Origin of the sequence: Gottfriedia acidiceleris, assembly GCF_050457485.1 — a bacterium.
In the GTDB taxonomy this organism is placed as follows: domain Bacteria; phylum Bacillota; class Bacilli; order Bacillales; family Bacillaceae_G; genus Gottfriedia; species Gottfriedia acidiceleris_D.
In genome coordinates this window covers 1-57671 of record NZ_JBCMJM010000009.1, presented here as the reverse complement: position 1 = coordinate 57671, position 57671 = coordinate 1, and the positions used below count along the sequence as shown (strand labels likewise).

Annotated in this window: 57 protein-coding genes and 2 other annotated features (1 of these 59 running past the window's edge); of the genes, 46 read left to right on the top strand and 11 right to left on the bottom strand. The window is 33.0% G+C overall.

The genetic code is table 11. The features are described from left to right. Positions 1-753 carry the start of a stage V sporulation protein B gene (gene spoVB / locus ABEY15_RS10990; protein ID WP_429890132.1) on the bottom strand. It extends 804 nt beyond the left edge of the window, so only the first 753 of its 1557 coding nucleotides appear in the window; it begins with the start codon at positions 751-753; its stop codon lies beyond the left edge, outside the window. 156 nt (positions 754-909) lie between these two features. On the opposite strand from spoVB, the gene ABEY15_RS10985 reads away from it, so the two are divergent. From ABEY15_RS10985 to ABEY15_RS10925, 13 genes are all read left to right on the top strand, one after another. Then, positions 910-1188: a post-transcriptional regulator gene (locus ABEY15_RS10985; RefSeq protein ID WP_069035158.1), complete on the top strand. Its 279-nt coding sequence runs from the start codon at positions 910-912 to the stop codon at positions 1186-1188. 102 nt (positions 1189-1290) lie between these two features. Beyond that, entirely contained in the window at positions 1291-3528 is a 2238-nt protein-coding gene (secDF, locus tag ABEY15_RS10980; protein WP_429890130.1) for a protein translocase subunit SecDF, read from the top strand. A 328-nt stretch (positions 3529-3856) separates the two neighbouring features. After that, positions 3857-4768, top strand: a complete 912-nt coding sequence (locus ABEY15_RS10975) for a cation diffusion facilitator family transporter (RefSeq protein ID WP_429890128.1) — start codon at positions 3857-3859, stop codon at positions 4766-4768. 39 nt (positions 4769-4807) lie between these two features. Continuing rightward, entirely contained in the window at positions 4808-7159 is a 2352-nt protein-coding gene (gene recJ / locus ABEY15_RS10970; protein ID WP_429890126.1) for a single-stranded-DNA-specific exonuclease RecJ, read from the top strand. Further along, positions 7159-7671, top strand: a complete 513-nt coding sequence (locus ABEY15_RS10965; RefSeq protein ID WP_429890124.1) for an adenine phosphoribosyltransferase — start codon at positions 7159-7161, stop codon at positions 7669-7671. Before recJ ends, ABEY15_RS10965 begins: the two co-directional genes overlap by 1 nt. A 162-nt stretch (positions 7672-7833) precedes the next feature. After that, the gene (locus ABEY15_RS10960; RefSeq protein ID WP_429890122.1) at positions 7834-10029 is read left to right on the top strand and encodes a RelA/SpoT family protein; all 2196 of its coding nucleotides are present in this window, start codon (positions 7834-7836) and stop codon (positions 10027-10029) included. Between the two features lie 15 nt (positions 10030-10044). Continuing rightward, positions 10045-10485, top strand: a complete 441-nt coding sequence (gene dtd / locus ABEY15_RS10955; RefSeq protein WP_429890121.1) for a D-aminoacyl-tRNA deacylase — start codon at positions 10045-10047, stop codon at positions 10483-10485. 133 nt (positions 10486-10618) lie between these two features. After that, positions 10619-10798, top strand: coding sequence for a hypothetical protein (locus ABEY15_RS10950; RefSeq protein ID WP_097978435.1), 180 nt, complete (start codon positions 10619-10621; stop codon positions 10796-10798). Between the two features lie 403 nt (positions 10799-11201). Further along, complete coding sequence (locus ABEY15_RS10945) at positions 11202-11375, top strand: hypothetical protein (RefSeq protein WP_088013656.1); 174 nt, start codon at positions 11202-11204, stop codon at positions 11373-11375. 71 nt (positions 11376-11446) lie between these two features. Then, positions 11447-11674 (top strand) — a binding site (T-box leader). 67 nt (positions 11675-11741) lie between these two features. Beyond that, positions 11742-13007 (top strand): histidine--tRNA ligase, encoded by a 1266-nt coding sequence (gene hisS, locus ABEY15_RS10940; RefSeq protein WP_429890119.1) that lies wholly within the window; start codon positions 11742-11744, stop codon positions 13005-13007. Positions 13008-13026: 19 nt separating this feature from the next. Then, the gene (gene aspS / locus ABEY15_RS10935; RefSeq protein ID WP_429890117.1) at positions 13027-14796 is read left to right on the top strand and encodes an aspartate--tRNA ligase; all 1770 of its coding nucleotides are present in this window, start codon (positions 13027-13029) and stop codon (positions 14794-14796) included. Between the two features lie 165 nt (positions 14797-14961). Then, positions 14962-15729, top strand: coding sequence for a tRNA threonylcarbamoyladenosine dehydratase (locus ABEY15_RS10930; protein ID WP_088013659.1), 768 nt, complete (start codon positions 14962-14964; stop codon positions 15727-15729). A gap of 91 nt (positions 15730-15820) precedes the next feature. After that, positions 15821-16069, top strand: a complete 249-nt coding sequence (locus tag ABEY15_RS10925) for a hypothetical protein (protein ID WP_429890115.1) — start codon at positions 15821-15823, stop codon at positions 16067-16069. Positions 16070-16295: 226 nt separating this feature from the next. Here the strand turns inward: ABEY15_RS10925 and ABEY15_RS10920 are convergent, their stop codons facing one another. Together ABEY15_RS10920 and ABEY15_RS10915 are read right to left on the bottom strand one after the other, a co-directional pair. Next, complete coding sequence (locus ABEY15_RS10920; protein ID WP_429890113.1) at positions 16296-16514, bottom strand: hypothetical protein; 219 nt, start codon at positions 16512-16514, stop codon at positions 16296-16298. A 99-nt stretch (positions 16515-16613) separates the two neighbouring features. Beyond that, positions 16614-17045, bottom strand: a complete 432-nt coding sequence (locus tag ABEY15_RS10915) for an SANT/Myb-like DNA-binding domain-containing protein (protein WP_429890112.1) — start codon at positions 17043-17045, stop codon at positions 16614-16616. 138 nt (positions 17046-17183) lie between these two features. On the opposite strand from ABEY15_RS10915, the gene ABEY15_RS10910 reads away from it, so the two are divergent. Further along, complete coding sequence (locus tag ABEY15_RS10910) at positions 17184-18473, top strand: replication-associated recombination protein A (protein ID WP_429890111.1); 1290 nt, start codon at positions 17184-17186, stop codon at positions 18471-18473. A gap of 44 nt (positions 18474-18517) precedes the next feature. Here the strand turns inward: ABEY15_RS10910 and ABEY15_RS10905 are convergent, their stop codons facing one another. Together ABEY15_RS10905 and ABEY15_RS10900 are read right to left on the bottom strand one after the other, a co-directional pair. Then, entirely contained in the window at positions 18518-19150 is a 633-nt protein-coding gene (locus ABEY15_RS10905) for a DUF2306 domain-containing protein (RefSeq protein ID WP_429890110.1), read from the bottom strand. Between the two features lie 131 nt (positions 19151-19281). After that, complete coding sequence (locus ABEY15_RS10900) at positions 19282-21042, bottom strand: hypothetical protein (protein ID WP_429890108.1); 1761 nt, start codon at positions 21040-21042, stop codon at positions 19282-19284. A gap of 308 nt (positions 21043-21350) precedes the next feature. On the opposite strand from ABEY15_RS10900, the gene ABEY15_RS10895 reads away from it, so the two are divergent. The 28 genes from ABEY15_RS10895 to ABEY15_RS10760 all read left to right on the top strand — a co-directional run bounded on the left by ABEY15_RS10895 (position 21351) and on the right by ABEY15_RS10760 (position 47725). After that, positions 21351-21683 (top strand): DUF4257 domain-containing protein, encoded by a 333-nt coding sequence (locus ABEY15_RS10895; protein ID WP_056472677.1) that lies wholly within the window; start codon positions 21351-21353, stop codon positions 21681-21683. Between the two features lie 43 nt (positions 21684-21726). Continuing rightward, positions 21727-21939, top strand: coding sequence for a hypothetical protein (locus tag ABEY15_RS10890; RefSeq protein ID WP_056472680.1), 213 nt, complete (start codon positions 21727-21729; stop codon positions 21937-21939). A 338-nt stretch (positions 21940-22277) separates the two neighbouring features. Beyond that, positions 22278-22694 (top strand): cysteine metabolism transcriptional regulator CymR, encoded by a 417-nt coding sequence (gene cymR, locus ABEY15_RS10885; RefSeq protein ID WP_056472685.1) that lies wholly within the window; start codon positions 22278-22280, stop codon positions 22692-22694. A 53-nt stretch (positions 22695-22747) separates the two neighbouring features. Further along, a complete protein-coding gene (locus tag ABEY15_RS10880; RefSeq protein WP_429890107.1) occupies positions 22748-23893 on the top strand; it encodes a cysteine desulfurase family protein in 1146 nt (381 codons plus the stop codon). A 28-nt stretch (positions 23894-23921) separates the two neighbouring features. Continuing rightward, positions 23922-25040, top strand: coding sequence for a tRNA 2-thiouridine(34) synthase MnmA (gene mnmA / locus ABEY15_RS10875; protein ID WP_429890106.1), 1119 nt, complete (start codon positions 23922-23924; stop codon positions 25038-25040). 207 nt (positions 25041-25247) lie between these two features. Then, positions 25248-25907 carry a tetratricopeptide repeat protein gene (locus ABEY15_RS10870; RefSeq protein WP_429890105.1) on the top strand — a complete coding sequence of 220 codons (660 nt, stop codon included), beginning with the start codon at positions 25248-25250 and terminating at the stop codon, positions 25905-25907. 37 nt (positions 25908-25944) lie between these two features. Then, a complete protein-coding gene (recD2, locus tag ABEY15_RS10865) occupies positions 25945-28302 on the top strand; it encodes an SF1B family DNA helicase RecD2 (protein WP_429890104.1) in 2358 nt (785 codons plus the stop codon). Between the two features lie 112 nt (positions 28303-28414). After that, complete coding sequence (locus ABEY15_RS10860; RefSeq protein WP_069035137.1) at positions 28415-28603, top strand: hypothetical protein; 189 nt, start codon at positions 28415-28417, stop codon at positions 28601-28603. A 13-nt stretch (positions 28604-28616) separates the two neighbouring features. Next, positions 28617-28751: a DUF3918 family protein gene (locus ABEY15_RS10855; protein ID WP_429890103.1), complete on the top strand. Its 135-nt coding sequence runs from the start codon at positions 28617-28619 to the stop codon at positions 28749-28751. Between the two features lie 665 nt (positions 28752-29416). Further along, positions 29417-29971: a GNAT family N-acetyltransferase gene (locus tag ABEY15_RS10850; RefSeq protein ID WP_429890102.1), complete on the top strand. Its 555-nt coding sequence runs from the start codon at positions 29417-29419 to the stop codon at positions 29969-29971. Between the two features lie 40 nt (positions 29972-30011). After that, positions 30012-31079: an AI-2E family transporter gene (locus tag ABEY15_RS10845; RefSeq protein WP_429890100.1), complete on the top strand. Its 1068-nt coding sequence runs from the start codon at positions 30012-30014 to the stop codon at positions 31077-31079. Positions 31080-31435: 356 nt separating this feature from the next. Next, positions 31436-34087, top strand: coding sequence for an alanine--tRNA ligase (gene alaS / locus ABEY15_RS10840; protein ID WP_429890098.1), 2652 nt, complete (start codon positions 31436-31438; stop codon positions 34085-34087). Positions 34088-34201: 114 nt separating this feature from the next. After that, positions 34202-34468, top strand: coding sequence for an IreB family regulatory phosphoprotein (locus ABEY15_RS10835; protein ID WP_056472706.1), 267 nt, complete (start codon positions 34202-34204; stop codon positions 34466-34468). A 3-nt stretch (positions 34469-34471) separates the two neighbouring features. Next, positions 34472-34888, top strand: a complete 417-nt coding sequence (ruvX, locus tag ABEY15_RS10830) for a Holliday junction resolvase RuvX (RefSeq protein WP_069035132.1) — start codon at positions 34472-34474, stop codon at positions 34886-34888. A gap of 114 nt (positions 34889-35002) precedes the next feature. Beyond that, complete coding sequence (locus ABEY15_RS10825) at positions 35003-35293, top strand: DUF1292 domain-containing protein (RefSeq protein WP_056472710.1); 291 nt, start codon at positions 35003-35005, stop codon at positions 35291-35293. A 182-nt stretch (positions 35294-35475) separates the two neighbouring features. After that, complete coding sequence (gene mltG / locus ABEY15_RS10820; protein WP_429890218.1) at positions 35476-36510, top strand: endolytic transglycosylase MltG; 1035 nt, start codon at positions 35476-35478, stop codon at positions 36508-36510. 363 nt (positions 36511-36873) lie between these two features. Then, positions 36874-37533, top strand: a complete 660-nt coding sequence (locus ABEY15_RS10815) for an O-methyltransferase (protein WP_429890097.1) — start codon at positions 36874-36876, stop codon at positions 37531-37533. Continuing rightward, complete coding sequence (locus ABEY15_RS10810) at positions 37526-38458, top strand: peptidase U32 family protein (RefSeq protein ID WP_429890096.1); 933 nt, start codon at positions 37526-37528, stop codon at positions 38456-38458. The genes ABEY15_RS10815 and ABEY15_RS10810 overlap by 8 nt, the downstream gene beginning before the upstream one ends. A 94-nt stretch (positions 38459-38552) precedes the next feature. Then, positions 38553-39830 carry a peptidase U32 family protein gene (locus tag ABEY15_RS10805; RefSeq protein ID WP_429890095.1) on the top strand — a complete coding sequence of 426 codons (1278 nt, stop codon included), beginning with the start codon at positions 38553-38555 and terminating at the stop codon, positions 39828-39830. A 20-nt stretch (positions 39831-39850) separates the two neighbouring features. Further along, positions 39851-40486, top strand: a complete 636-nt coding sequence (gene udk, locus ABEY15_RS10800) for a uridine kinase (protein ID WP_056472723.1) — start codon at positions 39851-39853, stop codon at positions 40484-40486. A 211-nt stretch (positions 40487-40697) separates the two neighbouring features. Next, entirely contained in the window at positions 40698-41174 is a 477-nt protein-coding gene (greA, locus tag ABEY15_RS10795; RefSeq protein ID WP_429890094.1) for a transcription elongation factor GreA, read from the top strand. Positions 41175-41247: 73 nt separating this feature from the next. Beyond that, positions 41248-43008 (top strand): peptidoglycan D,D-transpeptidase FtsI family protein, encoded by a 1761-nt coding sequence (locus tag ABEY15_RS10790; protein ID WP_429890093.1) that lies wholly within the window; start codon positions 41248-41250, stop codon positions 43006-43008. A gap of 67 nt (positions 43009-43075) precedes the next feature. After that, positions 43076-43672 (top strand): YrrS family protein, encoded by a 597-nt coding sequence (locus ABEY15_RS10785; protein ID WP_429890092.1) that lies wholly within the window; start codon positions 43076-43078, stop codon positions 43670-43672. Between the two features lie 186 nt (positions 43673-43858). Further along, positions 43859-44551: a 5'-methylthioadenosine/S-adenosylhomocysteine nucleosidase gene (gene mtnN / locus ABEY15_RS10780; protein ID WP_429890091.1), complete on the top strand. Its 693-nt coding sequence runs from the start codon at positions 43859-43861 to the stop codon at positions 44549-44551. Between the two features lie 174 nt (positions 44552-44725). Continuing rightward, positions 44726-45445: an ABC transporter ATP-binding protein gene (locus ABEY15_RS10775; RefSeq protein ID WP_335475508.1), complete on the top strand. Its 720-nt coding sequence runs from the start codon at positions 44726-44728 to the stop codon at positions 45443-45445. Beyond that, positions 45442-46458 carry an ABC transporter permease gene (locus tag ABEY15_RS10770; protein WP_429890090.1) on the top strand — a complete coding sequence of 339 codons (1017 nt, stop codon included), beginning with the start codon at positions 45442-45444 and terminating at the stop codon, positions 46456-46458. The genes ABEY15_RS10775 and ABEY15_RS10770 overlap by 4 nt, the downstream gene beginning before the upstream one ends. A gap of 3 nt (positions 46459-46461) precedes the next feature. After that, a complete protein-coding gene (locus ABEY15_RS10765; protein ID WP_335475512.1) occupies positions 46462-47106 on the top strand; it encodes a TetR/AcrR family transcriptional regulator in 645 nt (214 codons plus the stop codon). Between the two features lie 385 nt (positions 47107-47491). After that, positions 47492-47725, top strand: a complete 234-nt coding sequence (locus ABEY15_RS10760) for a YrhC family protein (protein WP_429890089.1) — start codon at positions 47492-47494, stop codon at positions 47723-47725. Between the two features lie 73 nt (positions 47726-47798). Here the strand turns inward: ABEY15_RS10760 and sigK are convergent, their stop codons facing one another. Further along, positions 47799-48518: an RNA polymerase sporulation sigma factor SigK gene (sigK, locus tag ABEY15_RS10755; protein WP_069035122.1), complete on the bottom strand. Its 720-nt coding sequence runs from the start codon at positions 48516-48518 to the stop codon at positions 47799-47801. 258 nt (positions 48519-48776) lie between these two features. Next, positions 48777-49004, top strand: a binding site (T-box leader). A 103-nt stretch (positions 49005-49107) separates the two neighbouring features. Between sigK and ABEY15_RS10750 the strand changes: the two genes are divergently transcribed. The 3 genes from ABEY15_RS10750 to ABEY15_RS10740 all read left to right on the top strand — a co-directional run bounded on the left by ABEY15_RS10750 (position 49108) and on the right by ABEY15_RS10740 (position 52790). Beyond that, the gene (locus ABEY15_RS10750; RefSeq protein WP_429890088.1) at positions 49108-50193 is read left to right on the top strand and encodes a bifunctional 3-deoxy-7-phosphoheptulonate synthase/chorismate mutase; all 1086 of its coding nucleotides are present in this window, start codon (positions 49108-49110) and stop codon (positions 50191-50193) included. 36 nt (positions 50194-50229) lie between these two features. Next, positions 50230-51330 carry a prephenate dehydrogenase gene (locus ABEY15_RS10745; protein ID WP_429890087.1) on the top strand — a complete coding sequence of 367 codons (1101 nt, stop codon included), beginning with the start codon at positions 50230-50232 and terminating at the stop codon, positions 51328-51330. A gap of 227 nt (positions 51331-51557) precedes the next feature. Further along, positions 51558-52790 (top strand): aminopeptidase, encoded by a 1233-nt coding sequence (locus ABEY15_RS10740; protein WP_429890086.1) that lies wholly within the window; start codon positions 51558-51560, stop codon positions 52788-52790. Between the two features lie 67 nt (positions 52791-52857). On the opposite strand, the gene ABEY15_RS10735 is transcribed toward ABEY15_RS10740, so the two are convergent. Beyond that, complete coding sequence (locus tag ABEY15_RS10735; RefSeq protein WP_429890085.1) at positions 52858-53403, bottom strand: GNAT family N-acetyltransferase; 546 nt, start codon at positions 53401-53403, stop codon at positions 52858-52860. A 172-nt stretch (positions 53404-53575) separates the two neighbouring features. On the opposite strand from ABEY15_RS10735, the gene ABEY15_RS10730 reads away from it, so the two are divergent. Beyond that, positions 53576-54028: an SRPBCC family protein gene (locus ABEY15_RS10730; RefSeq protein ID WP_429890084.1), complete on the top strand. Its 453-nt coding sequence runs from the start codon at positions 53576-53578 to the stop codon at positions 54026-54028. A gap of 54 nt (positions 54029-54082) precedes the next feature. On the opposite strand, the gene crcB (ABEY15_RS10725) is transcribed toward ABEY15_RS10730, so the two are convergent. The 4 genes from crcB (ABEY15_RS10725) to ABEY15_RS10710 all read right to left on the bottom strand — a co-directional run bounded on the left by crcB (ABEY15_RS10725) (position 54083) and on the right by ABEY15_RS10710 (position 57093). Then, positions 54083-54442 (bottom strand): fluoride efflux transporter CrcB, encoded by a 360-nt coding sequence (gene crcB, locus ABEY15_RS10725; RefSeq protein ID WP_429890082.1) that lies wholly within the window; start codon positions 54440-54442, stop codon positions 54083-54085. Beyond that, on the bottom strand, positions 54439-54828 hold the full coding sequence (gene crcB, locus ABEY15_RS10720; protein ID WP_429890081.1) for a fluoride efflux transporter CrcB: 390 nt from the start codon (positions 54826-54828) through the stop codon (positions 54439-54441). Before crcB (ABEY15_RS10720) ends, crcB (ABEY15_RS10725) begins: the two co-directional genes overlap by 4 nt. Before the next feature lie 181 nt (positions 54829-55009). Next, on the bottom strand, positions 55010-56125 hold the full coding sequence (locus ABEY15_RS10715) for an RNA-guided endonuclease InsQ/TnpB family protein (protein WP_429890217.1): 1116 nt from the start codon (positions 56123-56125) through the stop codon (positions 55010-55012). Positions 56126-56331: 206 nt separating this feature from the next. Next, positions 56332-57093, bottom strand: a complete 762-nt coding sequence (locus ABEY15_RS10710) for a CPBP family intramembrane glutamic endopeptidase (RefSeq protein ID WP_429890080.1) — start codon at positions 57091-57093, stop codon at positions 56332-56334. Between the last annotated feature and the right edge of the window lie 578 nt (positions 57094-57671).

Genomic DNA, 57671 nt, shown 5'->3' with positions numbered 1-57671 from the left:
AAACATTGAAATTGAACCAATTAAACGACTTCCAGTTGTTGGTAATGCAATACTTAATAGGTCGCTAAGCGTTTTTCTTCCATCTTTAATATTGTTCTTAAATCCTGAAATGAACTTTGCATTTTTTTCTTTCTTAAAAACATAAAGCATATAAATTAAAGAAGCTAATTCTCCTAATACAGAAGAGATAATGGCGCCACTAGCGGCAAATTCAACTCCATATGGTAAAAAAGTTTTAGTACAAACTGCAACTAGTACTATACGAACAACTTGTTCAATAACTTGGGAAAAGGAAGAAGGTCGCATATTCTGTACGCCTTGAAAATATCCACGTAAAACTGATGAGATTGCGATAATTGGAACAACTGGAGCGATGGCAATTAATGGGTACATAGTCCTTTCATCCGTTAATAAGTTTCTAGCGATGAAAGGGGATAAAAAGATCATGGCTGTAGTAAAAATAATACTTAATATGCCAGTTATTGACATTGAAACAGCTAAAATCTTTTTTATACGATCTTGTCTATTTTGAGCAACTGCTTCTGCAATTAATTTTGAGATGGCAATTGGTAGGCCGAGCTGTGTAAGCGTCATGACCAAAAATAGTGTCGGGACTGCCATCATAAATAATCCTACGCCTTCTTCACCCATAATTCTTGCTACAACAATTCGATTAAAAAATCCTAATATTCTTGTGATGAACCCTGCAATAAGTAAAAAAAACGTTCCTCTTAAAAACGTTTGCTTTGTCATTACTTTTACCACCTTCTCAAACAGCCTAGAATGATTTACAATTATATATATGCTAGAAATGTAGGCAAGCATGACAAGTTAGTTCAACATCTAGGAAATGAATGTGAAGGTCTAAAATCATTTTTCTAAAAATACAGAAAATTAGGGGGGAAGAGTATGTCGACTTTTCATCAACAAGCTGCAGAATTTAAACCTAAGCTACAGGTAGTAATTGAAAGTAAACTGGATGAATTTAGAATGCTTGGATTCGATACTGTCAGTGAGGATGACTTATGGGAATGCCTCGAAAGAACCTTATGGCGAAAGAAAGAGGACGAACCAAAGCTTTTTCAACTGGTAGAAGACATACTCTCATTAACTGTAAACGATTATATGAATTATATTCGAATCGAAGCATTTAAATCACCTACTTGGCAGTTTGGGGAGTCAGTTTAACCATTAATTGACAATAAAAAAATTGCATTTGTATAATATAAGAATGAAAACATACCATTTTCGTACTAGAACTTGAACTAGTTAGAGGAGGAAATTTACAACATGGTGAAGCGTAACAGAATTGTTGCCTTCTTCTTAATTATTGCTGTATTAGCAGCAGTAATCGGCACAACTGTATTTGGTACCGCGAAAAATATTAAGCTTGGTCTGGATTTACAGGGCGGCTTTGAGGTACTTTACAAAGTTAAGCCGATTAAGAAAGGCGACAAAATTAACAAAAATGTTTTAGTAAGTACAGCAAAAGCTCTTGAAAAACGTGTAAACGTATTAGGAGTAAGTGAACCAAACATTCAAATCGAAGGGAAAGATCGTATTCGTGTACAATTAGCTGGTGTAAAAGATCAAGCTAAAGCACGTGATATTCTTTCTACGGAAGCGAACTTAACAATTCGTGACGTAAATGATAAGGTTCTAATGACTGGAGCGGATTTAAAAGAAGGCGCTTCAAAGCAAACATTTGACCAAATGGGTAAACCTAGTGTATCAATCACGTTTAAGGATGCTAATAAGGTTAAAGATGTTACAAGTAAAGTATTAAAAATGGGTGCCCCAAATAATATGATGGTTATTTGGTTAGATTTCAAAGATGGAGAAGACTCTTTCAAAAAGGAATCTGCAAAAGCAAAGCCTAAATTCTTATCTGCAGCTAGTGTAAATCAAGTATTTACCGACGATTCACTTTCTATTGTTGGTTCTACATTTACAGTTGAAAGTGCAAAAGAACTTTCAGATTTATTAAATGCAGGGGCTCTTCCAGTACACCTTGAAGAAATGTATTCAACATCAATCGGTGCAAAATTTGGTACAGATGCTCTACATGAAACAATTTTTGCTGGAATTATTGGTGTATCAGTTATTTTCTTATTTATGCTTTATTTCTATCGCTTACCAGGTTTAATCGCAAGCATCATGTTAATGGCTTATACTTACGTAACATTACTTGTATTTGACGGCATGAATGCGGTATTAACACTTCCAGGTATTGCGGCATTAATACTTGGTGTTGGTATTGCGGTTGATAACAACATTATTACTTTTGAGAGATTGAAGGACGAGCTAAAACTAGGAAAATCAGTTGCATCTGCATATCGTGCAGGTAATCAGCGTTCATTTGGAACGATTTTTGATGCTAATATTACTACTTTACTTGCTGCTGTAGTATTGTTCTCATTCGGTACAAGCTCAGTAAAAGGATTTGCAACAAGTTTAATTGTTAGTATTTTAGTAAGCTTTTTAACTGCAGTATTCGGTACTCGTTTATTACTTTCTTTATTAGTTCAAAGTCGTTACTTAAATAATAAGAAAACATGGTTTGGTATTAAACAAAGTGAAATTCTTGGTTTAAATCATAACTTAGCACATCCTCCTACAAAATATGATAAAGTCGATTTTGTAAGCGTTGGTCGAAAATTTGTTTATTTATCAATCGTTACAGTAGTTGTCGGGGTTATTATACTTTCTATTTTCCGATTAAATTTAGGAATTGATTTTGCAAGTGGTACACGTGTAACATTTGAATCAAAATCAGCTGTTACAAAACAAGTTGTTAATGATGAAATTTCAAAAATGAACTTGAAGCCTGAAAGTATTACTGTTTCTACAAATGATGCAAAAACAGGTTCAATCGTATTTAAAGGTGTATTAACAAAAGATCAGATTAATGATTTGAAAAAGGATTTTACAACTAAATTTGGGGTAGAACCAAACGTAAGTACTGTTGATCCAGTTGTTGGTAGAGAATTAGCAGCTAATGCTATTAAAGCATTAATTATCGCATCAGCAGGTATTATTCTTTATGTATCATTACGTTTCCAATTCTCATATGCAATTGCTTCAGTAATTGCCCTACTACATGATGCATTCTTCATTGTTGTAGTATTTAGTATTTTTAGATTAGAAGTAGATATCACTTTCATCGCAGCGGTTCTAACGATTGTTGGTTATTCGATTAATGACTCGATCGTTACATTTGACCGAGTTCGTGAAAATATGAAGCTAAAGAAGAAAATTCGTTCTAGAGAAGAATTGAAACAAGTCGTAAATGAATCAATTCGTCAAACTTTAGGCCGATCTGTTAAAACAGTTCTTACTGTACTATTAGCAGTACTTGCATTGCTTTTATTCGGAAGTCATGCAATTCTTAACTTCTCACTTGCATTATTAATAGGCTTAGTTGTTGGAACATATTCTTCAATCTTTATCGCTTCACAAATTTGGTTATTTATTAAAGGTCGCCAACTTGATAAAAACCAAGTAATCGATGTTGAAGAAGCTAAATAAATTAAAAAGAGTATAAGCTCATGCTTATACTCTTTTCAGTGTGTAGATAAAGTCCAAAAAACCTGAGTTTCAGACTGATTGCAAGCGCTTGTCTTTCAAGGCGCGAAGTCTGGTGAGGAGCGGAGTTACCCTAGACGGTAATGAGCACCGCAGACAGGCGAAGCAACGAAGAAAGCGAGCGTTTGACGGGCAGTCTAAAAAAGAGTATAGGCTCATGCTTATACTCTTTTTTGTATTAAATTCATTATGATTTGAAGATACTAATATAATGTGTTAATAATGATAAGTTTATTTTTTAGAGTAAGAAAAAGGGAAGTAGGTAAAGTATATGGAACAGGAAGAGCGTTATAAGGAAGCCAAGAAAGGGGCTTACATTGGAATATATGGAAATTTACTTCTAGCAATTGTTAAAGCAATTATAGGATATATTGGAAATAGTAAAGCGTTAATGGCCGATGCAGTACATTCAGCGTCAGATGTGGTCGGTTCGCTAGCAGTTTTATTTGGTTTAAGAGCTGCTAAAATGCCACCGGACGAGGACCATCCTTATGGCCATGGTAAAGCTGAATCAATCGCTGCAATTATTGTTGCTGTACTATTATTTATCGTTGGAATTGAAATAACTAAATCTTCTATAACTGCATTTTTTAAGCCCGTGCATCCACCAGAGCTAATCGCTTTATTAGCAGCTTTTATATCTATATTTTTAAAAGAATGGATGTTTCGCTATAAATATGCTTTAGGGAAAAGGTTAAATAGTGATGCAATCATCGCTAATGCATATGAACATCGCTCTGATGTATACTCATCTGCTGCAGCTATGGTTGGTATTGGTATTGCAATTCTTGGTACTAAATTTAATATGCCAGTACTTTTATATGCAGACCCTGCAGCTGGTCTTATTGTAGCTATTATGATTTTAAAAATGGCCTGGGATATTGGAGCAGAATCAATACATACGACAATGGATCATGTCCTTCATGAAGAAGATATTGAACCATATAAAGAAATCGTTAGGAACGTAGAAGGTGTTAAAGAGATAAATTCTCTCTATGCAAGAGAACACGGCTATTATGTCATAATCGATATAAAAGTCTCTGTAGATCCATATATAACGGTTGAAGAAGGACATAAGATCGGTAAAAATGTTAAAGCAAAGTTGATGGAACAAAAAGATGTGGAAAATGTATTTGTCCATATTAATCCATATAATGATAAAAATAACTCTTTCATCCAATAAGTTTACTTTAGTATAATAGTACAGTTAGGGGTGAGAGTATTGTTAAAATCAAAAGCACGTTGGAAACCGAAATTATCGAATCACCAAGAAGAGCAATTATTAAGTAAAGAATTACAGATTTCCCCTCTATTAGCTAAACTACTTGTTACTCGTGGATTTAATACAGTAGATGCAGCAAGTAAGTTTTTATATGAAGATCAAATGAGCTTTCATGACCCGTTTTTATTAGAGGGTATGGATATTGCAATTGACAGAGTATTTCAAGCGATTGAAGAAAATGAAAAAATATTAATTTTTGGCGATTATGATGCAGATGGGGTTAGCAGTACTTCAGTATTGTATTTAACATTAATCGAACTAGAAGCAAATGTAGATTTTTATATACCAAATCGTTTTACTGAAGGGTATGGTCCAAATAAGAATGCATTTAAATGGGCGAACGAACAAGGTTATTCATTAATCATAACTGTAGATACAGGTATTTCTGCAGCTGAGGAAGTTAATTTTGCTAATGAACTAGGTATGGATGTAATTATTACAGATCATCATGAACCACCAGAGGAATTACCAAACGCTTTTGCAATTATTCATCCAAAGCTAAGTCCTAGTTATCCTTTTAAAGAATTAGCAGGCGTTGGAGTTGTGTTTAAATTCGCTTCCGCATTATTAGGTAGGGAGCCAGAGGAATATTTGGAACTAGTTTCGATTGGGACGGTTGCTGATTTAGTACCATTAGTTGATGAAAATCGTTTAATCGTAAAAAAAGGTGTAAGGCAACTGAAGCAAACTCAGCGTGAAGGACTAAGAGCTCTTTTAGAAATTAGCGGAACTACAACAGATTCAATTACGGAAGAAACAATTGGATTTGCAATTGGTCCTAGAATTAACGCGGTTGGTAGACTTGGTGATGCTAAGCCTGCAGTAGACTTAGTTTTAGAAAATGATAGAGCACTTGCTAAAAAAAGAGCAGAGCAAATTGAAATCCTAAATAAGGAACGACAAGAATTAGTTTCACGTATGACAGAAGAGGCAATTAAGCAAGTTAACGAACTTGATTCATCTTGTTCAAATAAAGTAATTATTGTCGCAAAAGAAGGCTGGAATGCAGGAGTAGTTGGAATCGTTGCTTCGAAATTAGTTGATCGCTTTTACAAACCAGTAATTGTTCTAAGTATTGATCATGAAAAAGGAATAGCAAAAGGTTCTGCAAGGAGCATTGAAGGTTTTTCTCTATTTGAAAACTTAACAAAATGTAAAGATATTTTACCTCATTTTGGGGGTCATACACTTGCTGCTGGTATGACGTTAGCAATTGAAGATGTCGAGTTATTAAGACATCGTTTAAATGAATATGCAGATCAAATTATGACAGAGGAAGATTTTATCCCATTAAAAGAAGTCGATTTAATATGTCAGGCTAGTGAAGTTTCAATCTCATTTATTAATGAATTAAATATGCTGGCACCTTTTGGTATGCATAATCCAAAACCTGTTTTAGAAATTAACGAGGTTGATGCTCTAAATATTAAACAAATCGGTAATGAAGGTACACATCTTAAAGTACAACTAAAAGATGACGTTACATTCCTTGATGCTGTAGGGTTTGGATTTGGACATGTTGCTAATGAAATTGCGAGTGGATCAAAAATATCCTGTTTAGGAATGGCTTCTATTAACGAATGGAATGGGAAACGAAAGCCACAGTTAATGATTCATGATATTAAAGTAAATCATTGGCAGTTATTTGACTTAAGAGGTCAAGAGCCACATCGATTAACTTTACCTCATACCGAAGAAAAATTCATATTTTTACATCAATCTTCAAATGAATATGAAAATTTAAAGACTAAATATCCTATTTCTACGTTTGTTGCATATGAAGATGTACTAAACTTAGATATTAATATACAAAATAATTATGTGATCCTACTTGATTTACCTAATTCTGAAAATGATTTGAAAGTGGTTTTTCGAAAAGGATTATCAGAACGCATCTACTTAATTTTTAATCAAGAAGAATTACATTTCTTCTCACCAATTCCGAGTAGAGAAAGTTTTAAAAAATACTATTCAATCTTAGCAAATACCAATCCATTTGACATGAACATGTATGAAGTGGCATTATGTCGTAAGATGGGATGGAAAAAAGAACAAGTCGATTTTATGACAAAGGTGTTTTTTGATTTAGAATTTGTTACAATAGAGGATGGGAAAATTCGTTTGTTGCCACAAACTGAGAAGAAAGATCTCTCTTTATCTAATACGTATGCAAAAAAATTAGCTAGTATTGAACTAGAACGTTTGTTTCTGTACTCAAAATGTGATGAGTTAACTACATTTTTTCAAAATATGAAAAGTCATTTTTCCGAAAATGGGGAGGCACTTATTTAATGAATTTAAAAGATTATATAACGATCGTACCGGACTGGCCAAAAGAAGGCGTTCAGTTTAAAGATATTTCGTCATTAATGAATGATGGAAAAGCATATAAAGAAGCAACAGATCAAATTGTAGCTTATGCAAAAGAAAAAAATGTAGATTTAATAGTTGGACCAGAAGCTCGTGGATTTATCGTTGGTTGTCCAATTTCTTACGCTTTAGAAATAGGTTTTGCACCTGTTCGTAAACCAGGTAAATTACCTCGTGAAGTTATTAGCTACAACTACGATTTAGAATATGGTACAAATACGTTAACAATGCATAAAGATGCTATTAAACCAGGTCAACGTATTCTGATCACTGATGATTTATTAGCGACTGGTGGTACGATTGAAGCTACAATCAAACTAGTTGAAGAATTAGGTGGAATTGTAGTAGGAATTGCTTTCTTAATTGAGCTTTCTTACTTAGAAGGTCGTAAAAAATTAGAAGGTTATGATATATTTACACTAATGACTTATTAATTTTTAACATATGATAATGTTATCCAAACAGGGTACTCTGATTAATCAGAGTGCTCTTTTTCTATCAAAGATCTGCAAAAAAAAATGAAATTTGACGACTCCTGCTTTACAAAAAACGAAATTTTCATGATAATAGAAGAAATAATGATTTAAGGTGATTAGATGGCTACTGAGCAAGTTTTGACAGCAGAACAGGTTTTAGAGCAAGCGACCCATTATTTAAAAGAAGATGATGTGGCGTTTATTAAACGTGCTTATGAATATGCTCGTGACGCACATAGTGAGCAATTTCGTAAGTCAGGTGAACCATATATTATACACCCGGTTCAAGTAGCGGGTATCCTTGTTGGCTTAGAGATGGATGCTACAACCATTAGTGCTGGGTTTCTTCATGATGTTGTAGAGGATACTGAAGTATCTAAAGAGGACTTAGAGAACCATTTTGGCAAAGAAGTATCTATGCTTGTAGATGGTGTAACAAAGTTAGGTAAAATCAAGTTTAAATCGAAGGAAGAACAGCAAGCTGAAAATCATCGCAAAATGTTTGTAGCGATGGCACAGGACTTGAGAGTAATATTAATTAAATTAGCCGATCGCCTTCACAATATGAGAACGTTAAAACACTTACCTCAAGAAAAACGTATGCGAATTGCAAATGAAACGTTAGAAATATTTGCACCGCTAGCTCATCGACTAGGGATTAGTAAAGTAAAGTGGGAGCTTGAAGATACGGCATTACGCTATTTAAATCCACAGCAATACTATCGAATCGTTAACTTAATGAAGCGAAAAAGAGCAGAGCGCGAGCAATATTTAGAAGAGGTTATTAACGAAATCTCAACTCAACTTGAAGATGTCGAAATTAAAACAGAAATTTCTGGACGTCCTAAGCATATCTATAGCATTTATCATAAAATGGCTAAGCAAAATAAACAATTTAACGAGATCTATGACTTATTAGCCGTACGTGTGATTGTTAATAGTATTAAAGATTGCTACGCTGTTTTAGGCGTTATTCATACATGCTGGAAACCGATGCCTGGTCGCTTTAAAGATTATATTGCAATGCCTAAGGCAAATCTGTATCAATCTCTTCATACGACTGTTATCGGTCCAAAAGGTGAACCACTAGAAGTACAAATTCGTACACAAGAAATGCACCAAATTGCTGAATATGGTGTTGCAGCACACTGGGCATACAAAGATGATAATGCAAATCTTCCGTCACAAAAAACGTTAGAAAATAAATTAAGTTGGTTCCGTGAAATTATCGAATGGCAAGATAATTCTACAAATGCAGAAGAGTTCATGGAATCAGTAAAAATGGATTTATTCTCTGATATGGTTTTTGTATTTACTCCAAAAGGTGATGTTTTCGAATTACCACTAGGATCTGTTCCAATCGATTTTGCTTACCGAATTCACTCTGAAATCGGAAATAAAACAATTGGTTCAAAAGTAAATGGAAAAATGGTACCACTTGATTATAAACTTAAAACCGGTGATATCGTTGAGATTATGACATCGAAGCATTCATATGGACCTAGCCAAGACTGGTTAAAGGTCGCTCAGTCTTCACATGCTAAAAATAAAATACGTCAATATTTTAAAAAGCAAAGAAGAGAAGAGAATGTTGAAAAGGGCAAGGAATTAGTTGAAAAAGAAATTAAAGCTCTAGAATGTGATTTAAAAGAAGTATTAACGTCTGAAAATTTAAAACGCGTCGCAGAGAAATTTAATTTCTCTAATGCAGAAGATATGTATGCAGCTGTTGGATACAATGGAATTACTGCAACACAGATTGCTCACCGTTTAACAGATAAATTCCGTAAACGTACTGAAATTGAGCTAGAAGACCGATTAAAAGAACTTTCTTCGGACCTTAAAAAAGCTCCATCACGTCGTAAAGATGCTGGTATATCTGTAAAAGGTGTAGATAATTTATTAATCCGTTTATCAAAATGCTGTAATCCTGTACCTGGTGATGATATTGTTGGCTATATCACAAAAGGCAGAGGAATTTCAGTTCATAGAAGCGATTGTGTAAACATGTTAAATGATAGTGAAGAAGATCGCTTTATTGAAGTTGATTGGGAAGAAAGCCCTACGTTTGAACGTGATTATAACGTCGATATAGAAATTTTCGGTTACGATCGCCGCGGTCTTTTAAATGAAGTTCTTTCAGTAGTAAATGAAACAAAAACTAATATCTCTTCAGTAACAGGAAAAAATGATCGAAATAAAATGGCAACTATTACAATGAGTTTATCTATTCGTAATATAAACCACCTGCAAAAAGTAGTGGATAAGGTTAAACAAATTCCAGACATATACTCTGTGAGACGTATTTTCCACTAATAGGAGGTGCCACTTATGAAAGTATTATTACAGCGCACAAAAGAAGCAAAAGTTGTAGTGGATGGACAAGTAGTAGGTCAAATACCTAAAGGGTTATTATTGTTAGTCGGAATAACGCATGAAGACAATATAGAAGATGTTAAATATTGTGCTGACAAAGCAGTAAACCTAAGAATTTTTGAAGATGAACTCGGAAAAATGAATTTATCATTAAATGATGTTGGAGACCAGATCTTATCCGTTTCTCAATTCACCTTATATGGCGATACGAGAAAAGGTAGACGTCCAAGCTTCACAGATGCAGCTAAACCAGAAATCGCAAATGAATTATACGAATATTTTAATTCATATTTACGCGAACAAGGATATGAAGTACAAACCGGTATTTTTGGTGCAGATATGGATGTAACCTTTACAAACTGGGGACCAATTACAATTATGATTGAAAGTAAATAAGCTAATCTTTAACCTCCTTTTCCAAAAAGGAGGCATTTTTTTTTGATAGAATTAATTATTAAAATAATAACTTCAATTAGCGAATATACTGAAGTACACGGGTTCTTATAAAGAATTTAGAGGAGGTAACTATTTGGACATAATTACAATCGTGTTAATCCTTATCGCTGGTGTAATTTTGTTTACAATCCTCAAAAGTTTCTTTAAAGCACTTTTATTTGTTATTTTAATCATCCTAGTTTATTACGGATTAATGTATTTCATAGACGGATCAGTTGAAAGCATTCAATCTAGTTTAAGAATATTTCATTAGACCATGGTGTGTACCATGGTTTTTTTTGAGGAAAGGAACTGCAAAATAAATCAGTTAAACCGTAAATGAATTCTCAAGACTACTAATAAAATCAGTAAAACTACAAATAATTTTTCAAAACTGCAATTAAAATTACCCAATCTGCAAATAAACATCTAATGGCAAACAATATCATTAAATTTAACTAATTATTTCTTATATCTAATAATATCTACGTTAAAAACTACTTAAATTTAATTAAATTCCACCTCACTTTGTCTGAATCTTTAGAACTAATTTAAATTGCTTAATCCCCAAAAAATTAGCCTAAGTTTTCAACAATATTTTAATTGTTTAATCCATTAATTATTTGGACATCCTATATAACAACATATTAACAACATACTTGGAAGGAGACTGCAGCATGAGAATAAATAATCGAAATAGTCTAGGATCAGGTAGAAAAGGTGTCCTGAATATGGATTTTCATGAGTTTCAAAATAGGGGACAAGAATCCAATTCATTAGAGATGGCAAGTGAGTTTGGTTTAACTTTAAGAGAAGTGCGTGATTTGAAAAGACAGTTGGAGCGTTCGTAAAAAATTTTTAACTGTTCTTGACATTTGTTGTATCCGAACGTAAGATATTAAATAACATATTGATACATAGTAACATTCCATAGACGGAGAAAAGTAAGATAGAATCTCTTGTAGAGAGAGGAAATGCCGTGGCTGAGAGCATTTCCACAAGTAGACTATTTGAAAGACACTCCCGAGGCTTTATCCTGAACGATTTCTAGTAAGGATAAACGTAATCGGCGTTAACGATGAAAGTGGGAGAACAGTTTATTGTTCTTCAATTAGGGTGGCACCACGGGCTTATAACTCTCGTCCCTACTGTTTTTATTTCAGTAGGCACGAGGGTTTTTTGTATTTATAAAGGTTTATTATTTAGGAGGATTTAAAATGTCGATTAATATCCCAAGAGGTACTCAGGATCTTTTACCTGGTACGATTGAAAAATGGCAGTATATTGAAAAGTTTGCAAGAGACTTATGCAAACGATACAACTATAACGAAATTCGTACACCAATCTTTGAACATACTGAATTATTCCAACGTGGAGTTGGAGATACAACGGATATTGTTCAAAAAGAAATGTACACATTTACTGATCGTGGAGATCGTCAATTAACATTACGTCCAGAAGGAACTGCGTCAATCGCTCGTTCTTATGTTGAAAATAAAATGTATGGTAATAGCAATCAACCTACTAAGTTGTACTATATCGGTCCTATGTTCCGTTACGAACGACCACAGGCTGGTCGCTATCGTCAGTTCGTACAATTCGGTATAGAAGCTTTAGGTAGTAATGATCCATCTATTGATGCAGAAGTATTAGCTTTATCAATGGATTTATATCGTGGTCTTGGATTGAAAAATGTTAAGTTAGTTCTTAATAGTTTAGGTGACTTAGAAAGCCGTAAAGCACACCGTGAAGCGCTTGTGAATCATTTTAAACCTGTAGCACATGAGCTATGTAGTGATTGTAATAATCGTTTAGAAACTAATCCATTACGTGTTTTAGATTGTAAAAAAGATCACGATCACCCTTCAATGAAGACTGCACCATCGATTTTAGACTATTTAAATGAAGAATCTATGAACTATTTCGAAGCTGTTCAATCTTACTTAACAGCTATGAAAATTCCGTTTGAGATCGATGCAAATTTAGTACGTGGTTTAGATTATTATAATCACACTGTATTTGAAATCATGTTAGAAGGTAAAGGATTCGGTACAATTTCAACTTTAAGTGGTGGTGGCCGCTATAATGGATTAGTTGAAGAAATCGGTGGTCCTAATACTCCTGGTATTGGTTTCGCATTAAGTATCGAGCGTTTAATATTAGCTCTTGAAACAGAAGGAATCGAACTTCCAATTCAACAAGAAATGGATGTATTCCTAATTGGACTTGGCGAAGAAGTGAAAAAAGAAGCGACGGCTATTTTATATCAATTGCGTAAAGCTGGTCTTGTTTGTGAAAAAGATTACCAAGATCGAAAAATAAAAGCGCAATTCAAAGCAGCGGAACGTTATAAAGCAAAATATATAGCGGTTCTAGGGGAAGACGAATTATCTCGAGGAGTCATTAATTTAAAAGACCAAGAGACTGGTGTACAAGAAGAAGTTGCATTAGACATCTTTGTAAAATACGTAAGCTCTAAATAAACAAATGGGGGAATTGAAAATGGAACAACGAACGCATTTATGTGGAGAACTAAGAGAATCACATATTGGTCAAAGTGTAACACTTAAAGGATGGGTACAAAAAAGACGTGATTTAGGTGGATTAATTTTTATTGATTTACGTGACCGTTCTGGACTTGTACAAATCGTTTTTAATCCTGAAACTTCAGGTGAAGCTTTAGCTCTAGCTGAAACTGTACGTAATGAATTTATTCTTCACGTTCACGGGAAAGTAGTATCTCGTGGTGAAGGTACAACTAATACAAATCTTGAAACGGGAGCAATTGAAGTTTCTGTTGAAAAGCTTGAGATTATTAATAAAGCTAAGAATCCTCCATTTGCAATTGAAAATAAAACGGAGGTAGCAGAAGACCTTCGTTTAAAATATCGTTATTTAGATCTACGTCGTCCAGTTATGTATGACACATTTAAATTACGTTCAAAAATTACAAAATCAATTCGTGATTTCTTAGATGGTGAAGACTTCTTAGAAGTTGAAACGCCAATTTTAACGAAGAGTACACCAGAAGGAGCTCGTGACTATTTAGTTCCTAGCCGAGTACATCCTGGTGAGTTTTATGCATTACCACAATCACCTCAAATTTTTAAACAATTATTAATGGTTTCAGGATTTGAACGATATTTCCAAATTGCAAGATGCTTCCGTGACGAAGATTTACGTGCTGACCGTCAACCTGAATTTACTCAAATAGACATTGAAACTAGCTTCCTTTCTCAGGAAGAAATAATGGAAATGTCTGAAAGAATGATGGTTAAAATGATGAAGGAAACAAAAGGTGTTGACCTAGTTACACCACTTCCTCGTATGAGCTATGATGAAGCAATGAATCGCTACGGTTCTGATAAGCCTGATACTCGTTTCGGATTAGAGTTAATTGATGTTTCTTCTTTCGCTAAAGAAAGTGGATTTAAAGTATTTACTTCAGCTGTTGAAAATGGTGGCCAAGTAAAATGTTTAAATGTAAAAGGTCAAGCAGCAAATTATTCTCGTAAAGACATCGATGGTCTTCAAGAATATGCTGGTCGTTATGGAGCAAAAGGTCTTGCTTGGTTAAAACTTGAAGAAGATGGTTTCAAAGGTCCAATCGCTAAATTCTTTAGTGAAGAGGAATTTGCTACATTAAAATTGGCTGTAGAGGCAAACGCAGGAGACTTAATTTTATTCGTAGCTTCAGATGCTTCAGTAGTTGCAAATAGCTTAGGTGCACTTCGATTAAAACTAGGTAAAGACTTAGATTTAATTGATCAATCTAAATTCAATTTCTTATGGGTTACTGACTGGCCATTACTTGAATATGATGCAGATTTAAATCGTTATTTTGCTGCTCATCATCCATTCACTTCACCTGTTCGTGAAGATATTGATAAATTAGATACAGATCCAGGTAGTGTAAAAGCTCAAGCTTATGACTTAGTACTAAATGGTTATGAGCTTGGTGGAGGTTCAGTTCGAATTTACGAAAGAGACATACAAGAAAAAATGTTCAAATGCTTAGGATTTTCTGAAGAAGAAGCACAAGCGCAATTTGGTTTCTTAATGGAAGCATTTGAATACGGAACTCCACCACACGGAGGAATTGCGCTAGGTTTAGACCGTATTGTTATGTTACTTGCTGGTCGCTCAAATTTACGTGATACAATTGCATTCCCTAAAACAGCATCAGCAAGTTGTTTATTAACAAATGCACCAAGTCCAGTTTCTTCTGCACAATTAGAAGAATTAGCGTTAAAAACAACAGTAGAAGAGTAAAATAAAAAGGAAGGGTGAAGGAATTAATTTTCTTAATCCTTTCCTTTTTCTTGTTGAAGGATTAAGAAAAATTATGTTTTTCTTTAATTCTAGCTTGATGTAAATAGCTTGTATCATGTATATTTAAATCATTGTAATCTGATTAAGATAGTGGGAGTTGAATAAATGTTACACCAATTTTCTCGTAATGAGCTTGCTTTTGGTAAAGCAGGTTTAGAGCGATTACAAAACAGTACGGTAGCTATTTTAGGTATTGGAGGCGTTGGCTCATTTTCTGCAGAAGCTTTAGCGCGTTCTGGAGTCGGACGTTTAATATTAGTGGATAAAGATGTTATTGATATTACAAACGTGAATAGACAAATTCATGCTTTATTATCAACAGTTGGAGAGCCTAAAGTAGAAATGATGAAACAACGTATTCTTGAGATTAATCCTGAGTGCGAAGTAATTACACATAGAATGTTTTATACAGAGGAAACATTTGAAAAGTTTTTCGAAATTCCATTAGATTTTGTAATTGATGCTTCTGATACAATTACATATAAAATTCACTTAATTAAAGAGTGTCGTCGTCGCGGAATTCCACTTATTTCAAGTATGGGTGCTGCTAATAAGATGGATCCAACTCGATTTAAAATTGCTGATATATCAAAAACAACTCACGATCCTATTGCAAAGGTTATTCGAACTAAACTTCGCAAAGAAGGTATTCAAAAAGGAGTAACAGTTGTCTATTCAGATGAAAGTCCTATTGTTATTCGTGAAGATGTACGAAAAGAAATCGTACCAGATGAAAATACAAAAATTCGTAAAGCAAAAATGCCACCATCATCAAACGCCTTTGTACCATCAGTTGCTGGCTTAATCGCAGCTAGTCATGCAGTACGTGAATTAATAAAGGATATTGAAATTAAGCGTGTAGGCAAAGAATAACCAATGCTTTAACATTGCTGACTGTAGGAATTAATTTCCTACAGTTTTTTTATTTATTAATGTAAAAACTACCTTCAATAGGAGGTGTTTGATGTTGAATAGAGCCTTGAAAGTATTTTGTACTTTCGGATTATCTTTAACAATATTAACTGCTTGTAATAGTACAAGTGACGTGGAAAAAGATTCAAAACAGCATCATGTAGATAATTTATCCAATCGGATTAATGTTAAGTATAAAAAGAAAAATAATGTTGTAGAGAAAAATGGTAAGATTGGCAAAGATGGCGTCGTTAACGATATGGAATCGATTGAAATGAATAAACGTAAGCCTAATAAATAAAAAAGACCCCCAAATTTATTGGGGGTTTCAAATTGCACGAAAAAGCTCGCTTTCTTCGTTGCTTCGCCTGTTGGCCTGTTAAGTGGTGCTCATTACCGTCGGGTAATTCCATTCTCACTAGGACTTCGCGCCACGAAAGACCAGGGCTTGCAATCAGTCTGAAAATCAAGTTTTTTGTACTTTGTCTACACACTGACCCTCAATTATTTTGGGGGTCTATAAGGGGTTACATATTTAAATCCTTCTCATTTTTAGCACTATTTTTACGTCTTCTCACAAATTGACGTCCAATTAGAGAAATAACTAATAGTCCGACTACAAGAAGTAGAATTTGAATATAGGTTAAGTTAAAGTATTTAGCACCAGTAACAATTAAAAGTGTAGAAAACGTACCTTTAATAATAAAAAATATAATAATCCATAAACCGCCTTTTTTCCAATTCATTTCATTATACTCCTTACTATTGCTTGCGTTTTGTTACTTCATTATACAATAGTACAAGTGATAATATACTGTGAATGTTTTACATTATTTTGTCTAAATTTATTCTGTTAGATTGATCAATACATTTTGTTTCTTTTGGATTAATGTTTTTAGATTAAAAATTTTTTTATTTAAATTTTCATTTTCAATTTTTAATTTAACTACTCTTTCTTTTAACTCCGTATTTTCCTCCGAAGTTTGATGCTTTTGTTCGAAATTCATTAAGAATTGGATGACCATTTCAATATTCAGTGAAGGAGGATGTATAGGCTTATTTATTTTGGTAACTTCTTTAGGATTGTTCATTTCTCTAAAATGATCTTTTGATAGTTTTCGGTATCTAGAAGCACATGCTGTCTTTGTCCGATTAATAATATTTGCTACTATTTCAAATGCTTCTTGCTTCGATTTACCTTTACTTTCGTATTTTTCAACTAGTTCAATTAATGTGTTTTCATCTTCAAGTGACCATTTTGTTTTTGGGGCATTCATTTTTTCACCTTCTTTATTTCATCTATTATTATCTTCACCAAATAAATTGTTAGTAAAAAGAAATATTTGCGTGGTGCAGATGAAAAATGTTTCCAATTCAATTACAATAGTAAAAAGAGTTATAAAGGAGGGAGAAAAATGAGTCATGAACCTCTAGCATACCGTATGAGACCAAGAACGATTGATGAATTAATTGGTCAGGAAAAAATTATCGGAAAAGAATCAGCGTTATATCGATTAATACATAACGGACGAGTTCCTTCAATGTTAATACACGGGGAACCTGGAATAGGTAAGACATCGTTTGCCCATGCAATTGCTGGTACTGTTGATAAACGTTTTGTAACTGTAAATGCGACTACTTCTGGTAAAAAAGAACTTGAGGATATCGTTCATGAGGCGAAAATGTTCGGTGAAATCATTCTTTTTGCAGATGAAATTCATCGTTGGTCAAAGCTGCAACAGGATTATTTATTATCATATGTAGAAAGCGGATTTATCACGTTAATTGGGGCAACAACTGAGAATCCATACCACGATGTTAACAGCGCAATACGATCTCGCTGTAACCACATTTTAAAATTAGAACCGCTTTTACCAAAACATATTTATAAATTATTAGATAAAGCCTTGAGAGATGAGGATAGAGGATTAGGAAACTTGCAAATCCAAATTTCAGAGGAACAAATTTTAAAAATTGCTCATGGAGTAAACGGAGATGCAAGATCATCATTAAATGTTTTGGAATCAATCATATACGGTTCTACAAAAGAGTCAGACGGAACGATTGTAGTACAAGATGAAATTATTGATGAATTTCTTCGTTCAAAAGGTTTTAATCATGATAAAAATGGAGACTTTCATTATGACACATTGTCTGGTTTCCAAAAGAGTATTCGTGGAAGTGATGTAAATGCAGCACTTTATTATTTGGCGAGGCTCATAGAAGCGGGCGATTTAACTAGCATTATTCGAAGATTATTAGTGATTGCTTATGAGGATATCGGACTAGCTGGCGACCCATGGAAGGTCGTCCTGGCTTGTGAAGCCGCAAAGCAAGTTGGATTTCCTGAAGCAAGAATTATTCTTTCAAATGCAGTAATTGAGCTCTGTTTGTCATCCAAATCTAATTCCAGTGTTACATCAATTGATCGAGCTTTAAATGATGTGAGAAGTGGGCTACATGATGATATCCCAGCACATTTAAAAGATGCTCACTATGCTGGAGCAAAGGATATGGGGCATGGTATTGGTTATATTTATCCGCATGATCATCCTTTAGGTAATTTTGGCGGTTGGGTAAATCAACAATATCTTCCAGATCGACTAGTAAATCAAGTTTACTATAAACCAAAAGAAGCAGGTAACGAAAAACGTTACGGGGCTATTTTTGAAAAATTACAGCAGTTTAAGAAAAATCATAATTAAGTCATTAATAAAAGAGAAGGTAGATATAAAGCGAAATTGGTCGCTTAATCTACCTTCCTTTTTAATATGATCCACTCAATTATGATTAAATTTATTAATAACCCTACCCAAATATTAACATTTAGGGCTTCCTCAACCATTTGTTCTCTTCCACCAGGTAGATGCAATCCATTTAGCAAAAAGTAGGCTAATAATATAAATGGCACTAAAACTCGACCACTTACTGCTACTAAAGTGATTCCAAAACTTCGAGTCATCCAGATTTGGTGAGCAATATAATTTTTCTTCTTAGCGCTATAAATACCTTTAATTGTAGTGAAAATCCAAAGTATAGCTAAAACAAGAAAAGACATAACCTTTGAAAAATTTTCAATATAAGAAATTACTATCAATGACAAAATTCCACTTATAAAAACGCTAGTATAGTAAATAGTTCCAATCATTCGATGGATTCTCGGATAACGAGATCTAATCTTTTTTACAAACTGTAAAAATCCAGCAATTAAAGCAATAAATGCAAAAAAGATATGTGTAATTAAAGCAGGATATTGAATTGAAGTTGAACTAATTTGGATACGACTTTTCCCTGGATCTATAAGAAAATAAGGAGCCATAAATGGAACAATGACACAAAGCGAAATAATAAATAAAATCCACCAACTTTTTTTAGAATTCATAAAAAAACCTGTCCCCCGATATTTAGTTTGATATTTAATATGTAGTTAAGTATTTAAATCTTTAAGTAATATCATAACAACCTAATATGAACGGAACATGAATAAAAAAAGTCGAGATTAAGTCTCGACTTTTAAGCACTAACATCATTTTCAAAAACTTCTATAGTTGGAGAATCAACTAAATGACTAGTTAATAATTTTATCTCGAAGAAAAGTAGATCTGGTTTAATAAAAGTTGAAGGGATTGATAAAATCTCTTCGTTATCTTTATCATAGAAAACAATATAATTTACTTTTCGTTGATATGCTGCCATTTTACCTTCGTTTTTACCCCATTTTCGGAGTTCGATTGTCATCCGGTTTATCTTATGAAGCTCAATCGACTTCAATTCATTCCCTTTTTTTAAGGTTAGCTGTCTACTTGTTAAAATTAATTTAGACTCTTTTCGAAGTTGAATTGTTGCATACACTTTATATAAGAAAATAATCCATAGTAAAGCTAGTAATAAAAAATAAATAGGATCGTGATTTCCAAAAGCAGTACCTGTTCTAACAGCAGTTAGAAAACCGAGAAAATAAGTACCAAAATGCCAGCTTGGCTTTGATTCCAAAATGACTTCTTGACCTAATTTATCGTTTTCTTCTTTATTTAATAATTCAAGTTGGGTTTTATGTTCATCCTCAGTATAGTTATCCCATTTTGTAAATGCAGTAATTGTTTCATCATAAAATCGTGGACTAGGAATTTGTTCAGAAATATAAGCCCCTACATATGCCGCCATCCAATCATTTTCTTCCCAATTTTCTTGCTGACTACGAAATTTAGTTAAATAATAAGTTACTTCTTGTTCATAATAGTTTGAAGTATCATAACGCTTTATAATTTCTATCTCGTCGGGAATCACACCAAAATCTTCATGAGTAATTAAATAAAGAAACAGTCTGTTTTTCACAAAACTATGTTGATGCTCTTCCGTAAATGTGTATATATCATTCTTTGAAAATTCATTTAATTTTGTATAAAACCATACCGCAGATTCAATATTATGAGCACAATAATCAAGGATTTCTTTATCAATGTGTACGCCATGTTCCATCAGTGAAATAACAGCATCCACTTTTAAGTAAGGATCTTTATACTCAAGTGCTTCTTTTAAATATTCATTCATGCTATCGTCAAAATAATATTGCATTAATTGAAGGTAAATACCCATTTCTGTTCGAACGATGAGGTAAGATTCCTTCCAAGCCTGGTATACATATTTTAAGTTGTAATCTTGATCATAATTTAAATATGAACCTCGTTTAAGCTTATATAAAATTTTAATTTGTTCGATTATATAATCGTTCTCAGCGGATGAAAAAGGTAAAGAAATTGAATTTCTTTTACACAATAGAATCAGATGGAAAATTGAAACTGCAGTGTCTTCATTTTCGATTAAACGTAATAGTTTTTTTACAAGTTCTGGAGCCCAATCTGTCTCTTCGAAAATGAATTGAACATCGATATCTAGCGAGTATCGTTTACTATTTTTTTCAATGATTCGTATATAAGCATCTCTAGCTAATTCTGATTTCAGACTTATTAATAAATAAAGAGCTTGAAGTTTTGCTCGTTCACTATATGCTTCAAAATTCTTTTCGATTGGAGTTATTAATTCTTGGAGTGCAAACTCTGAACAAAATCCAACTAAGTGATAGCTTCCATCATCCCAATCTTCTATTGATTTCGGGAAATTGCTTCCCGCTTCTTCTAATAAATAAATTAATGATTCAATAGAAGCACCTGATCGAAGAGACTTTCTAAGTTGGTCTATGCCTTTTGCACGCTGATATAGATCTTGGTGGCGTAATTGATTTACTATTTTCTTGAATTTTCTTTGTACAGCCAACTTAAAACCTCCTCTAGCTTCTTTTTAATTCCAATATATCATAATAAGGGTAATGAGAAATAGTTAAATAGTCTTGTAGTCTATATGTTTAAATAAAAATTCAGGTCTTTTACCTTATTTTTTGTCACAATTGGATAAATTTTACAAATTGTTTTGATAATTTATTTTTAAGCTTTTATAATAATAAGAACAAGCTGTTCATATTTTATATAGAACTTGTCCAATCCTAGCGATCATTTCGATTAACTTATTCTCGAAACGAAAGTAGGAATTTTTTTTGTACCTAAAAATAAGAATGGAGGATGAACATGGTTAAACTCTATGTCCTGGCGGTTGTCATTGGTGGAGTGACCGGATTTATTTTTCACATCCTGTTTAACAAAGGTACGATTATGCTCCCGGTGAGACGAAAGAAAGGCTTTTATTTAGGTTTTCTTGCAGATATTTTATTTGGAGCAACAGCCGCGACATTATTTGTTTCTTTATTTATACCAGAAAACATGTTAAAAGATATGCGTATGGTAATCGGATACTGTATATTAGCTGGTCTTTCATCTCAAAGCTTTCTTTTAAGCAGGGCACTTAACACTGAACGGGAAAGGGTAAGTTCACTGCATAATATTTCTAAGCAAATTGTGTAGTATTTTCAATAATTTACTTGGCAAAAGATGAAGGAGGCATGTAATGAGGCTCGTGCTAACACCCGAAGAGAAAGCCATTTATTTAGACTTATTAGAGGATTTATTAAATGCTGATACTGAATACGAAATTAAAAGTATCGAATTCCAAGTCATAAGCTTTTTAAACAACATAAAAGAATCTAGAAAAAATGTTGAAGATTTCGATGAAAAAGCGGCAGCTGCTCAATTCGTACGTGCTGGTAAATTGAAAAGTTAAGCAAACGAAAAAATAAAGACAAACAGACTAAAATAGAAAACACCTCTAATGTCGTATAGCTAAACTATATAACATTTGGGGTGTTTTTTTTTTTGTAAATTAGAGAAATCATTGTCCTCTGGATTTTAGATTACTAGATAAATAGTGAGAATGGGAAACTGACCTGACTAGTTAATTACATAGATCGATATTACACTTTTCCAATTGGTTTAGTGCATTTTTTTCATGTCATGTGAATTTATAGAATAAATAGTGTACAATAATTGTATTACTACAGTTTAAAAATAGGATAAATCTGATAAAAATAAGAGATACAGTTTATTGAACGGAGTGAATTAATGAAGATTTCAACTAAGGGAAGATACGGACTGACAGTTATGATTGAATTAGCTAAAAGATATTGTGATAAACCAATTTCACTCAAGAGTATTGCGAAAGCACAAAATCTTTCTGAGCATTATTTAGAACAAATTATTTCATTATTACGTAATGCAGGATTAGTAAAGAGTATTCGTGGAGCATATGGTGGGTATATTTTAACAAAGGAACCGAATGAAATTTCTGCAGGTGAAGTGATAACTGCACTTGAAGGATCACTATCTCCAATCGAAAATCTTGAAGATGAAAATCCTGCACAAAGAGAGTTATGGACTCGTGTTCAAAAAGCGATTAATGAAGTGTTAGACCATACGAGTCTTGAGGATTTAGCAAAATTAGAATCTGATGATTTAAATGGCTATATGTTTTATATTTAATTTTAGTGCGTTCAAAATAGGTGAACGCTTCATAAAGAAAGGATTTAATAAAAATGGAACGTATTTATGTAGATCATGCTGCGACTTCTCCAATGCATCCAGAAGTAATTGAAAAGATGGTTGTAGAAATGCAAGAGACTTTTGGAAATCCATCTAGTATTCATTCATTTGGCCGACAAGCTCGTCAAAAGATTGATACTGCACGCATGATTTGTGCTAATAGTATAGGATCAAAAGTTAACGAAATTATTTTTACAAGCGGTGGAACGGAAAGCGATAATCTTGCTGTTTTAGGCGCTGCTTATGCGAATCAAAAATATGGTAAGCACATTATTACCTCTAGCATCGAGCATCATGCTATATTACATACATGCCAGGCTCTTGAAAAGGAAGGCTTTGAGGTTACGTATTTACCTGTTGATCATACAGGTCGTGTGAATGTCGAGGATGTAAAGGCTGCACTGCGTGATGATACAATTTTAGTATCAATTATGATGGTTAATAATGAAATCGGAACAGTTCAACCAATTAAAGAAATTGGTGAACTTCTTAGTGACCATAAAGCTCATTTCCATACAGATGCAGTACAAGCTTACGGCTTAATTCCAATTAATGTTGAAGAACTTGGTGTCGACTTTTTATCCATTTCCTCACATAAAATTAATGGACCTAAAGGTGTAGGTTTTCTTTATGTAAGTGAGAATGCAATTTTTACACAATTACAATATGGCGGACAGCAAGAGCGTAAACGTCGTGCAGGTACAGAAAATGTTCCTGGTATTGTTGGATTAGCTAAGGCAGTAGAAGTAATTCACATCGAAAGAAATGAACGTATAAAAAACTATTTACGTTTTCATGAAATCTTAATGAATGTTCTAAAAGAAAATGGAATTCGTTTTGAAAAAAATGGAAATGAGTCGTTTTTTGCACCACATGTGTTAAACTTATCATTTGAAGATATTTCAATTGAATCATTTTTGGTAAACCTTGATTTATCAGGTATAGCAGCTTCAAGCGGGTCTGCTTGTACAGCTGGTAGTATTGACCCATCACATGTTTTAGTTGAAATGTTTGGAATAGATTCACCTAAAATCCGTTCTTCGGTTCGGTTCAGCTTTGGTTATGGAAATACAGACGAACAAATCCGTATACTTGGAGAACGTGTATCTTCAATTGTAAAACGATTAGTTAAAATATAAATTTTTAAAGTGCGAGGGGATATTATTTATGAATAAAAAAGATCCAAAAGACACTCGCGTAGTAGTAGGAATGTCAGGTGGTGTAGATTCATCTGTAACAGCATATTTATTGAAACAACAAGGGTATGATGTCATCGGTATTTTTATGAAAAACTGGGATGACACAGATGAATTTGGCGTATGTACAGCAACTGAAGATTATGAAGATGTAATTGCAGTTTGTAATCAAATAGGAATTCCGTATTATGCAGTGAATTTTGAAAAGCAATATTGGGATAAAGTGTTTACCTATTTCTTAGATGAATATAAAAAAGGTAGAACACCAAATCCAGACGTAATGTGTAATAAAGAAATTAAGTTTAAAGCATTTCTTGAACATGCAATGGAGCTTGGAGCAGATTATGTAGCGACAGGTCATTATGCTGGAGTTGAGTTCCGTGACGGAGAATATAAAATGTTACGAGGAATTGATAGTAATAAAGACCAAACTTATTTCCTAAATCAACTTGGTCAAGAACAACTATCGAAAGTTATGTTTCCACTTGGAGGCTATTTAAAGCCAGAAATCCGTAAAATTGCTGAAGAGGCAGATTTAGCGACAGCTAAGAAAAAAGACAGTACTGGAATTTGCTTCATAGGTGAACGTAACTTTAAAGAATTTCTAAGTAATTATTTACCTGCACAACCTGGTGAAATGAGAACAATGAACGGGGAAGTTAAAGGTAAACATGATGGACTTATGTATTATACAATTGGCCAACGTCATGGACTTGGAATAGGTGGAAATGGAGACCCTTGGTTCGTTGTAGGAAAAGACTTAAAAAATAATATTTTATTAGTTGAACAAGGTTTCCATAATGAGTTACTTTATAGTAATGAAGTACTTGCTTCTGATATTAGTTGGACATCAAATAAACCGAAAGAAGGTTCGTTTACATGTACTGCTAAATTCCGTTATCGTTCTGAAGATAATGAAGTAACAGTTCACATTTTAGATGATAACTCAGTAAGAATTCTTTGCCACGAAAAAATTCGTGCAATCACTCCAGGACAAGCAGTTGTATTTTACGACGGGACAGACTGTCTAGGTGGCGGAACAATTGATCGTGCATTTATCGATGGTAATGAACTAACTTATTTAAGATAAATCTATTTACCCCAATCATAATGGTTGGGGTTGTTTTTTTGAATGGAAATCCTTAATTTATCATAGAAATTTTGAAGAAACGTTCCTTTGAAATGTATACTATGGTGTGATAGTGTTAAATAGATATATTAAGTTTCTTAAACTGATTAGTATAGAAAATGGAGTCTATCCAAAATAATTGAAAGTAAATACATAGAGGTGTCATATATGAATAATTTTGAACGTGGAGTAGCAGCCCTGCAAGAGGGAAACTTAGAGGATGCAGCTAGTTTTTTAACGAAAGAAATTGAAGAAAATCCTACTAATTCATTAGCGTATGTTAATTTTGGTCAGCTTTTACTATCGATGGGAGATGTCGAACGAGCTTGTCGTTTTTTTGAAAAGGCTTTAGAAATTGATCCGGAATTGGCAGCAGCGCATTATGCAGTTGGAACAGTATATTTTGAAGATGGAAAGTTTGAATTAGCTAAAAAACATTTTCAACATTGTGTGAAACTTGGCATGAATGATAGTGATGTCCATTTTATGATTGGATTATGCTGTGTTAATAATGGAGAAGATCGTTTTGCACTTCCATTTTTCCAACGAGCGATTGAGCTAGATGATAAAGATGTAGACGCATTATTCCAATATGGCCTTACTTTAGCTAAATTAGAAATGTTAGATGAAGCAAAAATTAATTTAGAAAAGGTATTACAATTAGATGAACTTCATGCTGATGCACATTATAATCTAGGCATAATTGCGATGTTTAATGATCAAATTACAACTGCGAAAGACCATTTTAATAAAGCGATTGAAAGTCAAGATGATCATATGCTTGCTATGCATGCTTTAAAAGTAATTGAAAATAAAGAAGTAGAATGAAGCTAGTTTAGTTGTGTTAGTTCGGGGAGGTGGAGAAATGCAAACCCAAAGTGAAATGGAATTGTTTGTTGATGAAACACCATATATTAAAGGGCATATCACAACAATCATCTTTTATAATGCAGAAAATTTTTATACTGTTGCAAAGGTAAAAGTAGTTGATACAAATTTATCAAATTGTGAACAGGAAATGACCATTACTGGGAATATTCCAAGGATGAATGAAGATGAAACATATACATTTAAAGGGACTGTAAAAGACCATCCGAGGTATGGTAAACAATTTCAAATTTCATCATTTGAAAAAGAGCTTCCATCTACTAAAAAAGGTGTTATTCAATATTTATCATCGGATTTATTTAAAGGAATTGGAAAGAAAACGGCTGAGAAAATCGTTGATCATTTAGGTGAAGGTGCAATTAATAAAATTTTAGATAATGCTGATAGCTTAGAAGGTGTTCCCGGGCTGGCAAAATCCAAAGCTAAAGAAATTTATGAAACAATACTATCTCATCAAGGTCTTGAAAAAGTAATCAGCTTTTTAAGTAGCTACGGTATTGGAACTGGTTTATCGATTAAAATTTATAAGACCTATAATGAATCAACTCTTGATGTTATCAGAACAAATCCATTTAAATTAATTGAAGATGTGGATGGGATTGGGTTTGGAAGAGCAGATGAAATTGGTCGAGCAATCGGTATTACAGGAAATCATCCAGATCGGATACGAGCGGGTTGTATTTATATTTTAGAACATTTATCTATGCAAGAAGGACATGTTTATATAACGCAAGATCAGTTTATTGATGAAACTAGACAATTATTAATGAAACAGGATAAAGAGCTTGTCGAAGCAGTCGACATTTCTCGGGAAATGAAACGATTGGTAGCTGACGGAAAGCTAGTAATGGAAGACGAGAGAATCTACCTAGCTGCTCTTTATTACGCTGAGAAGGGCATTGTAAATGCGATCCAAAAATTATTAAGCAATGCTCCAGATTTAGGAGAAATGACTGAAACTAGATTTGCAAAAGAGCTAGAAGACCTCGAATCAAAAATGAATGTAAAATATGCCCCTTCCCAAGCGCAAGCAATAAAAAAAGCTATGGAGTCAGCGATGATGGTCCTTACAGGTGGACCAGGGACAGGTAAAACGACAGTTATTAAAGGAATCGTTAATCTGTTTTCAACAATCCATGATTTATCATTAGATCAGCATTCCTATCCGAAAGAAGATCCATTCCCTTATTTGCTTGCTGCACCTACAGGTAGAGCGGCAAAAAGAATGAGTGAAGCAACTGGATTACCGGCAGTAACAATCCATCGTTTACTCGGTTGGACAAGAGAAGGTGAGTTTAGCCATCATGAGGAAAATCCTTTAAATGGAAAGTTACTGATCATTGATGAGTTTTCAATGGTCGATGTATGGTTAGGGAATCAATTACTAAAAAGCATTCCAGAAGGCTGCCAAGTCATTTTTGTAGGGGATGAGGATCAATTACCTTCTGTTGGCCCAGGTCAAGTCTTAAAGGATTTATTAAACTCTGGTACAGTTCCAACTGTACGATTAAAAGATATTTACCGTCAATCAGAAGATTCTTCGATTATTACGCTTGCACATTATATAAAAGATGGAACAATATCCGAGGATTTATTTGAACAAAGAAAAGATCGTTCATTTATTGGTTGTTCAAGTCAACAAGTTGTTGAAGTCGTCAAAAAAGTGTGTGAAAACGCCAATAAAAAAGGTTTTCCTGTAAGAGATATCCAAGTATTAGCACCGATGTATCGTGGTCCAGCAGGAATTGATGCTCTAAATGAAGGGCTACAAGAAGTGTTTAACCCTAAAAGAGAAAAACAACGTGAAATGAATTTTGGTGATACAACTTTTCGAACAGGTGACAAAGTTCTCCAACTCGTAAACGTTCCTGAGAATAATGTTTTTAATGGAGATATGGGTGAAATTGTAAACATTTTTTTCGCCAAAGAAAATGTAGAACAACAAGATATTATTATCGTTTCATTTGACGGAAATGAAGTGACTTATACTAGACCAGATTTTTCTCAATTAACTCTTGCTTACTGTTGTTCAATTCATAAATCGCAAGGTAGCGAATTTGATATTATTGTGCTTCCAATTGTCAAAAGTTATTATCGAATGCTTCGAAGAAATTTAATTTACACTGCTGTGACAAGAAGTAAGAAGTTCTTAATCATGTGCGGTGAACAAGATGCATTTATTCAAGGCATTGGCAGAACAGATGATGGTCAAAGACAAACTACTCTATGTATGAAACTAAAAGGGATTGAAAATGGTGAAGTACAACTAAACGAAGATTTACCATTTCAGCTTTCAGACGAATTACCAAATCTTTCACCTTATGATTTCATGTAAATGACTAAGAATATATAGTGCAAGACGATTCCTGTACTAACGTATATTTTTATGAAAATTTGGTCACAATGCTTAGAAACATTGCCTTTTTTAGGCTAAGGGAGCGAGCGTTGTGATTTGTCCAAATTGTCATAGTAAAGACTTAGGGAAAATAGGTGTAAATCAATATTATTGTTGGGGATGTTATATTGAACTAACTATTAATAAAGGCATAATTTATACCCACCAAGTTGAAGAAGATGGTACGTTAAGTTCGTTAGATGATTTATTTGACGAAGAGGATCGAAAACTTAGTATGTAGGAGTGGGTAATTGATGGCTAGAAAAAGCTCTTTATTAGGTTTAGGTTTAGGTGCAGGTGCACTTGCGATGAAGTTAATGTACGATAACAAATGGCTTTCTTCAAAGAACATGAAACGTATGAGAAAGTCATTGAAAAAAATGCTTTAATTTTTTTAAGCACATGTCTTTAGAGGCATGTGCTTTTTTACTATCGAAAAAAGAGTGATAACCAAATTTTCGTAAAAGGAGTCGAGTGATGTTGATTTCCACTACTGGGTGCTCGCTTGAGGCCACTGAAAAAGTAAATTTTGAACAAACTTTACTTTTTTCGAAAAATCAATTCCCAAAATAACCTTGATTTTTATAGTTAAAGTGGGGAGGACATATTATTTTTCTACCTACGGCAAGCCTGCGGGGTCTCAGCCTTCCCGCTAATCCCATAGGAATCAAGCACCCCTTTAGTTACAATCAACTTATTCATCAAAAAAAGTTAAACTAAAAACCTAATTTAATATCCTTTACTAGAGTAGCTTATCACCTTGTTAATTAGTTATAGTTCAATTAAGATCGAGCATCAACTTATAATAATAATCATTTGGACTTGTTTTTCTAAAATTAACTCTTAATTATTTTTAACTTCTCAAGAATAAACAATTACAAGAGTTTGTTGATAAATAAAACTGCTCAACCATATTAACGACATGTGCTTTGTTTTTTTCAATGTATTTCATCCAATCCTAATCCTATATTCCAAATATATTTAAAATTTTTTCATTGAGAAAATGAACATCTTCATTTAACATTTATAAAAACATGGAAAAGAGATGGTAAATATGGGAGTGGGAGTTAAGCTTGTTAAGAATGATTTAAAGTATGCAGAGCAGGTTTTTAAATTATCATCAGATCCAGGTGTGAAAGATGTTTTAGGAATAAAAGTAGATCATATTGATGATACAATTGGATTTATTAGCTATATTGTTCAGCAGGAATTAGAAGGTAAGGTAATAAATCGGATAATTTTGAATGAGCAAGATGTGGTTGTCGGTATAACAAGTTTAAAGCACATTGACCGAGGAGATGGAATTTGTCATATCGGCACTTGGATAGGGGTTCCATTTTGGGGACAAGGTTATAATGAAGCTTCAAAAATTGAAATTTTAAAAATTGCTTTTAACGAGTTGAAAATGGACTATGTTTTTGCTGGAGCAAAAGAGTCAAATATTAGATCAAGGCGTGCACAAGAGAAATTGGCTTATATGACAATTGGTGTAGAGAATGAATTTCCAAAAGAACTAACAATCGTTGAAAAAGAGGCAAAAACTAAATGTGTTTTGAATGTCGTGAAGAGAGAAGACTTCGCAAAATTTATAACGACTCACATAATTTAATTGAAATTCTCCATACTATTATCAGTATGGAGGTTTTTTTATGGACGGTTTAAAGTTAAAGTGGATATATCGATTATGTTTATTGTTGCTAATTGGATTAGTTGGAATCGTTTTTTATTATTTAAAACCGGTTTATTTACATATTGTAATTGGTGTTGCAAAATCGATGGTTCCATTTTTGATTGGATTAATAATTTCCTATTTGTTACATCCAGCAATTGAATACATTCATAGAAAAGGGATAAAACGAGTATTTGCGATTTTATTGATCTATTTATTATTTTTTGGAGGGTGTGTACTAGGGCTCTATTTATTACTCCCTATTTTTAAACAACAGTGGCAAGATATTTTAAGAGCTTTTCCTAAAGTAATGGCATTATATGATAATTTTTTATCAAAAATCGAACGAAAGACTTCGAGGATGCCAATTTTTCTTCATAATCGTATTGATTTAATGATTAATGGTGCTGAAAAATCGGGTTTATCATTATTGAATAAATCTGGTGAATGGATGAAGCAATTAGTAAATAATATTATTTCACTCTTTATCATTCCGTTTATCGTTTTTTATTTTTTAAAAGACTATAAGGTTTTATCGAATATGTTTTGGAAAATTATCCCTTACAAATGGCGATATGAAGCAAAAGGTTTAGCAAAAGAACTTAATAATACATTTGGTAAATATATTCGTGGTCAAATATTAGTTTGTTTTTTACTGTTTGGATTAGCAACAATATTTCTATGGATTGTTCGAATGAAATATGCTCTAGTATTAGGAGTGGTCATAGGAATAACAGATATCATTCCGTATTTCGGACCGGTTATTGGAGCTGTACCAACCTTGTTTCTAGCCGCTTCGGAAGGGACAAGTTTATTAATTAGAGTAGGTATTACTTTAATTATTTTACAATTGATTGAAGGTAACGTCCTTTCACCGCTCATTATTGGAAAATCAATTCATACTCATCCAGTTATTATTATGTTTTCTTTATTAGTTGCAGGTGAAATAGCTGGTTTTATTGGTTTGTTAATTGCGGTTCCATTATTAGTTGTCATTATTTCTGTTATTCGCTATTACAGTAATAGAAAAGAACGTCTCTCAACTTGACTTTCATTTTTGACAATGATACTATTTTTTCATACAATTTATATTTGCAAAATTTTGAAGGAACAAGTATGTCACTAAACCATTTAAGCTTATGCAAAAGAGAGAAGTTTCCTAGGCTGAGAGAAACTTTAATGAAGGGTGACAGAAAAGCTACTCCTGAATGCAGCTAATCACTGACGCGTCAGACCACGTTACGGTCTCTTGAGGTGATGAATAGACTTCGAGGCATTTTGCCTAAGCAACTAGCTTTCTATTCATAATCAGGGTGGTATCGCGAGTACATCTCGTCCCTGTTTTAGGGACGGGATTTTTTTGTTTTTATAACATTATAAATTTACTAAATGGAGGTTAATATAATGAAAAAGCTAACTGCAGCTCAAATTCGCCAAATGTACTTAGACTTCTTTAAAGAAAAAGGTCACTCTATTGAGCCAAGTGCATCTTTAGTACCAGTAGAAGATCCAACGTTATTATGGATTAATAGTGGTGTAGCGACATTAAAAAAATATTTTGATGGTCGAGTAATTCCAGAGAATCCAAGGATAACAAATTCTCAAAAATCAATTCGAACAAATGATATTGAGAATGTTGGGAAAACAGCTCGTCACCATACATTTTTTGAAATGCTAGGTAATTTCTCAATCGGAGATTATTTCCGTGAAGAAGCTGTAACATGGGGTTGGGAGCTTTTAACTTCATCTGAATGGTTTGGCTTTGAAAAAGAAAAATTATACGTTACTGTTTATCCTGAAGATAAAGAAACGTATGATTTATGGATTAAATTAGGATTAGATCCTGAGCATATCATCCTGTTAGAGGGTAACTTCTGGGAAATTGGTGAAGGACCATGTGGACCTTGTACAGAGATTTTCTATGATCGTGGTACAAAATACGATCCAGAAAACATTGGAATTAAATTATTAAAAGAGGATTTAGAAAATGATCGATATTTAGAAATTTGGAATATTGTATTCTCTCAATTTAATTCAAAAGATGGTTTAGACCGCAAAGAATACCCTGAATTACCAAACAAAAACATTGATACTGGTATGGGCTTAGAACGTATGGCAAGTGTACTACAAGAAGTAGACACAAACTTTGACACTGATTTATTTATGCCAATTATCAATGTTGTTGAAACAATTTCTGGTCAAAAATATCGAAATGGACAATTAGATCAAGATACTGCTTTTAAAGTAATTGCTGACCATATACGTACAGTATCTTTTGCTGTTGCAGATGGCGCTCTTCCTTCAAATGAAGGTCGCGGATATGTCTTACGTCGATTAATCCGTCGTGCTGTTCGTTTTGCTAAAAAATTAGGTATTGAACGTCCATTTATGTTTGAACTTGTTCCAGTTGTTGCAGAAATCATGGAAAGCTACTATCCAAATGTAAAAGAAAAAGTACCGTTCATTCAAAAAGTAATTAAAAATGAGGAAGAGCGTTTCCATGAAACATTACATGAAGGATTATCACTTCTTACAAATGTAATGAAGGATGCAAAAGCTAAAGGTAGTACTGTAATTAAAGGTGAAGATGTTTTCCGTCTTTATGACACATATGGATTCCCGATAGAATTAACGGAAGAATATGCAGAAGAAGAAGGATTAACAGTAGATCATGACGGTTTCGAAGTTGAAATGGAAAAACAACGTGAGCGTGCTCGTTCTGCAAGACAAGATGTTGACTCAATGCAGGTACAAAGTGAAGCACTCCGTGAAATCAAGGAAACTTCAACTTTTGTAGGTTATAGCGAAGGTTCGGTTGAATCTACAGTTCTTGCTCTAGTACAAGACGGAGAAAAAGTTGAAGATGTAGCAAATGGCGAAGAAGCTCATTTAATTCTTGATGTAACTCCTTTCTACGCTGAAAGTGGAGGTCAAATTGCAGACCGTGGAACGTTAACTGCTCCTGGTTTAAAAGTAGAAGTGCTTGATGTTCAAAAAGCTCCAAACGGACAAAATTTACATCGAGTGAAAGTTGTTGAAGGTGCGTTATCAGTTGGTGCTAAAGTTGAATCAACAATTAATAAAGCTAACCGTTCAAGTATTGTAAAGAACCACACAGCTACTCACTTATTACACCAAGCATTAAAGGATGTACTTGGAACTCATGTAAATCAAGCTGGTTCATTAGTAAACCAAGAACGCTTACGTTTTGACTTCTCACATTTCGGTCAAGTAACGTCTGAAGAACTTGAAATAATTGAAAAAATTGTGAATGAAAAAATTTGGGAAAGCATTCAAGTTCAAATTTCTGAAAAAGCAATTGCTGAAGCAAAAGCAATGGGAGCAATGGCATTATTCGGTGAAAAATATGGTGATGTAGTACGAGTAGTACAAGTTGGGGATTATAGTCTTGAACTATGTGGCGGATGTCATGTTGATAACACAGCATCAATCGGTACTTTTAAAATAATTTCTGAGTCAGGAATTGGAGCTGGTACGCGCCGTATTGAAGCAGTAACTGGCAAATCAGCTTACGAATATATGCAAGAACAAATTGGTCAACTAAAAGAGGCAGCTAGCCTATTAAAATCAAATACGAAAGACGTTGTTGCTCGTATTGAAACTTTACAATCAGATTTAAAACAAGTACAAAAAGAGAATGAGTCACTTTCTTCAAAATTAAGCAATATTGAAGCAGGAAATATTAGTAATAACGTGAAAGAAGTAAATGGAGTAAAATTCGTTGCTGCTAAAGTAAATGGAGCAGATATGAATAGTCTTCGCACAATGGTTGATGACCTTAAAAATAAAATTGGTTCTGTTGTTGTATTACTTGGTTCTGCTAATGAAGGTAAAGTAAACTTAATTGCTGGTGTTACAAAAGATTTAGTAGGCCAGGGATATCATGCAGGAAATCTAATAAAAGAAGCTGCTTCAATTTGTGGCGGAGGAGGCGGAGGCCGTCCTGATATGGCTCAAGCTGGCGGGAAAGATCCTTCGAAATTAGACGAGGCTGTTGCTTTTGTTGAAAAATGGATGAACACGATTTCAAAATAATACAAAAATCGTGTACAATAACAGATATAAAAATTTTTAGCTGATTCGTAACTGCGTAATAAAAATGGTACAATGTAATTAGCTAAAAATATACGGATAAGTGGGGTGCTTTGTATGGATTCATTTGATAAAACGATGAAGTTTAGTTTGCAAGATGAAGGTCAAGATATACGAGTTAATGAAGTTTTGTTAAAGGTTCATGACGCGTTACAAGAAAAAGGCTATAATCCAATCAATCAAATAGTAGGATACTTATTATCAGGTGATCCTGCATACATTCCTCGTCACAATGACGCAAGAAGTATGATGAAAAAATTAGAACGTGATGAAATCATTGAGGAATTAGTAAAATCTTACTTACAACAACATCGTGGAGAATAATTAATGAGAGCACTTGGGCTAGATGTAGGTACTAAAACAATTGGTGTAGCTGTAAGTGATGCTCTTGGTTGGACAGCTCAAGGTATTGAGACAGTCAAAATTGATGAAGAACGTCAGAAATTTGGACTAGACCGACTAAAAGAAATTATCGACAGCTACGAAATCGAAAAAATAGTTGTAGGCTTACCTAAAAATATGAACGGAAGTATTGGAGAACGCGGTGAAGCTTGTACTCGTTTTGGAAAAATGATTGAAGAAGAATTCAATCTTCCGGTTATACTATGGGATGAAAGACTTTCAACAATGGCTGCCGAACGTTTTCTAATCTCTGCTGACGTAAGTCGTAAGAAAAGAAAGCAAGTAATTGATAAAATGGCAGCAGTAGTTATTTTACAAAACTACTTAGATAGTATAAAGTGATAAAGAAGAATGGAGATTGGCCGACAACAAGAGTATTTGCATGATAACTTATTGGTCGGCCCCTCCAACTATTCACTTATACATAAAAGGATTAAAATAATTGAGGTGATATAAATGGAACACGGTGAAGACAGACAAATTACTATCATCGATGAGGAAGGTAATGAGATTCTTTGTAATATTATCATGACTTTTGAATCAGATGATTATGGTAAATCATACGTAATTTATAGTCCAGTTGGACAAGAGTTTGATGAAGATGGAGACCCAATCTATCATGCATCTAGCTTCATTCCTGCAGAAGATGGTGAAGATGGAGAGTTATATCCAATCGAATCTGACGAAGAGTGGGAAATGGTTGAAGAAGTATTAAACACTTTCTTTGACGAAGAAGAAGGAGAATAATATCTCTGGATTTAAAAATGCTAAGCGCTTATAAAAGTGTTTAGCATTTTTTTTATGTAGAAAATTGCCGATTTAGCACATATTTGTAGTATACTATAACGTGGAAAAGGAGGTAGATAAGTTTGTCATTTAATGATTTTGATAAAAATGGATACAAGAATACAAATAAAAAAAGCAGAGGTATGCTTATTTTTACATATTTTATTATTGCTTGTATTGTCGTAGTTGGAGCGGGTTTTGCAACTTATAAATATATGTTAAAACCTGTTAATTCAGCAAATAAACAAATTAAATTGGTAACAATTCCTGAAGGAAGCTCTGTTGATAATATTGCAGCAATTTTTAAAAAGAAAAACTTAATAAAAAATACATCAATTTTTAAACTATATGTGAAGTTGCATAACAACGCTAGTCTAAAATCAGGGAATTATCATTTTAGCGAAAACCAAGGGGTTGCAACGATTGTAAACCACTTACAGGTAGGTGGTAAATATCAAGTTGCAGTTAAGGATTTAATGATTCCTGAAGGTTCTCAAATAAACGAAATCGCAGCGATTATTGCAAAAGGATTTAAATTAGATCAAGCAGCTGTACTAAAACAGTTGAATGATAAAGCATTTATTCAAGGGCTACAAAAAAAGTTTCCTCAATTAATAACGAATGATGTTTTTAAACCTGGAATTCGCTATCCGTTAGAAGGGTACTTATATCCTTCAACATATATGTATGGGGATTTTACTCCGAGCTTAGAGGAAATTATCACACCTATGCTAAATGAAACAGTGAAAATTTTAGATCAATATAAAGCAGAAATGAGTAACAAAAAACTTACGCCTCATCAGACATTAACAATGGCCTCGTTAATTGAGGAAGAAGCAACTGGTACAACCGATCGAAAGTTAATTTCAAGTGTATTTTATAATCGACTTAAAATAGGAATGCCATTGCAAACGGATCCAACAGTTTTGTATGCACTGGGTAAACATAAAGAACGTGTATTATATAAAGATTTAGAAGTTAAATCTCCTTATAATACTTATTACGTTAAAGGGTTACCAGTAGGACCAATCGCAAGTGCTGGCGTTGAAAGTATAGTAGCTGCACTTGATCCTGCCAAATCAGATTATTTATATTTCCTTGCGGATAAAACAGGTAAAGTGATCTTTACAAAATCGTTAGCAGAGCACAATACTGAAAAAGAAAAGCATATAAAATAAAAAGTTGGAAATACTTGTATAATATAGAAAACTCTTCGAGTAACAAGCCTTTTAGGCGATGACAGAGGCGTTGTTATACTTATACTTTATCCTAAAATTGGCAACCACGTCGAGTAATCTACTTGCTGACAATTTATAATTACTTAAAGTCCAAATATTAAATTCCTCAGTAGTATAAATAGTCTACTGAGGAATTTTGTAAATTAAAAAATAGTGAAAGCGTTGCAACAATTCTTGGTACTAGCCAAGGGTCTTTTTTTTATGTTAGAATATTACGGGTCTAAAAAAATTCAGATACACAGAAATTTTACTTACACCTTGTTTTAAGACAAGGTTGTATTTCTATTGGAGGCTTTATAAGCAATGAATGACGTTTTAGTTCGTCAATACTTGGCGAATTTTTATAAACATAGAGAACCTTTTATAGAAGAAATGGAAACATATGCATTTGAGCATCATGTGCCGATAATGGATAAAGCAGGCATGGAATTTATGCTTGGTTTACTTTATTTAATACAGCCAACTTCCATTCTTGAAATTGGTAGTGCGATAGGTTATTCAAGTATTCGAATGGCAAAAGAGTTTCCAAATGTGAAGATTGTTACAATGGAGCGAAATGCAGAGAGAATTCGAAAAGCAAAAGAGTTTATTGAGCGAAGTGAATACAGTAATCGAATTCTCCTTTTAGAAGGTGATGCTTTACTTTTAAAAGAAAAGTTGCCTGAGAACAGACAATTTGATGTTATTTTTATCGACGCAGCTAAAGCTCAGTATAAACGATTTTTTGAATTGTATGAGCCTTTGTTATCGGACAGAGGTGTTATCATTTCAGATAATGTTTTATTTAAAGGCCAAGTTGCTGAAAGTGCGGATTTAGTTGATGATCGACGAAAGAAAGCTTTAATAAAAAAGATTCAAAATTACAATGAATGGCTAATGAATCACCCTGAGTATGATTCGACAATTATACCAATTGGTGATGGAGTTGCTATTAGTAAGAAAAGGGGAGTTAATAATGATTAAGCCTGAATTATTAGTTACGCCAACTAATCTAAATGATATAGATAAATTAGCTGATGCTGGTGCAGACGCAGTTATTATTGGTGAACAACGTTTTGGATTACGCTTAGCGGGCGAATTTAATCGTGAAGCTGTAAAAGAAGCAGTAGAAATTGCACATAAAAAAAATGTAAAAGTATATGTAGCGATGAATGGCGTTTACCACAATGAGATTCTTGATGAAATTGAAGATTATATTTCTTTTTTAAGAGATGCAAATGTGGATGCAATTGTATTCGGAGATCCTGCAGTTCTTATGTCAGTACGTGCGATTGCACCTAATATGCAATTACACTGGAATACAGAAACAACGGCTACAAACTGGTTTACTTGTAATTACTGGGGGAAACGTGGATCAAAACGTGCGGTATTAGCTAGAGAATTAAGCTTTGAAGCTGTCGCTGAAATTAAAGAAAATGCTAAAGTAGAAATCGAAGTACAAGTACATGGCATGACTGCTATGTTCCAATCAAAACGTTCACTTGTTGGTAACTATTTTGAATACCAAGGAAAGAATTTAGAAATCCTTGAGCAAAAGAAATATGAAGATAATATGTTCTTAGTTGACCACGAGCGTAATAATAAATATCCAATTTTTGAAGACCAAAATGGAACTCATATTATGAGTCCAAATGATATTTGTATTGTTAACGAGTTAGAAGAATTAGTTGATGCAGGTATTGATTCATTCAAAATTGACGGTGTCTTAAAATCTTCAGAGTATATCGTTGAAGTAACAAAACTATACAGACAAGCTATAGACCTATGTGTAGAAGACCGTGAAGCTTACGAAGAAATCAAAGACGAACTTTTCGACAAAATCGAAGCAATCCAACCTGTAAACAGACCACTGGACACAGGATTCTTCTTTAAAGAAACAGTTTATTAATAGAGGTAAGGATATATGATGGAAAAGCAGGAAAGACAGGGAATTCTAGAACTAGAACCTTGTATCTTACCTGTATTAAAGAGGAGGACTAATAATGGCAATTGGACAATTAGATAAAATAGTTGATGGCAAACGTGTAATCGTGAAGAAACCTGAGCTATTAGCACCGGCTGGTAATTTAGAAAAATTAAAAATTGCAGTAAGATATGGCGCAGATGCTGTATTTATTGGTGGTAGAGAGTTTGGTTTACGTTCGAATGCAGATAACTTCTCTATAGAAGAAATGGCTGAAGGAGTACAATTTGCAAACAAATTTAATGCGAAAATTTATGTAACAACAAATATATTTGCTCATAACGAAAACATGGACGGATTAGTTGAGTATTTACAAGGCATTGAAGCTGCAGGAGTTACGGGTATTATTGTAGCTGACCCATATATTATTGAAACATGTAAAGAAGCTGCACCTAAATTAGAGGTACATTTAAGTACACAACAATCTTTATCAAATTATCGTGCTGCACAGTACTGGAAAGAAGAAGGATTACATCGATTAGTATTAGCACGTGAGACAAGCTATGAAGAAATAAAAGAAATAAAAGAAAAAGTAGATGTTGAAATTGAAACGTTTATTCATGGAGCAATGTGTATTGCTTATTCTGGCCGTTGTACACTGAGTAATCATATGACTGCACGTGATTCGAACCGTGGTGGATGCTGTCAATCATGTCGTTGGGATTACGATTTAGTTCAAACTGAGTCACAAAATCCAGATGCAACAGAAAATGCTTTATTTGCTGAAGAAGATGCACCATTTGCAATGAGCCCGAAAGATTTAAATTTATTACGTTCAATTCCTAAATTTATTGAAATGGGTGTAGATAGTTTAAAAATTGAAGGACGTATGAAATCAATTCATTACGTAGCAACAGTTGTATCTGTTTATCGTAAATTAATTGATGCATATTGTGCTGACCCAGATAACTTTGAATTTAAAGAAGAATGGGTTGAAGAACTAGATAAATGTGCTAATCGTGACACTGCTTCTTCATTCTTTGAAGGATTCCCAGGAATGAAAGAGCAAATGTATGGAAATCATAGCAAAAAAACAACGTATGATTTTGCAGGTCTTGTATTAGACTATGATGATGAAACTGGTATCGCAACAATCCAACAACGTAACTACTTCAAACCAGGTGACCAAATTGAATTCTTTGGGCCTGAAATTGAAAACTTCAAACAAACAGTTGGTGTAATTGTTAATGAAGATGAAACAGAAGTAGACGCTGCAAGACATCCATTAGAAATTGTAAAAATTAAAGTGGATCAAAAAGTTTATCCTTACAACATGATGAGAAAAAAGTTAGTTTGATAAGAAAGAGGGATTGAAGTATGGGGAATAAGCCCATTGTAATTGGAATTGCTGGAGGGACTGGCTCTGGTAAAACTTCTGTAACAAAAGCAATTTATGATCAATTTAAAGGTCATTCAATTTTAATGATTCAGCAAGATTCTTATTATAGAGATCAAACGCATTTACCAATGGAAGAAAGATTGAAAACAAATTATGACCATCCATTAGCATTTGATAATGATTTGTTTATTGAGCATATAAAAGATTTATTGCAATACAAAGCAATTGAAAAACCTGTATATGACTATACAATTCATACAAGATCTTCAGAAACAATCCCTGTAGAGCCAAAAGAAGTTATTATTTTAGAAGGTATTCTAGTATTAGAAGACGAGCGTTTACGTGACTTAATGGATATAAAGATATTTGTAGATACGGATGCTGACTTACGAATCCTTCGTAGAATACAACGAGATATAAAAGAACGTGGAAGAACAGTTGATTCTGTAGTAGATCAATATGTAAATGTTGTACGCCCTATGCATAATCAATTCTGTGAACCATCTAAGAAATTCGCAGATATTATCATACCAGAAGGTGGTCAGAACTTTGTGGCTATTGATTTAATGGCTACAAAAATTCAGACTATACTTGAAAGAGTAAGTGTATTATAATACGTTCATATGAGAGAATAATTCCTAAAAATAATTTTGGAAAGATGGAGAAGCACTCACTTCTTCATCTTTCTATATAAAAGAATGCGTTTTCATAAGTTGAATGTTTCATTAATTATTCTCATACACTGTTTGTACAACTACATTGTATAAACAGATATTTAGAAGTTCTACATAAAAGAAACGGTGGATACTAAAAGGAGTGTACAAAATGGCTAACGAAAAAAAATTCCCTATGACTTTAGCTGGGAAACAAAAATTAGAACAAGAATTAGAAAATTTAAAAACAGTAAAGCGTGCTGAAGTAGTAGAGCGTATTAAAATTGCTCGTAGCTTTGGTGACCTTTCAGAGAACTCTGAATACGATGCTGCAAAAGATGAGCAAGCATTTGTTGAAGGTCGTATTACAACTTTAGAAAATATGATTCGTAATGCTGAAATTATTACTGAAAATAATGATGTATCAGATACAGTAACTTTAGGTAAATCTGTAACTTTCTTAGAATTACCAGCTGGTGACGAAGAAACTTACACAATTGTAGGTAGTGCTGAGGCTGACCCATTTGAAGGTAAAATTTCAAATGATTCTCCAATCGCAAAAAGCTTATTAGGCAAAACTGTTGGTGAAGAAGTAACAGTTAATACTCCAGGTGGAGATATGCAAGTAAGAATTACTGCTGTTAAATAATTTGATTTGTTCAACAATTTAATTGTTTGAAAAAAGAACACCCCGTCTACACTGTAGATGAGGTGTTTTTTATATGCATAGACGGATAAAAGCCATATTAATTATATTTTCGTTACTATTTTTTTTAATCGCATACAGATGTTTAGATATTAGTGTACTTCATCAAAAGAATTTTGGCCCACAAAAGGTAAATTTAATTGAACGAAGTGTTGCTCAAAGAACATTTCAGTTTCGGATTGATAATGGACGTGGAAAAATACTTGACCGAAATGGAAAATTATTAAGTGCAGCTTACACTCCAAAAGTTATTTTATTTCCATTTTTAAAAACAATCGATTGGCCGATTGAAAAATTATCGTCGATTACAGGAGTACCGGTTGCAAATATTAAAAATCAGTTTAATGGTAAAAAAGAGCCTTTTACATTAGAAGGAATGACAAAAACATTAACATCGGAAAAAATTGATGAAATAAATAATTTACATGTTTCTGGATTAATTTCCATGTTGTCTCAAGACAAAGACGATAAACAATTGGCAGAACACCTAATTGGAATAGCTAGAGAAAATAAAGAACAATATGAAAAACAGTATGAAAGTGATCGAGATTATAAGCCTAAAGAATTTGGAGTAATTGGTTTAGAAGCTCAGTTTGAAGATTTCTTAAAATCTGATGGAACATCTAATTTAATGCTTCACGTAGACAATTTAGGTAAACCGATGTTTGGAAATGAAGTAAAATATGCGAAACCTAGTAATCCATTTTATCCAGTTTCCCTATCAACTACATTAGATAAAGATTTACAACAAATATTAGAACAAGCTGTTGACCAAGCTAAACTTCAAAAAGGTGCTGCTGTGCTAATTGACGTAAAGACTAACAATTTATTAGCAATGGTTAGCCGACCAAAAATGAATTTCCAAAATTTATTTTCCTCGAATGATAATACAGCGACTAATTATGCACTATTAGCTAGTACACCTGGTTCAGTCTTTAAAACAGTTGTAGCGGCTGCCGCAATAGATCAAGGAATTGTGAAAGAAAATCAAATGTATAATTGTAATAATAATCTAGTCGGTAAATACGAAGATGAAGAGAAAAAGCGAAAAGGAAATTTAAATTTTCAACAAAGTTTCTATGAAAGTTGTAATTACACATTTGGCCAATTAGGTAAGCAATTAACTTTAAAAAATAAAGATATGTTTCAAACATATGCTAAAAAGTTAGGATTAGATGGTCCAGTAGGATGGACAGGATCTGTCTATCATGAGTCTAATTTTAGTCAATTACAAAATGAAGGGAAACCAACTTATTTTGTAGGAAACTATTTAAGTGATAAGCTCTTAAATACTTCCATTGGGCAACAGGATGTAAAAGTATCCCCTTTAGCTGTAGCTAATATGATGGCTACTATTGCACGAGGTGGTAGCCCAAAACAAGTAAAAGTAGTAGATTCTGTATTATATAAAAATGGTACAGAAATGTTTAAATTCCCAGAACAGACATTAGCTGATGATTATCTAGCTCCAGATTCAATGCAACAATTAAGAGAGTTACTTCGAGGTGTAGTTACGGATGCAAAAGGAACAGGAAATCGATATACTAGTTTGCCTTACACTTTAGCAGGGAAAAGTGGTACAGCAGAAACAAAAGTAGTAGATGGTAAAATTGTTGAACAAAACAAATGGTTTGCAGGGTATTTTCCATATGATAAGCCGAGATATGCATTCGCAGTAGTTAGTTTAAATGTTTCAAACGAAGTTACATCTACCTCTGACACTGTTACAAGTTTAATAAAATCTATATATAACTTTGATAAAAACCACACAAAATAGCTATTTTTAATTAATTAACTCTATGTTAAAATAGGGAAAAATTAGTTGTTTTTGGAGGATTTTGTAAATGTCTTCAATTGAACCAAACAAAAGGGTCCAAAAATTAAGACGAGTACGAAGAGGAAATTATTTTTTCCGAATACTACTTATTCCACTTCTTTTTGGAATCATCTATTTAGGGATAAAAATAACATTACCAATCGTCAACCAACAAAAGATAGAGCCTAATACTGCAAAAGCTCAGATTACTACGATTGCTCAAGAACCAAAGCAAATGACAGATATACCGAATCCTTATCAAGCGAAATATCGAGAAAAAGTAAATGAGATTATTAAAGATTCAATAAATGATGAAAATATTTTAGAATCGACTGTAAAAGAATGGATACCTAATAAAACAAGACAAGTTGAGCCTCATAAAGTTCATTATAGTCATAAGTCTCAGGACTTTTATGAAATGGAAGAAGCAGTATCAAATGCGATTTCTTTAACAAAAGAAGATTATTCAATTTGGCATATTAGTCAAGGATACGATCAGCAAAGTATAAATGTATACGTTGCCACAAACGACTTAAGCTATAAATATGTCATATACTTACATTGGGTTGTAAAAGAAGGCTGGCTCCCTATTTTGGTACAAGAAGTAAAAGAGTTAAAGTATTAAAAGCTAAAAAGATTGAGTCTCTACGGGAGCAAACGATAAGGTTACGCCACATGGAAGCGAGCTCCTTTTTGGGAAACTTTTTTAGATTTAAAGTGTTTTTTGTTGTACGCATTCTTAAAGATGAATGATATGTCTCTATATGGTAAAATGATTAAAGTTTGAAAGAGAAAGTAGGGAATTTAAAGAATGAAAATAGCTATTATTGGAGCAATGGAAGAAGAAGTACATGTATTACGTGATAAATTAGACAACCTGAGAAAAGAAGAAGTTGCAGGCTCAGAATATAACATAGGTACATACGAAGGAAAAGAAGTAATTTTATTAAAGTCTGGAATTGGTAAAGTTAATGCCGCAATGGCAACAGCAATTCTTTTAGAAAAATATCAGCCAGACGTTGTTATTAACACAGGATCTGCAGGCGGACTTCATACTGACTTAAATGTTGGCGACGTTGTTATCTCAACTGAAGTGCGTCATCATGATGTAGACGTTACCGCATTCAATTATGAATATGGTCAAGTTCCAGGTATGCCAGCTGCATTCCTTTCTGATGACAAATTAAAGACTATCGCTAAAAAATGCGCTGAAAAAATTAATGGTATCCAAGTTGTTGAAGGATTAATCGTAACTGGTGATTCATTTATGAATGATCCAGTACGAGTAGACTTTGTAAAAGAGAAATTTGGTGATCTGTATGCTGTAGAGATGGAAGCAGCTGCAATCGCTCAAGTTTGTTATGCTTTTAAAGTACCATTTGTTGTAACACGAGCATTGTCAGATATTGCAGGTAAAGAATCAAATATTTCATTTGATCAATTCCTTCATACGGCAGCTGTTAATTCAACATTAATGGTTGAGGAAATGATTAAAGCGTTATAAATCTTTTAAAGAAAGATGTCTTATAGGCATCTTTCTTTTTTTATTAAAATACAATTGAGTGAGTACTCACTTTTTGTTGACTAGCAATAAAAAGTGAATTAAGATAAAGTTATAAAGTGAGTACTCACTCATTATGGGCACTATAAAAGAATTAGACTTGAACGGAGGAATAAGATGAGCAATGTTGTTCAAATCCAAAAAGTTGATCGTTTATTTGGAAAAAGAGCTGTACTAAAAAATATTTCAATGAACATTCAAGAAGGAGAGATTTTTGGGATTTTAGGCCCATCAGGTTCTGGTAAAACAACTTTAATCAAATTGATTGCTGGGATCGATAAAAGTTCAAAAGGAGAAGTATTAGTTTACAATAATGAAATGCCTAATTTCACAGTCCTTCCGTCAATAGGCTATATGGGACAATCTGATGCATTATATAGCGATTTAACCGGAGCTGATAATTTAAGTTTCTTTGGTGCTCTTTATAATTTAAAAGGGAAAGAACTTAAGTCGAGAATTCAAGAAGTAGCTCAAATCGTTGGTTTAGAGGATTCATTAAACAAGCAAGTTAATCAATACTCTGGGGGAATGAAAAAACGACTTTCTCTTGCCATTTCAATCCTCCATAAACCTACATTACTAATCCTTGATGAACCAACAGTTGGAATTGATCCAGTACTAAGAAAGCAAATTTGGAATCAATTTTTTGAAATGAAAAAACAAGGTACTACGATAATCATTACAACCCATATCATGGAAGAAGCTGAAAAATGTGAACGTATCGGATTAATTAGAGAAGGGGAATTAATTGCTTTAGATACTACTGAAAATTTAATCTCGCAATCAAAAACAGGTAAAATCGAAGACCTATATTTTAATACTGAGGTGAGCTCATGAGAGTCTTTGCAATTTCTAAACGAATAATAAAACAATTTTTAAAAGATAGAAGATCTCTTGCAATGATTTTTGTTGCTCCTATCGTATTATTGTTTTTATTTTCGTATATCTTAAAACAGGATGATACGAAACCAACTTTAGCCCTTGTAGACGCACCTCCAGCATTTGAGCAAATTGTGAAAGATTATGCGAATGTAAAAAATGTAAAACCTTCGGACATTAAAGAAAAATTGAAAAATATGGATCTTGATGGTGCTGTCTTATTTAAATCTGGAGAAATAGTTGTACAGTTTGAAGGGACAGATAAAGCAAGAACAACTGCAGTAATGGATGCTATTCAATCTGCAGTTAAGGAAAATACACCTTCTAATCTTAAAATTGTAATGGACCCAATTTATGGTAGTAAAAATATGGAATCATTTGATTCAATTGGACCAATTTTTATTGGATTTTTCTCGTTCTTATTTGTATTTATCTTATCAGGTATTTCATTTGTAAGGGAAAGATTAACAACAACACTTGAAAGATTACTTGTCACACCAGTCAAAAGATGGGAAATAGTAGTTGGTTATATTTTAGGCTTTGGATTTTTTGCTTTAATCCAATCGATCATTATAACAGTCTTTTCAATCAGTGTATTAGATATGTATAATGTAGGAAGTGCATGGGAAGTCTGCGTAGTTAATATTTTATTATCTCTAACTGCTCTTACACTTGGAATGCTGTTATCTGCATATGCAAATAATGAATTCCAAGTTGTCCAATTTATTCCAGTTATTGCAGTCCCTCAAATACTTTTTTCAGGTATTTTCTCAACGGCGTTTTTACCAAATTGGTTCAAATTTATCGGGGGTATTCTACCACTGACATATGGAGCAGAAGCGCTTAGAGGTATTATGATAAAAGGACAGTCGCTTTCAGATGTTGTAATTCAATTACTAATCCTACTTGGATTTTCAATAGTATTTATTTCTTTAAATATAGTTGCTTTAAAGAAACAGCGTTCAATTTAAGGAGTGTTACCAATTAAATTAGAAGAGTTTTTTCCAGAAGAAAAATTACAAGAAATGAATGAAAAAGAAATAAAAATTCTTGAAGCTGCAATTGAAATATTTGCAGAAAAAGGTTTTGTTAGTACATCTACCAATGAAATCGCAAAAAAAGCAAATGTTGCTGAAGGTACTATTTTTCGTTATTTTAAAACAAAAAAGGATTTACTAAAAAGTATCATCAAACCGACATTAGTAAAAACAATTGCTCCTTTTGAAATGGATCGGTTTTCTAAAGCAGTATTTCATTTAGAATACGAAACATTTGAAGATTTTCTTAATGCGCTTATTAAAAATCGCATGGAGTTTGCAAAGAAAAATAAGGCAGCTGTAAAAATAATCATACAAGAAATGCCATTCCAAGACGATATGCAAGAAGAGCTAAAAAGACTCTTTAAAGATAAAATGTACCCTAAAGTAGCTACTGTATTACAATCGTTTATCGATAAAGGACAAATAAAAGAACTACCGATACCGACAGTACTAAGATTAATTATCTCAACGGTAATTGGTTTAGTTATCTCTTCAATCGTCCTAGAAAATACACCTTTTTGGAACGAAGAACAGGAAACTGAACGTACGATCGAGTTTATTAAGAATGGTCTAAAATAATTTATTGCTGAGATAGTGATAACATTCAAAGAAGAAAGGGATTTTGAATAATCTCTTTCTTCTTTGTGTTGAAATATGTTCTGGAATTGAGCTGAAATAAAATTAATTAGTAAGTTATTATATTTTAGCGATATAGTAATAAATCAAAATTACTTTATTCAGTTGCATCAATTATTTGATTCTTTTCTGTGTTCAATATTCTATAAGAGCTGTGGACAAATGCGAGCAACCTGTAGTGGAAATCAACAAGACAATACTTATTTTATGACTTTAGTTTTTCTTATACTTACTAATCTCTACATATACTGCCTTTAATTACCTTCACTTTTCTTGTATAAAATATGTTAAAGTTATTAAGTCAACAAGAAGGGAAGGTGTAGTATTCGTGAATTTAAAAAAGCTACAGGCGAAGGTTAACGATTTTAAAACATTTGGAGCAATAACAACAGCATTGGCTACTTTTTTCTATATCGGGACTCTCCTTCCAAAGGACGGATTAACCCAACATAAAATATTAATTGTCGAGAGTATCGTTTTTACAATGCTGATAGTTGCATTAGGTTTCTTTCTGACATCCAATTATTTTAAACGTAAAATGCAAAAAGAAGAGCAAGCATAAAACCACTAAAAATGAATTCACTCCAATTGTTAGAACTGACTAACAATTGGAGGTCATATTCATCTTAAGTGGTTTATTTTTTATCTTTTTTCTTTTCTTTTTCAGCTCTTAAAAACTCGTGGTACATTTTCATTAAAGCACGTTTTTCAATTCTCGAAACATAACTTCTTGAGATTCCTAATTTCTTTGCGATTTCACGTTGAGTTAGTTCCTTATCCATATCAATACCAAAGCGCTGAATAATTACATCTTTTTCACGGTCGTCTAGGATCTTAATATATTGCTTGATTTTTTCTAATTCCATATTAAGTTGAATTTGATCAACTACATCTTCTGTCTCAGTTTTTAATATGTCTAAAAGTGAAATTTCATTGCCCTCTTTATCCTGACCTATCGGATCATGAAGGGAGACATCTTTTTTTGTTTTCTTTAAAGCACGTAAATGCATAAGTATTTCGTTTTCAATACATCTAGCAGCATATGTGGCTAATTTTGTTCCTTTACCTTGAACAAAGCTCTCAATTGCCTTTATTAAACCTATTGTGCCAATCGAAATTAAATCTTCCGCATCTTCTCCGGTATTTTCAAATTTTTTGACGATGTGAGCAACAAGTCTTAAATTATGTTCAATTAATAAATTTCGTGCTTCTCCATCTCCATTTGCCATACGATTTAAATAGAGCGTTTCTTCGGCTTGTGAAAGAGGTTGAGGGAAGGCATTATTTTTAACATAGGAAACAAACACAAACACTTCTTTTAAGAAAAGACTTAAGGCGGTAAATAAACCAGGCATATAATCACTCCTAAGGAAGGTAAGGTTAGTTGTTATTTATATATTTATGTAATGTACAAATTCTGTGTGTCTGTACCATAAAAAAAATGTAAGTCATGTAAAAAAAATGTTGAAAATAGTAAGCGCTACCATTTCAATGATGATGTATCTTTTTTAAAATCGTTACATATTCTAGAAAAAAAATGCATTGACAGCCTATTTAATAGTGCTTTATAATCCTCATTAATAACTTTTTTAATGAATCTTTTGACAATTAAATATATTGCGTTGATAAGGGCACAGTAGGCATAACTTCCCTGTTTAAGAGAGCTGACGAAGGCTGCGAGTCAGTACATAAGGTATGCTGAATTACATTCTTGGAGCAATTTCTATTTTTATTTAATGAAAATAGAAACGGTCATTTTGATCGTTAACAAAATGAAGGTGGTGAACAGAATTTTTGTTCACAACTAGGGTGGTACCGCGATTAATTAATTCGTCCCTACTGTTTATTCAGTAGGGACTTTTTGTTTTCATTTTTTACATACTTACTTCTTGATAAAAGAAGTGGTATTGGAATAGACATTTAAAATTTGAGGAGGAAAAAGAAATGAGTACAAATAATGAGTTAGTGCAATTACGTGATAAGGTTGATGAGATTAATTTAAAAATCGTTGAATTATTAAACGAGCGTGGAAAAGTTGTTCAAGAAATTGGTCAGCAAAAGATTAAACATGGTATTAAGCGTTTTGATCCAGTTCGTGAGCGTGAAGTTTTGGATATGATTGCAAATGTAAATGAAGGCCCATTTGAAACTTCAACTTTACAACATATTTTCAAGACGATCTTCCAAGCAAGCTTAGAACTACAAGAGGATGATCACAGAAAAGCTCTTTTAGTTTCAAGAAAGAAAAAGCCTGACAATACAATTGTTAAAGTGAAAAATGATATTGTCCTAGGTGATGGTTCTCAATCATTTATTATGGGTCCATGTGCAGTTGAAAGCTATGAACAAGTACGTGCAGTGGCACAAGCTATGAAACAACAAGGTTTAAAAATGATGCGAGGCGGTGCATTTAAACCTAGAACTTCTCCATACGATTTCCAAGGACTTGGATACGAAGGGCTACAAATTTTAAGAGAAGTAGCAAATGAATTTGATTTAGCAGTAATAAGTGAAATTCTAAACCCAAATGATGTTGAAAGATCTTTAGAATACGTTGATGTAATTCAAATTGGTGCACGTAATATGCAAAACTTTGATTTACTGAGAACAGTTGGTCAAGTAAATAAACCAGTATTATTAAAACGTGGACTGTCAGCAACAATTGAAGAATTTATTAATGCAGCAGAATACATTATTTCGCAAGGAAATGACCAAATTATTCTTTGTGAAAGAGGAATTCGTACTTACGAGAAAGCTACAAGAAATACATTAGATATCTCAGCAGTACCTATTCTGAAGAAAGAAACACATTTACCAGTAGTTGTAGATGTTACACATTCTACAGGTCGTAAGGACTTACTATTACCGACAGCAAAAGCAGCATTAGCAATTGGAGCAGATGCAGTAATGGCTGAAGTACATCCTGATCCAGCAGTTGCTTTATCAGATTCAGCTCAACAAATGAATATCCCACAATTTGAAGAATTTATGTTTGAGTTAAAAGATTTCCGTGCAAAACTTCAATCATAAATAATATTACTTAATGAAGGATAGGCGGTGAATGCCTTGAAAAAGAACGTCCTTTTAATTGGCACAGGATTAATCGGAGGCTCAATTGCCTTGGCAATAAAAAAAGTTCATGATGTAAATATAATTGGATATGATATAAACGAAAAACAACTTGAAATTGGTAAAAGAATTCAAGTTTTAGATGAAACCTCGGTACAGCTTAAAGACTGTGCCGAGAAGGCTCATCTAATCATTTTTTCTTGTCCTGTAGAGGAGTCAATAAAATATATACATATGTTAAGTGAATATGAACTTAAGAATGATGTCATATTAACTGATGTAGGTAGTACGAAAAGTGAAATTATGAGGCATTCAAAGACTCTTACAGATAAAGGTTATTGCTTTATTGGAGGTCATCCAATGGCAGGATCGCATAAAACTGGCATCGAAAGTGCAAAAGTTCATTTATTTGAAAATGCATATTTTATTTTGACACCAAGTGAAAATACTAAAAATGATCAAATTGATGAATTAAAAGAATGGCTTAAAGGAACAGGTTCACATTTTGTTGTAATTGATGAAGAAACACATGATCAAATCACCGGAGTGGTAAGCCATTTTCCACATCTCATTGCTTCTAATCTTGTTAAGCAAGTTAAAACTTACTCGAAGGACGAGCCTTTAGTAACAGCCTTAGCTGCCGGAGGGTTTAGAGATATTACTAGGATTGCATCAAGCAGCCCAAAAATGTGGACGGATATTGTTATTCAAAATAAGGATACATTACTTTCATTAATTTCGAATTGGATTGATGATATGAAACAAATGTATCAACTTGTTGAAAGCCAGGATAAAGAAGATATTTTTCATTATTTCAAGGAATCAAAAGATTTTAGAGACAACATGCCAGCAAAAGCAAATGGCGCAATCCCAAGTTATTTTGATTTGTATGTAGACGTTTTAGATCGAGTTGGTGAGCTTGCTAACATCACGACAATCTTATCGATTCACCAAGTAAGCATTACGAATCTAAGGATAATTGAATCACGTGAAGGCTTACCAGGTGTACTAAGAATAAGCCTTCAAACAGAAAATGACAGAGAGAAAGCTGAAAAGTTTTTAAATGTTAATGGTTATGAGACGTATATTGTTTCATAAATAATCAAGTTTTTAGGACTTTGTCTATACACTTAAAAGCACTTTTCGAAAGTGCTTTTTTTGGTTAAATAGCGACAACTAATCAAGTCATTTGCTAATCTGCTAAGGTCTCTCTGACATTTCAAATAAAAATGAATAGTCAGTCTCTTTTGTGTACCAATTTTCTGAACTTTATATTATAATTTAGTAGGTTAGGTTTTTAATTCGTTAAACATGGAGGGATATCAATGTCTCAGTTTGAAAAATCATTAGAAAAATATGCTGAACTTGCGGTAAAAAGTGGTGTTAATATCGTACCAGGACAAACATTACAAATAAATGCACCAATCGGAGCTGCAGAATTCGTTCGTAAAGTTGTAAAATTCGCTTACGAAGCTGGAGCTAAAAATGTAAACATCGATTGGAATGATGATGTAATTACTCGTACTAAATATGAACTAGCTCCTGATGAAGTTTTTGAAGAATTCCCAGGCTGGAAAGTAACAGCAATGGAAGAATTAGCTGAAAATGGCGGCGCTGTTTTATCAGTAATTTCACCAAACCCAGAATTATTAAAAGGGATCGATCCAAAACGTATTGCAAATTTTAATAAAACAGCTAGCAAAGCACTACATAATTATCGTGAATACATGATGGCTGACCGAATTCGTTGGTCAATCGTTGCTATTCCATGTGTTGAATGGGCTGAAAAAGTTTATCCAAATGAATCAATTGATAAAGCGATGGAATTACTTTGGGACTCAGTATTCAAAATTTGCCGAGTAGACAATGAAAATCCAGTTGAAGCTTGGGTTAAACATAACGATTTCTTACAAGAAAAAGTTGTTGAATTAAATGACAAGCGCTACAAAACTTTACATTACACAGCACCTGGTACTGATTTGAAACTAGATCTAGTAGATAATCATGTATGGAAAGGTGGCGGAGCGAATAGTGAAGATGGAAAATGGTTTAATCCTAATATTCCAACTGAAGAAGTTTTCTCTATGCCACATAGCCATGGTGTAAATGGTACTGTTCAAGCAACTTTACCATTAAATTACGGTGGAAATTTAATTGAGAACTTCTCTTTAACATTTAAAGATGGTAAAGTTGTCGATTTCACAGCTGAAAAAGGCTATGATACTTTACAACACTTATTAGATACTGATGAAGGTGCTCGCCGACTAGGTGAAGTAGCATTAGTACCACATGATTCACCAATTTCAAATACAGGTTTAATTTTCTTCAACACATTATATGATGAAAATGCTTCTTGCCACTTAGCATTAGGTAAAGCATATCCAAACAATATGAAGGATGGAGAAAAATTACCTTCAGAAGAGCAAGAGAAATTAGGAATCAACCAAAGTTTAACTCACGTTGATTTTATGATCGGATCAGCGGAATTAAACATCGATGGAATTAAAGAAGATGGTACAGTTGAACCAATCATGAGAAATGGTAACTGGGCATTTTAATAGTAAATAAAAATAGAAGGGTTGTCTCAAAAGATATTTTGAGACAACCCTTTATTTTATAATTTTCTTAAATTGTTTGAAATTGATCGTTACTTCTTAGTACCGTGATAAAACCATCTAATATTGTATGACTAACAGAGAATCCCTTGCGTTTATAAAATTCTAGTGCGTTTTCATTTCCGTTTGAAACATAGATAAAATAATCCTCTACATCATCAAATTGTTTTAGCCAGTTCATTGACATTTTGAATAGTACAGAGCCTACTCCATATTTTCTATATTCTTCTTTTATATAAAATTGAGATAGACAACCAACATTCTTTTTATGGACTGATGAAAGGTCAAAAAAAGTTGCAAATTCGCTTGAGTATACTTCCTTTAGAGAAATATTCGAATAAACGTAACCAACGATTTGATCTTCATCTTTTACGATGACAATATAATTATGTATAGCTTTTTTTACTGAAGGAACCATACGTGTATCAAAATTCATACGATCAAATAACTCTGGTTTTATCTTCGCTTTTGCCTTCTGAAAAGTCATTAATTCATTACATAAATCTCTACATAACTCAATGTGATCCTCGTCAATCACTTCATAAGTTATATTCATCTTGTCACCCCTCATTAAAATTGATTAAATAAATTTCGTACGATTTAATTTTAATATATAAATACTTGAAAACAAATGAAATAATAAGTTGAACCACTTTTTGGTATATAATGGAAGTGTCATCTAGAGTCAATTCATCATTCTACACATAAAACAAATGGAGGATGAGAAAATGGAAGATCTTAAGTATGAGTTTTATATTGGAGCAAAACCGGAAAAAGTGTGGAACATATTTGTTTCGCCAGAAGGAACAAAGGCTATCTTTTTTGGTTGCATTTTAAAATCAACATTTGAAGTAGGAGCAAAATATGAATATATTGGACCAGGAGAAGATGGAGATCATACAGTGCATGTTTATGGAAAAATACTAGCATTTGAGCCCCACAAAATGATGAGCTATACTGAACATCCTGGCCCAGTATACCGTGAAAATCATGCTGAATTAGAAACTAGAATTACACTTACACTTGAAGAGATGGGTGAATGCACAAAATTAACACTACTTAACGACCAATGGCCAGACAATCACCCTTCATATGAAAATACAAAATCTACCTGGCCAATGATTTTAAGTAATGTAAAAACATATGTAGAAACCGGTAAAACATTAGATTTCGGCTGGTGAAAATTGAAAATAAAAAAACCTCTGGGATCAGAGGTTTTTGTTTTAGATTCCGGTTCATCTAAATATATGAAAACCGATATATGCGCTACAAATACTAATAATAGTAGATAAAATGATATAAGATAACGCAGTTTTATACTTTTTTGCAAGTAATAATTGAATCGCTTCGTAACCAAAAGTAGAAAAGGTTGTAAACCCACCTAATATTCCTATCCCAATAAACAGCCACATTGTAGTAGAAATCGATTTGTCGAGATATAAATGGTTTATTAAACCTAAAATAAACGATCCAAGTATGTTTATAACGAATGTTCCAGCAGGAAAATTTGTTTTAACTTTTTTATTAACATAGTTTCCAAGGGCATAGCGAAAAATTGCTCCGATTCCCCCACCTATTCCAACAATAACAATCATGATGAGGTTACTCCTTTTACTTTATTGAATTTCTCAGCCACTTTAAAACCAAGATACGCCAAACTTATTCCTACAACTAAACTTGAGATGATATAGACTAAACTTACTAGTAATTTTTTTTCATCCATCAGAATTACATTCTCAAGTGAAAAAGTAGAGAATGTAGTGAATGCTCCAGTAAATCCTGTTCCGATTAGTAAAGTATATTCAGGTTTTAATTTAACTTTAGCCATTGGTAAAAAGAAACCTAAAAAGAAGCATCCAATGATATTAATTAAAAATGTTTGAATTGGAAATCCATTTGAAAGTGGATGGATTGATAGACCTATTATGTAACGAAGAATTGCTCCAAAAAATCCTCCGATTAGTATTAATAAATAATTCATTTCACACCGTTGCCAAAAAAATATAAAAATCAATATATATCTACTATTTTTATAGATTTTGTTTACTTCCCTTTTCTACGTGTCCGATTTTGCCAATTAGGCTACTTTCGTTTGATCTAACACTCCAAGGGCGTAAATTCGGATACAACGAATCCTACATATCAGTAAAGACGACTAGGTGTCAGTTTACTAATTTATATCGTGACAAGTTGATTGCTGCGTTTATATCTCGATCGATTTCATGACCACACTCACATTTATATAATCGGTCTGACAGTTTTAAATCAAGTTTTAAACTTCCACAACTTGAACACGTTTTAGAAGATGGGTACCATTTATCAGCTTCAACAAATTCAATGCCATATTTTTCACATTTATATTGAATTTGGCGTTTGAATTTAAATAAACACTGCTTTGCAATTGCTTTTGAAAGGTGCTTATTCTTCATCATCCCTTTAATATTTAGAATTTCCATTACGATGCGATATGGTTTGGTTTTCACGATCTCGCTCGTGGATTGATGAAGATGATTTAGTCTGATATTTGTCAACCTTCTATGGAGGTGTTGTATCTTCTTTTTGATTTTTATAATGTTGCTTGTTATGACGAAACGGTTTCCCTCCTTATTCATTTCATATTTATGAGAAACTTGACGTTGCAACCTACGTAGACGTTTCTCCGTCCTTCTCACAGTACTTATTTTGTTAATATTTTTCTTCTTAATGCCATCTGAACAAACGGCTAACTCTTTAATTCCTACATCAATTCCAAGTGAGACATTCGTCAGTTCAACAATTGGTTTTGATTCTTTAATGCCTACAGAAAGATACCAGTATTTTCTGTCGTGACTAATTCTAGGATTATAGTATTTTTCAACTGGTATACATTCAGAAACTACAACCCAACCGACCTTCTCAATCAATACTTTATTCCCATCTACTTTCAGCCTCACATTATCGTTATAAAAAGAAGGTTTCGAGTTTTTTCTACTTTTGAATCGTGGCTGATCAGTTAACCCTTTAAAGAATTTTTTATACGCTTCACAAAGATCTTTTATCGCTTGTTTTGTAATGTTATTGGATACTTCATACAACCAAGAAAATTTATCAGTTTGTTTTAATACAGTTATTTCTTTTCTTAATATGCCATCAGAAATAAACTTCCCACCGTTTTTATAATTTTCTTCTTGTTTGGACAATGCCCAGTTATAAGCCCATCTAGCAGTTCCCACTGATTTCCATAATTGTTTTTCTTGTACTTTAGTTGGTTTCAATCTCACTTTCTTTGCAAGTATCATTGCTTTATCCCAGTCTTTAAGAGTTTGATTATTACTTTCGGCAATACCATCTATCAATTTCACATTACTCACCTCATGTATAGTTAAACACAATGCGTGATGTTCATTTAGAACGTATTGTGAAATTTTTATAAATTTTTAATAAATAGCGTTAAAAACTGTTGTTACCCTCATAATAAAAACGCCCCTAGGAGCGTTTTTTTTTGTTAGTTTACAATAAAAAAAGCAATAATTGAAACTAAGTTATTTAAAAAATGGGCAAAAATCGTAACTTCGATTTTTTTTGTTTTGATATAGATAATACCAAAAATTAAACCAGCTAAAGAATAAGATAGTAATGCATAGATTGAAAAGCCAGCAAGCATATGCAATAAACCAAACCCAAATGAACTTACAATTAATCCAATGATTGGAGAGTTTTTAAAAATCGAACCAATAATTAACTTACGTGTAATCCATTCTTCTTTAATTGGTGCAAGAATTACGGCAGATATAATCATAAGGACTGGATTAGTCCGTAATAAGCCTTCCACTGCTTTTTGGTTATCTGGAGTAGCAATTGAATAATTGAAATGTTGAAAAATAACATCAAGAAGTTGTGAAGAAGCCATAAGAACCACGTATGCTCCTAAAACGATCACAACGTCAATCACATTTATATTTATTCGTCTTAAAGTTAGAAGTCCTTTTTTCTTCGTATAATAATAGAGCCATAATAAGCTGAGGACACCAAAAATTGAATCCGAATAAATTGATACGGTATTTACAAGATTATCAAATTGTTTTTCAGTAATATTTATATCCGCAACACTAACAAAAATCATACCCCAAATTGAAGCAATCAAGATTAGTAAGTTTAAACCAACAATAAATATTAAAAAATAGTAGCCAAGGGTTTTTAAGGCGGCCTTACGTTCATTCGGTATATTTTCTGGAATGATTGTTTTATAGTTTAATTCATTATCCAAATCGGCTCCTCCAATTTTTTGATCTATATTCACAAACTTTCTATTTACATTTATATTAACATATCCTATTTTATCTTAAATTTAAAGCTGAAAGAACTAGAAATAGAATAAATGAGTTTATTTATTTTATAACCATTTTTATTTAATATATGAAAGATTCAATGCATTATATGATAGATGAGAAGGTACTTAAAAATAATTAAATTAAAAACAAGGTATGTAAGTATACCTTGTTTTCAGAGTGTTGAAATTTAAAATGGTCAATAGAGAAAACGGACATTAAATGAACATTTATTAATGATGAAATTTTCATTTTTTGGTTGAGCTATCTATTAATGGTTATAAATTTTAATATGTTTGAGCAATTTTATGATTCCAATAACACTAGTAATGTTTTTTTCAGAAGTTAAAAATATTAAGAGCTAATTTTTAGAAAAACAAATTCAGTTGATTAGTTTATTAATTAATGTTCGATATTAATTGACCTAAAAACTGATTAATAAACATCTGTTAGGATACTCTTAGTAAAGGCTATTTGTTTAGATTTTATTGCAGACTTTTTTTTGATGAATAAGTTG

Bases quoted from the DNA above. Each gene is read 5' to 3' on its own strand.
- ABEY15_RS10985 (WP_069035158.1), top strand. From the start codon at position 910: ATGTCGACTTTTCATCAACAAGCTGCAGAATTTAAACCTAAGCTACAG.
- secDF (WP_429890130.1), top strand. From the start codon at position 1,291: ATGGTGAAGCGTAACAGAATTGTTGCCTTCTTCTTAATTATTGCTGTA.
- ABEY15_RS10975 (WP_429890128.1), top strand. From the start codon at position 3,857: ATGGAACAGGAAGAGCGTTATAAGGAAGCCAAGAAAGGGGCTTACATT.
- ABEY15_RS10965 (WP_429890124.1), top strand. From the start codon at position 7,159: ATGAATTTAAAAGATTATATAACGATCGTACCGGACTGGCCAAAAGAA.
- ABEY15_RS10960 (WP_429890122.1), top strand. From the start codon at position 7,834: ATGGCTACTGAGCAAGTTTTGACAGCAGAACAGGTTTTAGAGCAAGCG.
- dtd (WP_429890121.1), top strand. From the start codon at position 10,045: ATGAAAGTATTATTACAGCGCACAAAAGAAGCAAAAGTTGTAGTGGAT.
- ABEY15_RS10945 (WP_088013656.1), top strand. From the start codon at position 11,202: ATGAGAATAAATAATCGAAATAGTCTAGGATCAGGTAGAAAAGGTGTC.
- hisS (WP_429890119.1), top strand. From the start codon at position 11,742: ATGTCGATTAATATCCCAAGAGGTACTCAGGATCTTTTACCTGGTACG.
- aspS (WP_429890117.1), top strand. From the start codon at position 13,027: ATGGAACAACGAACGCATTTATGTGGAGAACTAAGAGAATCACATATT.
- ABEY15_RS10930 (WP_088013659.1), top strand. From the start codon at position 14,962: ATGTTACACCAATTTTCTCGTAATGAGCTTGCTTTTGGTAAAGCAGGT.
- ABEY15_RS10925 (WP_429890115.1), top strand. From the start codon at position 15,821: ATGTTGAATAGAGCCTTGAAAGTATTTTGTACTTTCGGATTATCTTTA.
- ABEY15_RS10920 (WP_429890113.1), bottom strand. From the start codon at position 16,514: ATGAATTGGAAAAAAGGCGGTTTATGGATTATTATATTTTTTATTATT.
- ABEY15_RS10915 (WP_429890112.1), bottom strand. From the start codon at position 17,045: ATGAATGCCCCAAAAACAAAATGGTCACTTGAAGATGAAAACACATTA.
- ABEY15_RS10910 (WP_429890111.1), top strand. From the start codon at position 17,184: ATGAGTCATGAACCTCTAGCATACCGTATGAGACCAAGAACGATTGAT.
- ABEY15_RS10905 (WP_429890110.1), bottom strand. From the start codon at position 19,150: ATGAATTCTAAAAAAAGTTGGTGGATTTTATTTATTATTTCGCTTTGT.
- ABEY15_RS10895 (WP_056472677.1), top strand. From the start codon at position 21,351: ATGGTTAAACTCTATGTCCTGGCGGTTGTCATTGGTGGAGTGACCGGA.
- ABEY15_RS10890 (WP_056472680.1), top strand. From the start codon at position 21,727: ATGAGGCTCGTGCTAACACCCGAAGAGAAAGCCATTTATTTAGACTTA.
- cymR (WP_056472685.1), top strand. From the start codon at position 22,278: ATGAAGATTTCAACTAAGGGAAGATACGGACTGACAGTTATGATTGAA.
- ABEY15_RS10880 (WP_429890107.1), top strand. From the start codon at position 22,748: ATGGAACGTATTTATGTAGATCATGCTGCGACTTCTCCAATGCATCCA.
- mnmA (WP_429890106.1), top strand. From the start codon at position 23,922: ATGAATAAAAAAGATCCAAAAGACACTCGCGTAGTAGTAGGAATGTCA.
- ABEY15_RS10870 (WP_429890105.1), top strand. From the start codon at position 25,248: ATGAATAATTTTGAACGTGGAGTAGCAGCCCTGCAAGAGGGAAACTTA.
- recD2 (WP_429890104.1), top strand. From the start codon at position 25,945: ATGCAAACCCAAAGTGAAATGGAATTGTTTGTTGATGAAACACCATAT.
- ABEY15_RS10855 (WP_429890103.1), top strand. From the start codon at position 28,617: ATGGCTAGAAAAAGCTCTTTATTAGGTTTAGGTTTAGGTGCAGGTGCA.
- ABEY15_RS10850 (WP_429890102.1), top strand. From the start codon at position 29,417: ATGGGAGTGGGAGTTAAGCTTGTTAAGAATGATTTAAAGTATGCAGAG.
- ABEY15_RS10845 (WP_429890100.1), top strand. From the start codon at position 30,012: ATGGACGGTTTAAAGTTAAAGTGGATATATCGATTATGTTTATTGTTG.
- alaS (WP_429890098.1), top strand. From the start codon at position 31,436: ATGAAAAAGCTAACTGCAGCTCAAATTCGCCAAATGTACTTAGACTTC.
- ABEY15_RS10835 (WP_056472706.1), top strand. From the start codon at position 34,202: ATGGATTCATTTGATAAAACGATGAAGTTTAGTTTGCAAGATGAAGGT.
- ruvX (WP_069035132.1), top strand. From the start codon at position 34,472: ATGAGAGCACTTGGGCTAGATGTAGGTACTAAAACAATTGGTGTAGCT.
- ABEY15_RS10825 (WP_056472710.1), top strand. From the start codon at position 35,003: ATGGAACACGGTGAAGACAGACAAATTACTATCATCGATGAGGAAGGT.
- mltG (WP_429890218.1), top strand. From the start codon at position 35,476: ATGCTTATTTTTACATATTTTATTATTGCTTGTATTGTCGTAGTTGGA.
- ABEY15_RS10815 (WP_429890097.1), top strand. From the start codon at position 36,874: ATGAATGACGTTTTAGTTCGTCAATACTTGGCGAATTTTTATAAACAT.
- ABEY15_RS10810 (WP_429890096.1), top strand. From the start codon at position 37,526: ATGATTAAGCCTGAATTATTAGTTACGCCAACTAATCTAAATGATATA.
- ABEY15_RS10805 (WP_429890095.1), top strand. From the start codon at position 38,553: ATGGCAATTGGACAATTAGATAAAATAGTTGATGGCAAACGTGTAATC.
- udk (WP_056472723.1), top strand. From the start codon at position 39,851: ATGGGGAATAAGCCCATTGTAATTGGAATTGCTGGAGGGACTGGCTCT.
- greA (WP_429890094.1), top strand. From the start codon at position 40,698: ATGGCTAACGAAAAAAAATTCCCTATGACTTTAGCTGGGAAACAAAAA.
- ABEY15_RS10790 (WP_429890093.1), top strand. From the start codon at position 41,248: ATGCATAGACGGATAAAAGCCATATTAATTATATTTTCGTTACTATTT.
- ABEY15_RS10785 (WP_429890092.1), top strand. From the start codon at position 43,076: ATGTCTTCAATTGAACCAAACAAAAGGGTCCAAAAATTAAGACGAGTA.
- mtnN (WP_429890091.1), top strand. From the start codon at position 43,859: ATGAAAATAGCTATTATTGGAGCAATGGAAGAAGAAGTACATGTATTA.
- ABEY15_RS10775 (WP_335475508.1), top strand. From the start codon at position 44,726: ATGAGCAATGTTGTTCAAATCCAAAAAGTTGATCGTTTATTTGGAAAA.
- ABEY15_RS10770 (WP_429890090.1), top strand. From the start codon at position 45,442: ATGAGAGTCTTTGCAATTTCTAAACGAATAATAAAACAATTTTTAAAA.
- sigK (WP_069035122.1), bottom strand. From the start codon at position 48,518: ATGCCTGGTTTATTTACCGCCTTAAGTCTTTTCTTAAAAGAAGTGTTT.
- ABEY15_RS10750 (WP_429890088.1), top strand. From the start codon at position 49,108: ATGAGTACAAATAATGAGTTAGTGCAATTACGTGATAAGGTTGATGAG.
- ABEY15_RS10740 (WP_429890086.1), top strand. From the start codon at position 51,558: ATGTCTCAGTTTGAAAAATCATTAGAAAAATATGCTGAACTTGCGGTA.
- ABEY15_RS10735 (WP_429890085.1), bottom strand. From the start codon at position 53,403: ATGAATATAACTTATGAAGTGATTGACGAGGATCACATTGAGTTATGT.
- ABEY15_RS10730 (WP_429890084.1), top strand. From the start codon at position 53,576: ATGGAAGATCTTAAGTATGAGTTTTATATTGGAGCAAAACCGGAAAAA.
- crcB (WP_429890082.1), bottom strand. From the start codon at position 54,442: ATGATTGTTATTGTTGGAATAGGTGGGGGAATCGGAGCAATTTTTCGC.
- crcB (WP_429890081.1), bottom strand. From the start codon at position 54,828: ATGAATTATTTATTAATACTAATCGGAGGATTTTTTGGAGCAATTCTT.
- ABEY15_RS10715 (WP_429890217.1), bottom strand. From the start codon at position 56,125: ATGATACTTGCAAAGAAAGTGAGATTGAAACCAACTAAAGTACAAGAA.